The sequence below is a fragment of the Cellulosimicrobium sp. CpK407 genome (assembly GCF_051844275.1).
Taxonomy (GTDB): domain Bacteria; phylum Actinomycetota; class Actinomycetes; order Actinomycetales; family Cellulomonadaceae; genus Cellulosimicrobium; species Cellulosimicrobium cellulans_G.
In genome coordinates, this window is sequence record NZ_JBGNYC010000013.1 from 56293 (window position 1) to 100187 (window position 43895).

Annotated in this window: 38 protein-coding genes and 1 riboswitch (1 of these 39 running past the window's edge); of the genes, 22 read left to right on the plus strand and 16 right to left on the minus strand. The window is 73.4% G+C overall.

Annotation, left to right across the window (positions count from 1 at the left end; all coding sequences use genetic code 11):
• A protein-coding gene (locus tag ABWU78_RS08185) for a YciI family protein (RefSeq protein ID WP_253051520.1) crosses the window boundary here: on the minus strand, window positions 1–205 show its 5' portion. It extends 137 nt beyond the left edge of the window; only the first 205 of its 342 coding nucleotides appear in the window; its start codon is at window positions 203–205; the stop codon falls past the left edge of the window.
• Between the two features lie 380 nt (window positions 206–585).
• On the opposite strand from ABWU78_RS08185, the gene ABWU78_RS08190 reads away from it, so the two are divergent.
• On the plus strand, window positions 586–3987 hold the full coding sequence (locus tag ABWU78_RS08190; protein WP_439158075.1) for a CARDB domain-containing protein: 3402 nt from the start codon (window positions 586–588) through the stop codon (window positions 3985–3987).
• A 217-nt stretch (window positions 3988–4204) separates the two neighbouring features.
• A complete protein-coding gene (locus ABWU78_RS08195) occupies window positions 4205–4726 on the plus strand; it encodes a pyridoxamine 5'-phosphate oxidase family protein (RefSeq protein ID WP_439158076.1) in 522 nt (173 codons plus the stop codon).
• Between the two features lie 52 nt (window positions 4727–4778).
• On the opposite strand, the gene ABWU78_RS08200 is transcribed toward ABWU78_RS08195, so the two are convergent.
• Window positions 4779–6029, minus strand: a complete 1251-nt coding sequence (locus ABWU78_RS08200) for an MFS transporter (RefSeq protein WP_439158077.1) — start codon at window positions 6027–6029, stop codon at window positions 4779–4781.
• A 42-nt stretch (window positions 6030–6071) separates the two neighbouring features.
• Here ABWU78_RS08200 and ABWU78_RS08205 point away from each other — a divergent pair, with 42 nt between their 5' ends.
• Entirely contained in the window at window positions 6072–6752 is a 681-nt protein-coding gene (locus tag ABWU78_RS08205) for a FadR/GntR family transcriptional regulator (protein ID WP_439158078.1), read from the plus strand.
• A 27-nt stretch (window positions 6753–6779) separates the two neighbouring features.
• Here ABWU78_RS08205 and ABWU78_RS08210 read toward each other — a convergent pair whose 3' ends face one another.
• Genes ABWU78_RS08210 through ABWU78_RS08220 form a run of 3 tightly spaced genes read right to left on the minus strand, consistent with a single transcriptional unit; the run spans window position 6780 to window position 8923 of the window.
• Window positions 6780–7214, minus strand: coding sequence for a VOC family protein (locus ABWU78_RS08210; protein ID WP_439158079.1), 435 nt, complete (start codon window positions 7212–7214; stop codon window positions 6780–6782).
• 9 nt (window positions 7215–7223) lie between these two features.
• Entirely contained in the window at window positions 7224–8567 is a 1344-nt protein-coding gene (locus ABWU78_RS08215) for an MFS transporter (protein ID WP_439158080.1), read from the minus strand.
• Window positions 8564–8923, minus strand: coding sequence for a hypothetical protein (locus ABWU78_RS08220; RefSeq protein ID WP_253051513.1), 360 nt, complete (start codon window positions 8921–8923; stop codon window positions 8564–8566). The genes ABWU78_RS08215 and ABWU78_RS08220 overlap by 4 nt, the downstream gene beginning before the upstream one ends.
• A 71-nt stretch (window positions 8924–8994) precedes the next feature.
• On the opposite strand from ABWU78_RS08220, the gene ABWU78_RS08225 reads away from it, so the two are divergent.
• A complete protein-coding gene (locus ABWU78_RS08225; protein ID WP_439158081.1) occupies window positions 8995–9642 on the plus strand; it encodes a uridine kinase in 648 nt (215 codons plus the stop codon).
• Window positions 9643–9668: 26 nt separating this feature from the next.
• Here ABWU78_RS08225 and ABWU78_RS08230 read toward each other — a convergent pair whose 3' ends face one another.
• Complete coding sequence (locus ABWU78_RS08230) at window positions 9669–10151, minus strand: glutathione peroxidase (RefSeq protein ID WP_253051511.1); 483 nt, start codon at window positions 10149–10151, stop codon at window positions 9669–9671.
• A 135-nt stretch (window positions 10152–10286) separates the two neighbouring features.
• On the opposite strand from ABWU78_RS08230, the gene ABWU78_RS08235 reads away from it, so the two are divergent.
• From ABWU78_RS08235 to ABWU78_RS08245, 3 genes are all read left to right on the plus strand, one after another.
• Window positions 10287–10853, plus strand: coding sequence for a DUF6993 domain-containing protein (locus ABWU78_RS08235; protein WP_439158082.1), 567 nt, complete (start codon window positions 10287–10289; stop codon window positions 10851–10853).
• A 142-nt stretch (window positions 10854–10995) separates the two neighbouring features.
• A complete protein-coding gene (locus ABWU78_RS08240; RefSeq protein ID WP_439158083.1) occupies window positions 10996–11781 on the plus strand; it encodes a 3-hydroxyacyl-CoA dehydrogenase in 786 nt (261 codons plus the stop codon).
• A gap of 70 nt (window positions 11782–11851) precedes the next feature.
• On the plus strand, window positions 11852–12547 hold the full coding sequence (locus ABWU78_RS08245) for a DNA alkylation repair protein (protein ID WP_253051508.1): 696 nt from the start codon (window positions 11852–11854) through the stop codon (window positions 12545–12547).
• 24 nt (window positions 12548–12571) lie between these two features.
• Here the strand turns inward: ABWU78_RS08245 and ABWU78_RS08250 are convergent, their stop codons facing one another.
• Window positions 12572–14272, minus strand: coding sequence for an outer membrane protein assembly factor BamB family protein (locus tag ABWU78_RS08250; protein ID WP_439158084.1), 1701 nt, complete (start codon window positions 14270–14272; stop codon window positions 12572–12574).
• A gap of 367 nt (window positions 14273–14639) precedes the next feature.
• On the opposite strand from ABWU78_RS08250, the gene ABWU78_RS08255 reads away from it, so the two are divergent.
• Window positions 14640–15626, plus strand: coding sequence for a sugar phosphate isomerase/epimerase family protein (locus tag ABWU78_RS08255; protein ID WP_253051505.1), 987 nt, complete (start codon window positions 14640–14642; stop codon window positions 15624–15626).
• A gap of 79 nt (window positions 15627–15705) precedes the next feature.
• Here ABWU78_RS08255 and ABWU78_RS08260 read toward each other — a convergent pair whose 3' ends face one another.
• The 3 genes from ABWU78_RS08260 to ABWU78_RS08270 all read right to left on the minus strand — a co-directional run bounded on the left by ABWU78_RS08260 (window position 15706) and on the right by ABWU78_RS08270 (window position 19012).
• Entirely contained in the window at window positions 15706–16515 is an 810-nt protein-coding gene (locus ABWU78_RS08260) for an alpha/beta hydrolase (RefSeq protein ID WP_439158085.1), read from the minus strand.
• Between the two features lie 76 nt (window positions 16516–16591).
• Window positions 16592–17929: an MFS transporter gene (locus ABWU78_RS08265; protein WP_439158086.1), complete on the minus strand. Its 1338-nt coding sequence runs from the start codon at window positions 17927–17929 to the stop codon at window positions 16592–16594.
• A gap of 120 nt (window positions 17930–18049) precedes the next feature.
• On the minus strand, window positions 18050–19012 hold the full coding sequence (locus tag ABWU78_RS08270) for a PhzF family phenazine biosynthesis protein (RefSeq protein ID WP_439158087.1): 963 nt from the start codon (window positions 19010–19012) through the stop codon (window positions 18050–18052).
• A gap of 170 nt (window positions 19013–19182) precedes the next feature.
• Between ABWU78_RS08270 and ABWU78_RS08275 the strand changes: the two genes are divergently transcribed.
• Both ABWU78_RS08275 and ABWU78_RS08280 read left to right on the plus strand, forming a co-directional pair.
• Entirely contained in the window at window positions 19183–22509 is a 3327-nt protein-coding gene (locus ABWU78_RS08275; protein WP_439158088.1) for a family 16 glycoside hydrolase, read from the plus strand.
• A 274-nt stretch (window positions 22510–22783) separates the two neighbouring features.
• Window positions 22784–25099 (plus strand): MMPL family transporter, encoded by a 2316-nt coding sequence (locus tag ABWU78_RS08280; protein ID WP_439158089.1) that lies wholly within the window; start codon window positions 22784–22786, stop codon window positions 25097–25099.
• Between the two features lie 33 nt (window positions 25100–25132).
• On the opposite strand, the gene ABWU78_RS08285 is transcribed toward ABWU78_RS08280, so the two are convergent.
• Entirely contained in the window at window positions 25133–25639 is a 507-nt protein-coding gene (locus ABWU78_RS08285) for an FBP domain-containing protein (RefSeq protein WP_439158090.1), read from the minus strand.
• A gap of 678 nt (window positions 25640–26317) precedes the next feature.
• On the opposite strand from ABWU78_RS08285, the gene atpC reads away from it, so the two are divergent.
• Window positions 26318–26632, plus strand: coding sequence for an ATP synthase F1 subunit epsilon (gene atpC / locus ABWU78_RS08290; RefSeq protein WP_439158091.1), 315 nt, complete (start codon window positions 26318–26320; stop codon window positions 26630–26632).
• Window positions 26633–26635: 3 nt separating this feature from the next.
• Here the strand turns inward: atpC and ABWU78_RS08295 are convergent, their stop codons facing one another.
• A complete protein-coding gene (locus ABWU78_RS08295; protein ID WP_353706871.1) occupies window positions 26636–27034 on the minus strand; it encodes a VOC family protein in 399 nt (132 codons plus the stop codon).
• Window positions 27035–27126: 92 nt separating this feature from the next.
• On the opposite strand from ABWU78_RS08295, the gene ABWU78_RS08300 reads away from it, so the two are divergent.
• A complete protein-coding gene (locus ABWU78_RS08300) occupies window positions 27127–27375 on the plus strand; it encodes a DUF2630 family protein (protein WP_253051496.1) in 249 nt (82 codons plus the stop codon).
• 54 nt (window positions 27376–27429) lie between these two features.
• Entirely contained in the window at window positions 27430–27681 is a 252-nt protein-coding gene (locus ABWU78_RS08305; RefSeq protein WP_231581656.1) for a hypothetical protein, read from the plus strand.
• 57 nt (window positions 27682–27738) lie between these two features.
• Here the strand turns inward: ABWU78_RS08305 and metE are convergent, their stop codons facing one another.
• Together metE and ABWU78_RS08315 are read right to left on the minus strand one after the other, a co-directional pair.
• Window positions 27739–30243 (minus strand): 5-methyltetrahydropteroyltriglutamate--homocysteine S-methyltransferase, encoded by a 2505-nt coding sequence (gene metE / locus ABWU78_RS08310; protein WP_439158092.1) that lies wholly within the window; start codon window positions 30241–30243, stop codon window positions 27739–27741.
• 32 nt (window positions 30244–30275) lie between these two features.
• Window positions 30276–31271: a methylenetetrahydrofolate reductase gene (locus tag ABWU78_RS08315; protein WP_253052460.1), complete on the minus strand. Its 996-nt coding sequence runs from the start codon at window positions 31269–31271 to the stop codon at window positions 30276–30278.
• Window positions 31272–31455: 184 nt separating this feature from the next.
• Window positions 31456–31558, minus strand: a riboswitch (SAM riboswitch).
• Window positions 31559–31954: 396 nt separating this feature from the next.
• Between ABWU78_RS08315 and ABWU78_RS08320 the strand changes: the two genes are divergently transcribed.
• Together ABWU78_RS08320 and ABWU78_RS08325 are read left to right on the plus strand one after the other, a co-directional pair.
• Window positions 31955–32698, plus strand: a complete 744-nt coding sequence (locus ABWU78_RS08320) for a hypothetical protein (RefSeq protein ID WP_253051494.1) — start codon at window positions 31955–31957, stop codon at window positions 32696–32698.
• Between the two features lie 330 nt (window positions 32699–33028).
• A complete protein-coding gene (locus ABWU78_RS08325; RefSeq protein ID WP_439158093.1) occupies window positions 33029–35662 on the plus strand; it encodes a LuxR C-terminal-related transcriptional regulator in 2634 nt (877 codons plus the stop codon).
• Window positions 35663–35681: 19 nt separating this feature from the next.
• Here the strand turns inward: ABWU78_RS08325 and ABWU78_RS08330 are convergent, their stop codons facing one another.
• A complete protein-coding gene (locus ABWU78_RS08330; protein ID WP_253051492.1) occupies window positions 35682–36266 on the minus strand; it encodes an RNA polymerase sigma factor in 585 nt (194 codons plus the stop codon).
• A 118-nt stretch (window positions 36267–36384) separates the two neighbouring features.
• Between ABWU78_RS08330 and ABWU78_RS08335 the strand changes: the two genes are divergently transcribed.
• Window positions 36385–37140 (plus strand): hypothetical protein, encoded by a 756-nt coding sequence (locus tag ABWU78_RS08335; RefSeq protein WP_439158094.1) that lies wholly within the window; start codon window positions 36385–36387, stop codon window positions 37138–37140.
• A gap of 56 nt (window positions 37141–37196) precedes the next feature.
• Here the strand turns inward: ABWU78_RS08335 and ABWU78_RS08340 are convergent, their stop codons facing one another.
• A complete protein-coding gene (locus tag ABWU78_RS08340) occupies window positions 37197–37385 on the minus strand; it encodes a hypothetical protein (protein WP_253051490.1) in 189 nt (62 codons plus the stop codon).
• A 343-nt stretch (window positions 37386–37728) separates the two neighbouring features.
• On the opposite strand from ABWU78_RS08340, the gene ABWU78_RS08345 reads away from it, so the two are divergent.
• The 6 genes from ABWU78_RS08345 to ABWU78_RS08370 all read left to right on the plus strand — a co-directional run.
• Window positions 37729–37848, plus strand: a complete 120-nt coding sequence (locus ABWU78_RS08345) for an LPXTG cell wall anchor domain-containing protein (protein ID WP_439158095.1) — start codon at window positions 37729–37731, stop codon at window positions 37846–37848.
• Window positions 37849–37851: 3 nt separating this feature from the next.
• Window positions 37852–38454: an exosortase/archaeosortase family protein gene (locus ABWU78_RS08350; RefSeq protein WP_439158096.1), complete on the plus strand. Its 603-nt coding sequence runs from the start codon at window positions 37852–37854 to the stop codon at window positions 38452–38454.
• Window positions 38454–39803 carry a glycosyltransferase family 2 protein gene (locus ABWU78_RS08355; protein WP_353706863.1) on the plus strand — a complete coding sequence of 450 codons (1350 nt, stop codon included), beginning with the start codon at window positions 38454–38456 and terminating at the stop codon, window positions 39801–39803. The genes ABWU78_RS08350 and ABWU78_RS08355 overlap by 1 nt, the downstream gene beginning before the upstream one ends.
• A gap of 63 nt (window positions 39804–39866) precedes the next feature.
• Window positions 39867–41498 carry a glycan biosynthesis hexose transferase WsfD gene (wsfD, locus tag ABWU78_RS08360; RefSeq protein WP_439158097.1) on the plus strand — a complete coding sequence of 544 codons (1632 nt, stop codon included), beginning with the start codon at window positions 39867–39869 and terminating at the stop codon, window positions 41496–41498.
• Window positions 41495–43444, plus strand: coding sequence for an acyltransferase family protein (locus tag ABWU78_RS08365; RefSeq protein WP_439158098.1), 1950 nt, complete (start codon window positions 41495–41497; stop codon window positions 43442–43444). The genes wsfD and ABWU78_RS08365 overlap by 4 nt, the downstream gene beginning before the upstream one ends.
• 134 nt (window positions 43445–43578) lie before the next feature.
• On the plus strand, window positions 43579–43895 hold a 317-nt coding region (locus ABWU78_RS08370), incomplete at its 3' end, for a hypothetical protein (protein WP_439158099.1).

Sequence of the window (43895 nt, forward strand, 5' to 3'; positions counted from 1 at the left end):
TCTGCGGGTACGTGCCCTCGGTGACGGTGCCGTCCCCGGAGACCAGGACCGGCGGGACGCTCTCGTCGATCCCGCCGCCGAACACCCAGACTCCGGCCTCCTTGGCCTCGCGCACCACCGTGTGCGCCGCGTCCGCGGCGGCCTCGAGGCCGCCTGGACCGAGCTCCATCTCGCCGCTGGGGAACGAGATCAGGTACTTCGCCATCGCACGACTCCTTCGTCTCCGGGGATCCCGGCCCATCGTCGCTCGGGGTACCCACGCCACGCCGACCCTTGACGCCCTGGATGTCCGTCTCGTAACGTCCGTACTGCACAACGCAAGAAGTTGACAGAAGTCCAGCACAAAGCAGTGCACACGCTGCAACTCTCGAATTCCGCCACGGGTCCGACCGGTGACCATCCCTGACGGGTCGTTTCGTGGCACCCGGCCGACCGGATCCGACCTCGGGCCCGGTCCCGACCCCGAACCAGCCCTGACCCGACCCACCCGTGACGGTGGCGCCGCACCAGCACGATCGCGTCCGCCGTCGGGCACCGTCGCCCGCGGGTGGACGAGCCCGCCCCGGCGGGAGAACGAGGACGTTCATGAGAACCCCCTGGAAGCACACGGTCGTGGCGGGTGCCGCGCTGGCGCTCGTCGCGCCGCTCGGCGTCGTCGCCGTGGCGCACGCCGCGGACGCCACCAACCTGGCGCTCGGCAAGCCGATCGCCGCGTCGTCGGTGACGCAGACCTACGTCGCGGGCAACGCGAACGACGGGAACACCGGCTCCTACTGGGAGGGCGCGGGCGGCCAGTACCCGTCGCACCTCACCGTCGACCTCGGGGCGGAGGCCGACGTCGACCGCGTCGTCGTCACGCTGCCCCCGCCCTCCGTGTGGTCGTCGCGCACGCAGACGTTCAGCGTGCTCGGCCGCTCCGACGGCGAGACGGCGTTCCGGACGCTCAAGGCGTCGGCGGCGTACCGGTTCGACCCCGCGAGCGGCAACACGGTCGAGATCCCGCTCGACGCCGAGGTCGACGAGGTGCGCCTCGCCTTCACCGCCAACACCGGTGCGGGCAACGGTCAGGTGTCCGAGCTCCAGGTCTGGGGCACGCCCACGGGCGGCACCGACCCGACGGACCCCACCGACCCGACCGGTCCCACGGACCCGACCGGCACCAACTACGCGAAGAGCCGCCCCGCGACGGCCTCGTCGACCGAGTGGCAGTTCGTCGCCGCGAACGCGGTCGACGGCAGCGCGACCACCTACTGGGAGGGCGCGGGCGGGCAGTACCCGTCGACGCTCGACGTCGCGCTCGCCGCGCCCACGCAGCTCAGCAGCGTCCGCGTCCGGCTCAACCCCGACGCCGCGTGGGGCCCGCGCACGCAGACGTTCTCCGTGTGGGGCCGCACCGGCACGGGTGCCTGGCAGGAGCTCAAGGCCTCGGCCGGGTACGCGTTCGCGCCGGGCAGCGGCAACCTCGTCGACGTGCCCGTGACGGGCACCGCGACCGACGTGCGCCTGCGCTTCACCGGCAACACGGGCGCGGGCAACGGCCAGGTCGCCGAGCTCGAGGTCTACGGCGCCCCGGCGCCGAACCCCAACCTCACCGTCACCGCGGTGACCGCGTCCCCGGCGTCGCCCACGGTGACGACCCCCGTGACGCTCACGGCGACGGTGACGAACACGGGCGACCGTGCGTCGTCGGCCACCACGCTCGACGGGAAGCTCGGCGGGTCGACCGCCGGCTCGGCCGACGTCGCCGCGCTCCAGCCCGGCGCGAGCGCGCAGGTCCAGGTCGCGGCGGGCACCCGCCCCGCGGGCGAGTACACGGTCGGTGCCGTCGTCGACCCGGCGAACACCGTCGTCGAGCAGGACGAGACGGACAACGCGTTCACGGCGACGGCCAAGCTCGTCGTGGGCGAGGCGCCCGGGCCGGACCTCGAGGTCGTCTCCGTGTCGTCGAACCCGGCCAACCCGGCCGTCGGCTCGGCCGTGACGTTCTCGGTCCAGGTACGCAACCGCGGCAACCAGCCCGTCGCGGCCGGGTCGGTGACGCGCGTCGTCGCCGGCTCCACGACGCTCGACGGCACGACGCCGGCCGTCCCCGCGGGCGCGACCGTCACCGTCACGCCGAGCGGCTCGTGGACCGCCACGAACGGCGGGGTCACCGTGACCGCGACGGCCGACGCGACGGGCGTGGTCGCCGAGACGAACGAGGACAACAACACCGGCACGCTCGCCGTGACCGTCGGGCGCGGCGCCGCCGTCCCGTACACGACGTACGAGGCCGAGGACGGCCAGTACACGGGCACGCTGCTCCAGACCGACGCGCTGCGCACGTTCGGGCACACGAACTTCGCGACCGAGTCGTCGGGCCGCGAGTCCGTGCGCCTGACCAGCACGGGCCAGTACGTCCAGTTCACGTCGACGAACGCGACGAACTCGATCGTCGTGCGGAACTCGATCCCCGACGCTCCCGGCGGCGGAGGCCAGGAGAAGACGATCAGCCTCTACGCGGACGGCCAGTTCGTGCAGAAGCTCACGCTCTCCTCCCAGCACGCCTGGCTCTACGGCACGACCGACCAGCCCGAGGGCCTGGTCAACACCCCGGGCGGGGACGCGCGCCGGCTCTTCGACGAGTCGCACGCGCTGCTCGGGCGGTCGTTCCCGGCCGGGACGGTGTTCCGGCTCCAGCGCGACGCGGGCGACGACGCCGCGTTCTACGTCATCGACCTCGTCGAGCTCGAGCAGGTCGCCCCTCCGCTGGCCAAGCCCGCGCAGTGCACGTCGATCACCGAGTACGGCGCGGTGCCGAACGACGGGCTCGAGGACACCGCCGCCATCCAGGCCGCCGTCACCGCGAACCAGAACGGGGAGATCGACTGCGTCTGGATCCCGGCGGGGCAGTGGCGCCAGGAGAAGAAGATCCTCACCGACGACCCGCTCGACCGCGGCATGCACAACCAGGTCGGCATCCGCGACGTGACGATCCGTGGTGCGGGCATGTGGCACTCGCAGCTCTACAGCCTCATCCCGCCGCACCTCGCCCCGGGCGTCATCAACCACCCGCACGAGGGCAACTTCGGGTTCGACATCGACGACAACACCCAGATCTCCGATCTCGCGATCTTCGGCTCCGGCACGATCCGCGGCAACAACGCCCAGGAGGAGGGCGGCGTCGGCCTCAACGGCCGGTTCGGCAAGAACACGAAGATCACCAACGTGTGGATCGAGCACGCGAACGTCGGGGTGTGGGTCGGGCGCGACTACTCCAACATCCCGGAGCTGTGGAACCCGGGCGACGGGATCGTCTTCTCCGGCATGCGGATCCGCAACACCTACGCGGACGGCATCAACTTCAGCAACGGGACGCGCAACTCGACGGTGGTGAACTCGACGTTCCGCAACACCGGCGACGACGCGCTCGCCGTCTGGGCCAACCCGTACGTCAAGGACCGGGCCGTGGACATCGGCCACTCCAACACGTTCCGTAACAACACCGTCCAGCTCCCGTGGCGCGCCAACGGCATCGCCATCTACGGCGGCTACGACAACTCGATCGAGAACAACCTCGTCTACGACACCATGAACTACCCCGGCATCATGCTGGCGACCGACCACGACCCCCTGCCGTTCTCGGGGACGACGCTCATCGCCAACAACGGGCTCTACCGCACCGGTGGGGCGTTCTGGAACGAGGACCAGGAGTTCGGCGCGATCACGATCTTCCCGCAGACGCACGACATCGTCGGCGTCACCATCCGCGACACGGACATCGTCGACTCCACGTACGACGGCATCCAGTTCAAGAACGGCGGCGGGAACATGCCGGACGTGAAGATCACGAACGTGCGGATCGAGAAGTCCAACAACGGCTCCGGCATCCTCGCGATGGGCGGCGCCCGTGGCAACGCGATCCTCTCGAACGTGACCGTCACGAACTCGCGTGACGGCGACGTCGTCAAGGAGCCCGGCTCGCAGTTCGCGTTCACGGGCCAGTAACGGGGGGGGCGACCCGGGTCTACCCCGCGGTGCCGAACACGACATGGGGGTCGTTATCCGCCGGATAGCGACCCCCATGTCGTTCTCGAGGGCGGGGAAGGTCGTGGTCGACGGCGGGCCGTCGGGTCTGGTCCTCGGCACCTGGTCACACCGGGGTGACCAGGTGCCGGTGATGTGCCGTCTTCCGCACGTCGTCCCGCCCGCGCAGACTCGGGGCATGACGCACCAGACGCACGAGTTCGACGACATCCGGGCCGAGTTCGACGCCACCGTCGGGCGGACCGTCTACGCGACCATGGTCACGGTGGACTCGCAGAGCCGGCCGCGCACGCGCGCCCTCATCCCGGTGTGGGAGGTCGTCGACGGCGCCCCGCTGGGCTGGCTCGCGACGTACCGCACGCCGGTGAAGGCCGCCCACCTCGCGAACAACCCGCACGCGAGCTTCTCCTACTGGGCGCCCCGCGGGAGCGACTTCGCGGCCGCGGACGTCGTCGCCGGGTGGGTCGACGACGAGCAGGACCGCCGCCGCGTGTGGGACCTCTACGCGCGGACCAGCCCGCAGGGCGCCGGCTACGACCTCGGCGCCTTCTGGGCGTCACCGACGGACCCGCGGCTCCACGTCCTGCGCCTCGACCCCTACCGCGTCCAGGTGATCCGCGGCCTCGACCTGCGCAACCGGATCTGGACCCCGAGCGACGTCCCGGCCGTCGTCCCACGAGCGGCCGTCGCCAGGGCCTGACGGGCGCTCTCCGGCAGACGGCGGTAGCCCGCGGGTGCCCGCACAGCGGGGCTCAGCGCGGCGACGGCCGGTCGGCGACGGGCAGCGACGGCACGGTGTCCTCCACGAAGCGGGGACGGCAGGCGAACCAGCCCCCGACCACGCCGGGGACGGCGGTGGCGGCGAGCACGAGGAGCGGGACCGACCACGACCCGGTCGCCTCGCGCAGCAGGCCCAGGCCGATCGGGCCGAAGCACGCCAGCGCGTACCCGAGGCCCTGGACGAACCCCGACACGGCCGACGCGGTCTGCGGGGTCCGGGTCCGCCGGTTGATGAGGGTCATGCACAGCGGGAACGTGCTCACCCCGATGCCGAGCGCGCACATCCAGAGCGCCGTCCCGTCGAGCGGGGACAGGAGCAGGCCGACGTACCCGGTCACGAGCACGACGGCGCACACGACGACCACGACGAACGGGTTCGCCAGGCGCGTGGCGAGGTGCGGGACGACCAGCGCGGCGGCCATGCCCCAGGCGGAGTAGAGGGCGACCATGGTGCCGCCGAGCGCGGCGCTGCCGCCGGCGTCGGTGAGCACGGCCGGGACCCACGTGATGATCCCGTAGTTCGAGAGCGAGATCGCCGCGAACAGGACGACGAGGCCCCACACGGTCGAGGACCGGCCGATCCGCGGTCTCGCGCCGACGGCGGTCGAGGTGCCGGGCGCGTGGTGGTTCGCGGGCATCCGGGTCGCCAGGACGAGCCACACGACGGCGGCGAGCGCCGCAGGCCCTGCCCAGATCCCGACCGAGAACCGCCAGCTGGTCGCCTCGGCGACGGGGACGGCGAGGAGCGGGGCGACGAACTGACCGGTCTGCATGAGGATCAGGTAGAGCGACGTCCACAGGGCGATCCGGTCCGGGAACCACGCCTTCACCAGGGGGACGATCACGACGTTCGCCGCACCGATCCCGGCGAGGGCCAGCACGGTCGACGCCACGAGCCAGCCCGTCGACGGGGACGCGGCGCGCAGCACGAGCGACAGGGCCGTCAGCGCCAGAGCGACCGTGGCTGTGCGCTCGAGCCCGAACCTGCGCGTCACCACGGGAGCGAGGAACCCGAAGAGCCCGAACGACACCGCGGGGACGGTGCCGAGCAGGCCGGCCACGGCCACGCCGTAGCCGAGGTCGGCGCCGATGGTCTCCAGCAGCGGGGTGAACCCCGTGACGGCCGTCCGGAGGTTGATCGCCGTCAGCGCGACGGCGAGCCCGGCCCACAGGGTGAGGCGGACCCGCCCGGCGGGGACGCGGGTGGGGGAGAGTGTGGCCATGTCAAACTCCGCTGCGAGATCGGCCGACGATAGGATCATGGGATGAATCCCGAGCAGTCTGACACGCGTGCGCCGCTGCGTCGAGTAGGACTCATCGACCAGGCGGCGGCACGGTTCCGCGACGAGGTGATCTCCGGGCGCTGGCCCGTCGGCGAGCGCATCCCGACCGAGGTCGCCCTGGTGGCCGAGTTCGGCATCGGGCGGAACACGGTCCGCGAGGCGCTCCAGTCGCTGGTGCACGCGGGCCTGCTGCGTCGCGAGCAGGGGCGTGGCACCTTCGTCATCTCCCGCTCCGAGCTGACCGGCACCCTCGAGCGTCAGCTCGCCGGAGGCACGCGCCGCCACTACCTCGAGCTGCGCCTCGCCCTGGACAGCACCGCGGCCTCGCTCGCCGCCGCGAGCCGCACGGACGCCGACATCGTGCTGCTGCGCGAGCTGCGCGACCGGCGGGAGGCGGCGTGGTCGACCGACGATCCCGACGCGCGCGCGAGCGCGGACCTCGACCTGCACCGCGCGATCGTGGAGGCGACGCACAACCCCCTGTACGTGACGCTGTACTCGAGCATGCTCGACGTGTTCGCCGTCCACATGCGCGACGAGGAGAACGAGGACGAGGACGCGGCGCACCGGCACCACCACGAGCTGGTCGAGGCGATCACCGACGCCGACGCGGACGCTGCCGCGGAGGCGGTGGCCGCGATCATGGACCCGTTCCTGCGCTGAGCCGCGCCGCGGCAGCCGAGCCCGCCGTCAGTCCAGGCAGAACTCGTTGCCCTCGACGTCCTGCATGACGATGCACGACTCGTTCTCCTCGTCCGCGACCATGACGCGCACGCACGTCGCGCCGAGGGCGACGAGCCGGTCCCGCTCGGCCTCCAGCGTCGCGAGGCGCTCGGCGCCGACGAGCCCGGTCCCGACGCGCACGTCGAGGTGCACCCGGTTCTTGACGACCTTGCCCTCGGGGACGCGCTGGAAGTACAGGCGGGGGCCGACGCCGTCCGGGTCGCTGCACGCGAACCACGCGTCCCGCTGCTCGGGCGGGAGCGCGGCGTTCGCGTCGTCCCACGTGGCGAAGCCGTCCGGGGGCGACGGCGGGACGTAGCCGAGCACCTCGCACCAGAACCGGGCGACGCGCTCCGGCCGCGCGCAGTCGAACGTGACCTGGACCTGCCTGACCGTCGTCATCCCGCCACCCTAGGCACGCGGGCCCTCCTGGTCGGAGGGCATTTCCGGCCCCGGCGCGTCCGCTACCGGCGCGTCGGCCACCGGCGCGTCGGCTACCGGCGCGTCGGCCACCGGCGCGTCGGCCACCGGCGCGTCGGCCGTCGACACGTCCGCCACCGCCGCCACCGCCGTCGCCGCAGTTGGCCGCGCGGGGAACGTGCGCCGCGCGACGAGGACCACGACGAGCGCGCCGGCGACGATCCCCGCCCCGAGGAACGGGACGACGTCGAGCCCGGACCGCGCGAGGACGAGCGCGCCGAGCGCGGCGCCGCCGCCGATGCCGACGTTCGACGACGCGTTGACGAGCGCTCCCGTGAGGTCCGGCGACGCCCCGTGCGCGCGGATCGCCGCCGCCTGGAACACCGGTGCGACGGCGCCGAACCCCGCGCTCCACACGCCGATCGCGACGAGCACCCCGACGGTCCCGGGGAACGCGAGCCCGACCGCGAGCATGCCCGCCACGACCGCGACGAGCGTGACGACCGTCGTCCGGCGCGGCCGGTGGTCGAGGCGCGCGGCGGCGAACGCCGTCCCGACGAGCCCGAGCGCCCCGAGCACGAGGAGCGCCGGGCCGAGCGCCGACTCCTGCAGGCCCGCGCCCAGGAGCAGGAGCGACACGAACGTGTAGACCGTGTACTGGCCCAGGTACGTGAGAGCGTTCGTGGTCGTGGCCACCGCGAGCGCGGAGCGTCGGCTCGCGCTCGACGCGTCCGACGGCGGAGCGCCGCCTCCCGGCACGGGCGGCAGCAGGAACGCGATGAGCACGGTGGCCAGTGCGCACGCGCCCGCCAGGACGCCGAACGCGGGACGCCAGCCGATCGCGGTGCCGAGCGTCGTCGTCAGCGGGACGCCGAGCACGAACCCGACCGCCGCCCCGGTGGTGACGAGCGAGAGCGCGCGCCCCGTGAGGTGCGGCAGCACGAGCCGCGACGCGTACCCGATGCTCACCGAGAAGAACACCGCGTGCGACGCGCCGCCCAGGGCGCGTGCCGCCGCGACGACGGCGAACGTCGGCGCGACGGCGACGAGCACGTTGCTCACCGTGTAGAGCACGAGCGTCGTCAGCAGCAGTCCCTTGCGCGGGAGCCGGGCCGTGCCGAGCGTCAGCGGCACGGCGAGCGCCGCGACCATGACCGCGTACGCCGTGACGAGCAGGCCTGCGACGGACTCGGTGACGTCCAGGTCCGCGCTGAGGAGCGGCAGCAGCCCGACGGGCACGAGCTCGGTCGTGATCGCCACGAACGTCGCGAGGCCCAGGGCGACGATGCCGCCCGCGGCCTCGCGCACCGTGCCGGGCCGGAAGGCCGCGGTCATGCGTCCGTCTCGACCTGCAGGGTCGTGTGGGGGTTCTCCAGGCCCTCGACCATGACGATGGTGCACGCGGTGACCCGGCCCTTCCACCGGGCCGCCACCTCGAGGTCCGCGCGCGGCTCGAGGGGGTAGCGGTTCGCCGTGAAGCTGTTGCCCCCGTTGCCGTGCGGGGACGCGTGGACGTGGTTCATGTACCGGATGCCGGTGTCGAGGTCGACGACGACCGGGTGCGCGAACGCCTCGGACTGGCTGAAGCCCCGGCGCTTGCGCTCGGGGCGGGTGTCGGCGAACTCGGTCACCTCCACCGTGTGCCCGACGGGCAGGGGAGCGGGGTAGTTGAGGGCGACGGTGCGCAGCATGCGTCCACCCTAGGAGCCGGACCTGCCCGCCGTCCCGGAGGCGATGCCGCACGATCTGGCATCCTGACGCGGTGCGCGTCGAACCGGTGACCGAGGACGTGCTCGTGGACCGGGTCGTGGACCGCGTCCTCGGGTTCCGGCGCCGCGACCGGGCGACGGTGCCCGACGACGCGGTGCGGCTCCTCGTCGACGGCCACCCGTCGACGCACCCCGAGGCGCTCGCGGACCGGCTCGTCGCCCCGCTGCGCGCGGCGGGCCGACCCGTCGCGCGGGTCCGTGTGGAGGACTTCTGGCGCCCCGCGTCGCTGCGGCTCGAGCGCGGTCGCGAGGACCCGGACGCGCTGCTCGACGAGTGGATCGACGTGGCGGGCCTCAACCGCGAGGTGCTCGACGCCGTCGGCCCGGGCGGGACGGGTCGCTACCTGCCGAGCCTGCGCGACCCGGCGACGAGCCGGTCCACGCGGGCGGCGCCCGTCGCCGCGGAGCCGGGGCTCGTCGTCGTGCTCGACGGCGCGCTGTCCCTCGGCCGTGGGCTCGCGGTGGACCTCTCCGTGCACCTCGCGCTGCGCGACGCGACCCTCGCGCGCCGCACCGCGCCCGCGGACGCGTGGACTCTCGACGCGTACGCGCGCTACGAGCGGGAGGTCCGGCCTGCGGAGGCGGCCGACGTCGTCGTGCGGGTCGACGACGCACGGCACCCCGCGCTCGTCGTCCGCTGACGCCCGCTACGCGAGGTGGCGTGCGCTCAGCGCGGCAGGTGCGCCTCGACGAGGTCGACGATGGCCGGGTCGTCGGGGAGGGTGCGGGGGCGGAAGCGGTGCACCTCGCCGCCGGGGAGGACCACGAACTTCTCGAAGTTCCACGTGACCCGGCCGGCCTTCCCCTCGGCGTCCGGCGCCTTCTTGAGCTCCTGGTAGAGCGGGTGCGCGTGCCGCCCGTTGACGCGCACGCGGTCGACCACGGGGAACGTCACGCCGTACGTCAGCGAGCAGAACTCCTGGATCGCCTCGTTGGTGCCGAGCTCCTGGAGGAACTGGTTGCTCGGGAACCCGATGACGGTGAACCCGCGGTCGCGGTACTTCTCGTGCATCGCCTCGAGCGTCGCGTACTGCGGCGCGAGGCCGCACCGCGACGCGACGTTCACGACGAGCACGACGTCGTCCGCGTGCTCGCGCAGGGTGCGCGTCGTCCCGTCCATGGCGTCGAACGGGATGTCGTACAGGCTCATGCGGGGCGCTCCTGACGGTCGGGCGGAGACGGGTCGTCTCCCATCCTGCACCCGGCGGCGCCCGAGATGTGAAGATCTCGGGCCGAGGTCGCGCCCGCGGTCGCCGTCCACCACCGGGCCCGTCAGACTCGCGACATGACCACGCCCGACCTGGACGACTCCCGCACGGACGGCACGTCGCGCCTCGGGAGCGCCGTCGTCGGCGTGGTCGTGGGGCTCGTGATCTTCGCGTGCGTGGGCGTCGTGGGGTACTCCGTGTTCGTGGGGGTCACCATGAAGCAGTGGGCCGGGTCGTACGACTCGTCCGAGCCCGAGGCCACCGTGACGGCCGAGGACGCGACCGCCGTCGGGCAGGAGACCGGGCTCGACGCGTCCAACGAGGCGTACCGGCAGCGCACGGGCGCGCCCGAGGACCACGCCGAGGCGGCGATCGCGGTGCCCGCCGTCCAGGCCGCGCTCGACCCGGTCGCCGACGGGTCGGCCGTCGACGGCGACGAGGTCTCGGCCGCGCTCGTCGCGGCGGGCTTCGAGAACGTGCAGGTCGTGGACAGGAACGCGTTCGGCGACGTCGTCCCGGTCGTCGGCGTCGGGGTCGCGGTCCCCGGCGGCTGCGTGTACGGGGCGGTCGCGCCCGACGCCGTGACGCTCGACTCCGGAGGGCCGATCGCCGACGGCGGGTGCCTGGAGATGCCGTCGCACTGACAGCCTCCGCCGGTGCCGACGCGAGATCGGCCCGAGCGTCCGAGATCGACCCTCGGTGGGTCGATCTCGCGACCCGCGGGTCGACCTGGGTACGGTCAGCGGGGCGGGCGACGACGCCCGCGCAGGTGACGGAGGGTGAGACATGCGGATCGAGGGCACGGTCGCCCTGGTGACCGGAGGGGCCTCGGGCCTCGGGCGCGCGACGGCGGAGGGCCTGGTCGCGGCAGGGGCGCGGGTGGTCCTCGCGGACCTCGCGTCGTCCGACGGCGTCGCGGTCGCCGAGGCGCTGGGCGACGCGGCGCGGTTCGTCCCCACGGACGTGACGAGCGAGGACGACGTGGCGCGGGCGCTGGACGCCGCGGACGACCTGGGCGGGGCGCGCGTCGTCGTGAGCTGCGCCGGGATCGTGCTCGCGCAGCGCGTGCTCGGGAAGTCCGGCGTGCACGCCCTGGACGCCTTCCGGCGCGTCGTGGACGTCAACCTCGTCGGGACGTTCAACGTCGTCCGCCTCGCGGCCGAGCGCATGCTCGCCCTCGACCCCCTGGGGCCTGACGGCCCCGGTCCGGACGGGGAGGAGCGCGGCGTCGTCGTGCAGACCGCGTCGGTCGCGGCGTTCGACGGGCAGGTCGGGCAGGCCGCCTACGCGGCCTCCAAGGCGGGCGTCGCGGGCCTCACGCTGCCGCTCGCGCGCGACCTCGCGCAGCACCGGATCCGGGTGATGACCATCGCACCGGGCATCTTCCGCACCCCCATGATGGCGTCGCTCCCCGAGGCGGCGCAGGAGTCGCTCGGCGCGCAGGTGCCGCACCCGAGCCGGCTCGGGCGGCCGGAGGAGTACGCGCACCTGGTGCGCGCGATCGTCGAGAACCCGATGCTCAACGGCGAGGTGGTGCGCCTCGACGGCGCGATCCGCATGGCGCCGCGCTGAGCGCACGGACCGCGCCGCGGCGCGGACCGCACGGACCGCGGGCGACCGCCCGCACGAGAGGAGAAGGACGATGCCGCCGTACACCACGGCGACCGACTTCCGCGCCGACCTGCTCGCGCGCGCGACCGCGGCCCAGCGCCGCGCCTACGCGCGGCACTTCCCGGGCGACGACACGCTCGCCGGGGTGCGCATGGGCGACGTGTTCACGCTCGCGAAGGGCGCGCTCGACCTGCCGGTGGACCAGATCGAGCTGCTCCTCGAGGACCGCGTGCACGAGGTGCGGGCCGGCGGCTGCTCGATCATGGGCAAGGCGGCGACGGCCCGGCGCGTCACCGTCGAGCGGCACGCGGAGCTCGTCGAGCTCTTCCTGCGCCGCCACGACCGGATCGACACGTGGGACCTCGTCGACCTCACCGCCTACCAGGTGCTCGGGTCGTGGCTCCTCGACCGGCCACGGGACGTCCTCGACGACCTCGCCCGCGCGCCGGACTGGCCGCGCCGGCGCTCCGCGATCGTCGCGACGGCCGCCTTCCTGCGGCGCGGCCAGGTCGACGACACGTTCCGGCTCTCCGAGGTCCTCGTCGACGACCCCGAGCCCTACGTGCAGAAGGGCGTCGGGTGGATGCTGCGCCACGCGGGCGACGTCGAGCCCGAGCGGCTGCGGACGTTCCTCGAGGACCACGCCGCGACCATGCCGCGCGACGTGCTGCGGGCCGCGGTGGAGAAGCTGCCGCCCGCGGAGCGCAAGGAGTGGCTCGCGCGCTGACCGGACCCGCGCGGGCCCGCCGGCTCAGCCCAGCCGGGTGACGGTCGCGTCCCCGCGGTCCGCGCGCAGCAGCCGGCCCTGGACCGCGACGTACCACGACCCGGTCGTCGCGTCGCCGCGCCACTCGACGTCACCGTCGCGGAGGTCGAGCGCGACGAGCCGCGCGGTGTCCTCGCCGTCGTCCGACCAGGTCGTCACGACGAGCAGCGCCCGCGCCCCGTCCGTGAACGCCTGCGTGACCATCGACATCGGGGCGGGGGTCGGGGCGCCGTCGGGGTCGGGCGGGGCCAGCACCTCGGCGGTTCGCGTCCAGAGCACGCGTCCGGTCTCCACGTCGACGCCCACGACGACGTTGCCCATCCCCTGGCGGACCACGGCCGTGCCGGCCGCGACGACGTAGGCGGACTCGGCGCCGTTCACCCCGGCGCTCTCCCAGCGTCGTGCGCCCGTCGCGTCGCGGGCGACGAGAGAGGTGACCTCGCGCGTGAGGACGAGGCCGCCCGTGGCGCCGTCCGTGGCGTGGGGGACGAGGACCGTGCCCGGGGGCTCCCAGCGGACCTCGCCCTCGGGCTCCAGCACGACCGGGGGTCCCGTCGACGCGGCGCCGTCGGCGGCGGAGCCCGGTGGCGTCGCGCGGTAGAGCGCGCCGTCGGGAATCCGCGAGAGCACGTCGGCGGTCGCCCGCGGGTCGTCGACCCGCGTCCCGTCGGCCGTGAACCAGGCGTCGACCCCGCATCCCTGCACGACGACGAGCCCCGCCCCCAGGACGAACGTCGCACCGTCGAGGTCGGCGTAGGTGACGCTCTCCGTGTCGGAGTACGGCGCGCACGACCCCTCCTCGGGCACGAACGGGAGCTCGTGCTCCCAGCGGACCTGGCCCGTCCTCGCGTCCTCGAGCGTGACGACGGCGGGGCGGCCGGCCGAGAGGTCGGAGGGCACGCCCGTCGTCGGGTCGACCGTGACGCGCGGCCCGTCCGGCGCCTCGCCCGCGCGGCGGAACCGGGCGACGCTCCCGTCCGGACCGGGCGCGGACCAGCCGCGCGCCGCGTCCAGCGTGCGGGTCTCGGCCTTCCCCCCGGCGTCGATCACGGTGACCTCGGCGCCCTCGGCGGCGGGGACCGGCTCGTCTCCGAGCGGCGTGAGGGCGGTCGTCGCCTCGAGGGGCGACGGCACGTCGTCCGTCACGCACACGAGCTCGTCGTCGGGCACCGGAGCCGTCGCGGAGACCACGAGCTCGCCGCCGCACCGCGAGGTGGGCGGGAGCGGCACCGTCCACCGGACCTCGCCGGTGTCGACGTCGTGGGCCACCGCCTCGTCGTCCCGCACGAGGACGACGAGACCGGGCAGCGTGGCGGGGGACCCCGCCGTCTGCGCCGGCACGGTCCAGAGCTCGGCCGGCGCGGAGGGGAGGGGCTCGACGCCGCCGACCGCACGCCGCACCGTCTCGAGCGACCCGCGCGACGACACGGCGTCCACGACGATCATGCCGCCTACGACGACCACGGCCGCGGCGGCCGCGACGAGGGCTCCCCGTCGACCCCGCCGTCGTGCGGCGCCGGTCGGGCGAGGAGCGTCGGGGCTCGCGCTCCCGGTGTCGCCGTCCGGGGAGCCGGGGTCTGCCGACGCGCCCGGCGGGTCGTCGTCGGGAGCCGCGTCCGCGGGGTGCGGACCCTCCTCGAGCTCGAACGCGACCCGGCCGTGGTCAGGACGTCGACGTCGTGGCATGCGCCGATCCTAGGTGCGCGCTGCGGGCCCCCGGCCCGGGTCGCCATCGATGAACTTTCGACTTTTGATTGACACCCGACAGAAGCCTCGTAGGATGACGACCGGGTGGTAGGTGAGAGGCCGCCCGACACGGTGGGACGCGCTCCTCCGGCACGACGACGTGCGGAGGACTCGCTCGACGACGAGACGAGGAGGACCAGACGCAGGGCGCTGTACGGCCCTGACGAGGACGGACGACGAAGAGGGCCGCCCGAGGACCTGTCGTCGGCGTGGCGACGAGCGCGTGTGCCGCCGTCCGCCGCCGACCTGCACCACCCGCGGTGCGGCTCGCCCGAGCCGCACCGTCCCATCCCTCGAAGGAGAGACGATGAGCAAGTCTCAGATGACGCGCCGCAGCCTGATCAAGGCGCTCGCGACGTCGACCGTGGCCGTGGGCCTCGGTGCCGCCGTCGCGCCGGCGGCCGGCGCCGCCCCCGCCCCGACGGCCGCCGGGCCGCTCGCGGCCGCGGGCAACGGTCGCCTGGTCCCCCCGGGCAAGATCGGCATCCAGCTCTACTCGATCCGTGACAAGGTCTCGAGCCTCGGGTTCCGGACGGTGTTCGAGCAGCTCGCGGACATCGGCTACTCGGAGATCGAGTTCGCCGGCTACACCCAGAACCAGGTCGGGCCGATCACTCCCGAGGAGATCCGCCAGCTCCTCGACGACAACGGGCTGCGCGCCGTCGGCTCCCACGTCGGCATCAACGCGCTGCGCACCGACCTCCCGCGCCAGCTCGAGATCGCCAACATCCTCGGCATGCCGCACGTCGGCACGGCGAACGCCCCGTCCAACGTCAACACGGTCGACGGGTACCGCGCCGCCGCGGACGAGTTCAACGCGTGGGGCGCCCAGGCGGCCGCCGCGGGGCTCAAGCTCTACCAGCACAACCACGCGGGAGAGTTCGCGTTCGCGACGGACCGCCCCGACGTCCGGCTGTACGACGTCTTCTTCGACAACACCGACCCCCGCACGGTGTTCCTCGAGATGGACGTCTACTGGGCGTTCGTCGGGCAGCACCTCTACCCGGGCTTCGAGCCGATCGACTATGTCCGGAACCACGCGCACCGCTACCCGCTCCTGCACCTCAAGGACGGGGCGCGCAACGAGGCGAACCCGAACGGGTTCGACATCATCGAGTTCGACGCGGGCGACCTGCCGTACCGCGAGTTCCTCCGCGCGACGAAGGCGCGCGGCACGCGCTGGGGCATCTGGGAGCAGGACAACGCCCCCACGACCGCCGTCCCGCCGAACCCGGTCGACTCGTTCGGCAACGCCCGGCGCAGCTACACGTCGATCCTCGGCCTGCGCGGCTGAGGCACCCGGCCTCGAGGGCCCCGTCCGCGGTTGCGCGGGCGGGGCCCTCGTGCGTGCGCGGGCCCTCGTGCGTGCGCGGTCAGACGGCGCGGACGAACGTCCGGAGGTCCGCGAGCACCCCGGGCGCGGCGTCGCCGCCGAGGAAACCGTGGCTCGCGCCGGGCACCTCGACGAGCTCGCAGCGGACGCCGTCGCGCGCGCACGACGCGGCGAGCGTCCGCGCCTCGGGGAGCAGCGCGTCCTGGTCGCCGACCGCGAGGAACGTCGGTGGGAGCCGCGACGCGTCGAGGTCGAGCCGCGGCGCGTCCGCGAGGTCGGCGACCCGGGTCCAGGCGCGGAAGGACTCCGCGGACAGCGCGGCGTCGGGCCCGCCCGGCCGGTCCGGGTCGAACGACCCGAGCGTCAGGTCGAGATTCGGGTTGGTGAGCGCGATCCATGCCGGGGCGAGCGGCGTGCTGTGGGCCCGGCGCGCGGCGGCGACCGCGACGGCCCCGCCCGCGGAGTCGCCGAACAGGGCCGGCCTCCCGACCCCCTCCGCGGCGAGGAGCGCGAGCGCGACGAGCGCGTCGTCGGTCGCCTCGGCGAGCGTGCCCTCGGGCGCGAGCCGGTAGTCGACGGAGACGACGGTGGTCGAGAGCGCGGTCGCGAGGCGTCGGCACGAGGCGTCCTGCAGCTCCAGGTCTCCGAACAGCCCGTACCCACCGTGCAGGAACACGACCCCGGCCGCGGGCTCGCGGCGGGGGTCGTGCGCGTCCGGGACGTAGCGTCGCAGCCCGACGCCGTCCCGCGTCTCGTCCTGCACCGTCCCCGCGAACGGCCACCGCGGCCGGGCCAGGGCGCGCTCGCGCGCCTCGCGTCGCAGCGTCGTGACCCTCTGGGTGAGCTCCACGGGTCGATTCTCGGTCATCGTGCGCGAGGTGGTGGCCGGTGCGGGGGCCACGGTTGCTCGCTCGTGCGACCGGGTCCTACCTCGTGGGCTCCTCGGCGGGCACCGCGGCCACGGGGTGGGGTGCCGGGCGGGGGAGCGGGCGTACCTGGCCGGCCACGGCGAGCGACAGGACGGTCGCGGCGCAGATGACCAGGAGCATGTGGCGGGCCCCGACCTGGTCGACGAGCAGGCCGAGCAGCGGCGGCGCGGTGAGCATCGCGACGGTCGAGAACGACGTCGCGACCGCGACGCGCGGCGCGGCGTGGGCCGGGTCGTCGGAGGCCGCCGCGATGGCGACGGGGTTGGCGAGCGCGGCGCCGCAGCCCCACAGGACGATGCCGACCCACGCGAGCGGCAGGCTGGGCGCGAGGCCGAACACGAGCAGCCCGACGAGCGCGGAGACGCCCGACGCGCGCAGCACGGCCACGCGCCCGAACCGGTCGATGAGCCCGGTCCCGGCGAACCGGAACACCGTCATCGCGCCGACGAACGTGCCGTACGCGACGGCGCCGAGCGCCTCGCGCACCGCGAACCCGTCGACGACGGCGATGGAGAGCCAGTTGCCCGCCGACCCTTCGGACAGCGACGACGCGAGCAGCACGAGCCCGATGAGGAGCGTGCGCGGCTCGCGCCACGCGGCGAGCGCGGCGCGCACCCCCGCCCCGCGGCGCGGCGAGGTCGGGTGTGCGGGTGCCGCGCCGTCGTCGGCCGGCTCGGTGGTGCCCGACGGCGCGGCCGCGCGCGCGGGCGCCGTGCGGTCGGGGGCGAGCGCGGTCGCGGGGGCGACGAGCACGGCGCGCGCCACCGTGACGGCGAGCGTCACGACGAGGATCTGCGCGGTGATGCCCACGTGCGCCCACGAGAACGCGGCCGCGACGAGCGCCCCGCACGCGGCGCCGATGGAGAACGCGGCGTGGAAGTGGGGGAGGATCGCCCGTCCGACGTGCTGCTCGACGGAGGCCGCGCAGATGTTGATCGGCACGTTGGTGAGCGCGCCGCACACCCCGTTGAGGAACGCGCCGGTCGCGAAGAGGACGACCCCGCCCGTCCCGGTGCCCAGGGCGACGAGGCCGAACCCGACGACGTTCCCCACCGTCGCGACGACGAGGGTCGTGCGGCTGCCGAACCGCGCGACGACCGCGCCCGCGGACACCACGGACACGAGCGAGCCCAGGCCGCCGACGACGAGCAGCAGGCCGAGCTGGCTCGCGCTGATCCCCAGCGCCTCACGGACCGAGGGCAGGCGGCTCATCCACGACGCGCCGATGACCCCGAACAGCCCGAACTGCACCATGAGCGCCCAGCGGGCGCGCGCGACGACCGCGCGGTCCGTCAGGGCGCGGTCGGACCCGGAAACAGGTGGGGTTCTTGACACTTGCCCCAGTCTACGGAGCCCGGGGACCGTCGAGCCCGGGGATATCGCCGAGATCGAGCGCCGATGCCGGCGATCTCCCCGGGTTCGGCACCCGCACCTCGGCCCGTCGCCGACGGGTGCTCAGAGGCGGACGGTGCCCGCGACGCACGTGACGCTCGCGCCGCCGACCCAGACCGTCCCCGACCCGTCGCGCTCGACGCGCACGCGCCCGGCCCGGCCGAGCGCCGCGCCCTGGGCGGCGAGGTAGCGGTCGGGGAGGCGGCCGGCCCGCGTGAGCCACTGCCCGACGACGGCGTTGAGGCTCCCGGTGACGGGATCCTCCGGGATGCCCATGGCGAGCGCGAACCCGCGGACCTCGACCGCGGCGCCGTCGGGGCCGCCGTCGTCCCCGTACAGGCCGGCGACCCCGACGGAGAGGTCGGGGTGCTCGACGCGCAGCCGCGTCCAGTCGGGCACGAGCCCGGCGACGCGGTCCGCCGAGTCCAGCAGCACGACGCGCCACCCGGGCCCGTTGTCGAGGACGCGGTGGTCGACCACGGCGTCGTCGGGGACGCCGAGCGCGGCGACGATCGCCGCGAGGTCGTCGTCCGGGACCGGCTCGTCGGCGAGCAGGTCGGGGGCGGCGAACGCGAGCCCGCGCGGGAGGTCCCCGTCCGGCTCGTCGTCCGGCCCGGCAGCGACCGACCCGGCGGCCGGCGCCTCGCGCCGGATCGTCACCAGGCCGACGCCGCACTCCTGCACGACGGCGTCGCCCGCCCGGGGCTCGCCGCCCGCCTCGAGCCACGCGTGGCAGGAGCCGAGCGTCGGGTGCCCGGCGAAGGGGAGCTCGCCGCCGGGGGTGAAAATCCGCAGGCGGTAGTCGGCGCCTCCGGCGACCCCCTCGGGGCTGGGCGGGAGGAGGAATGTCGTCTCCGAGAGGTTCGTCCAGCGGGCGAAGGCGGCCATCTGGTCGTCCGTGAGCCCGTCGGCGTCGAGCACGACCGCCACGGGATTGCCGAGGGTCGGGACCTCGGTGAAGACGTCCACCTGCGCGAACGGCCGGGACGCGGTGCTGTCGGCGATGTCGCCGTGGCGTGCGCTCATGCCTCCGAGCGTACGTCCGAGCAGGCCAGGGCACTTTTGTCGACTGCAAGTCGGAAGTTGTAGACACATCGATAGAACGAGGGCTAGCCTGTCCAGCGTTGTCATCGACGGAGCCGGGCAGGGGTTACGCTCCGTGGACTCGAAGTCCGACCGAGTATGAGGGAGCAACGATGCTCGAACGCACCAGCCTGCCGGTGTCCCGCCGGATCAGGTACCGACGCGGCGCGGCCGCCCTGACCCTCGGCGCCGTGGTCGTCGCGGGCTGGGCCGTCCCCGCCGCGGCCGACCTTCCCGAGCAGGAGCCCGGCGTCACGCTGCGGACCTTCCAGCTCGCGCAGAACCCCGGGGCCGTCTGCACCCTGAAGTCGGGCCAGACCCCCAACGTCGACAAGCTCATGCCGACCATCGACTGGTCGACCGCCGAGCAGTTCGGCGCCGAGGACAACTTCATCTCGCAGGTGACCGCGAACCTGACCGTCCCCGCAGACGGCCAGTACCAGTTCAAGGTCACCAACGACGACGGCGCCCTCGTCTACATCGACGGCCAGCTCGTCCTCGAGAACGACGGCCCGAACGACTCGACCTCCGTCGAGGGCAGCGCGACCCTCACGGCGGGCGTGCACGACCTTCGGGTCGACTACTACGAGGGCAGCGACAAGCAGCGCCTCACGCTCGCGTGGAAGACGCCGGGCAGCTCGACGTTCGAGGTCATCCCGACGTCGGCGCTCAGCACCGAGGCGGGCGTCGTGCGCGTGACCGCGCCCGGCTACAAGTACTGCGAGGGTGCGACCGACACGGCCGGCGACGGCCTGCGCCTGGACGCCGTCAACCCGAACTACGACCTCGTCGACCTGCGCCCCGAGGGCTTCGAGCCCAAGGTCTCGGGCCTGGCGTTCACGCCGGACGAGAAGCTCGCCGTCGTGACGACGGGCGAGGTCAGCTCCGGCGGCTGGCGCCCCGACCCGGTGTCCGGCGAGGTCTACCTCCTCGACGGCGTCACCACGGCGGACGGCCCCGAGGACGTCACGGCGACCCTGGTCGCGGACGAGCTGCTCAACCCGATGGGCATCGAGGTCGTCGAGGACTCGATCTTCGTCTCCGAGCGCTACCAGCTCACGCAGCTCACCGACCCCGACGGGGACGGCTTCTACGACCAGCACACGAAGATCGCGGAGTGGCCCGACGGCGGCAACTTCCACGAGTTCGCGTTCGGCCTGATCCACGACGAGGACTACTTCTACGTCAACCTCTCCGTCGCGATCGACAACGGCGGCGCGACGACCAACCCGCAGCCCGGCCAGAACCGCGGCACGTCGATCAAGATCGACCGCGAGACCGGCGAGGTCACGTACGTCGCGGGCGGTCTGCGCACGCCCAACGGCATCGGCTTCGGCCCCGAGGGTGCGATCTTCGGGACGGACAACCAGGGCGCGTGGCTCCCGGCCAACAAGCTCGTCCACATCGAGCAGGACAAGTTCTTCAACCACTACACGAACCCGGCCGGGATGTTCGACTCGAACCCCGTCTCCCCGCCGGCCGTGTGGCTCCCGCAGAACGAGATCGCGAACTCCCCGGGCAACCCGCTCCTCGTCCAGGACGGCGAGTTCGCCGGGCAGATGCTCATCGGCGACGTCACGTACGGCGGCATCCAGCGCGCGTTCCTCGAGAAGGTCGACGGCGAGTTCCAGGGTGCGGTCTTCCGCCACACCGCGGGCCTCGAGGTCGGCGTGAACCGCGTCATCTACGGCCCCGACGGCGCGCTCTACGCGGGCGGCACCGGTGAGGGCGGCAACTGGGGCGAGTCCGGCAAGCTCCGGTTCGGCCTCCAGAAGCTCGTCCCCGTCAACGAGGACTCCTTCGACATGAAGGAGATGCGCGTGGTCGAGGGCGGCTTCGAGATCGAGTACACCGACCCGGTCTCCGACGAGGTCGTCGAGAAGCTCGCCGACGCCTACCAGGTCAAGCAGTGGCGCTACGTGCCGACGCAGCAGTACGGCGGCCCGAAGGTCGACGAGGAGCCGCTCTTCGTCACCGACGCCACGGTGTCCGAGGACCGCACGACCGTCACGCTGAAGATCGACGGCCTCAAGCCCGGCCACGTCGTCTACATCCGGTCGCCGCGTCCGTTCGCGTCCGCCGACGGCGCCGAGCTCCTCAGCACCGAGGCCTGGTACACGCTCAACTCGCTCCCCGGCTACGTCGCCCCGGCCGACCGCGGCTGGTACGAGGCGGAGCTCGCGCAGCCGCTCGGCGGGTCGAGCATCGCGTCCGACCACAGCAACTACTCGGGCTCCGGCTTCGCGGCGGGCATGACGAACGTCGGCTCCGGCCGCACGTTCTCCGTGACCGTCCCCGAGGCGGGCACCTACCCGGTGAACGTGCGCTACGCCAACGGCATCCACCCGTACACCGAGCTGCGTGCCAAGAACGTCTCGCTCCACGTGAACGGCCAGGACCTGGGCCAGTGGAACTTCCCCACGACGGGCAGCTGGAAGGACTGGGGCGTGCAGACGCGTGACCTCGAGCTCCAGGCCGGCGCGAACACCATCACGCTCGCGTACGAGACCGGCGACGAGGGCAACATCAACCTCGACGTGCTGTCGATCGGCGAGAACCCGGACATCTGCACCCCGGGTGAGGTCGAGGACGGCTACACGGCCCTCTTCGACGGCACCCTCGCGAGCCTGCAGGAGGGCTGGCGCATGGCCGGTCCGGGTGGCTTCGGCCGCCAGGACGACTGCTCGATCCGCGGTGCGGGTGGCATGGGCCTGCTCTGGTACACCGCCGCGGAGCTCGGCGAGTCGTACTCGCTCAAGCTCGACTGGAAGCTCACGAAGGACGACAACGGCGGCGTGTTCGTCGGGTTCCCGAACCCGGGCGACGACCCGTGGGTGGCCGTCAACAAGGGCTACGAGATCCAGATCGACGCTACGGACGCCCCCGACCGCACCACCGGCGCGGTCTACACGTTCCAGGGTGCCGACGAGGCGGCCCGGGACGCTGCCCTCAAGCCGGTCGGGCAGTGGAACGCGTACGACATCCGGGTCGAGGGAGACCGCATCCGCATCTACCTCAACGACGTGCTCGTCAACGACTTCACGAGCACCGACCCGGCCCGGCTGGTGAACAGCTTCGTCGGCATCCAGAACCACGGCAACGGCGAGATGGTCAGCTACCGGAACATCCGGTTCAACGACCTGACCGACGAGCCCGTCGAGGAGCTCGCGATCTCGACGACGGTCCAGACCCGCTGCATGGCGGGCAAGGTCTACGTCGCGGTCCGTGCCACGAACGACGACACGGTGCCGGCGGACATCACGCTCACGACGCCGTTCGGGACGAAGACGGTGACCGGCGTCCAGCCGGGTGCCTCCGCGTACCAGTCGTTCGCGACGCGCTCGACCTCGGTCGAGGCGGGCACCGCCCAGGTGTCCGCGACGGGCGGCGACCTGACGTTCCAGGCGGACGTCGCCTACGAGGCCGCGACCTGCGGCTGAGCTGAGACCCCGGGGCGGGCGGCGTGAGCCGTCCGCCCCGGGACGGACCGGGCGGGGGCGGCAGCACGAGCCGTCCCCGCCCGTCCCGTCTCACCCCCTTCTCCACCCCGGTGGTCCCGAGGCGCACCCCTCGCACGGGCGGAGCGTGGTCCGACGGCGCTCCCACCCTCGCGTAGGGTGCTGACCTCACCTCACGGTCCGCGCAGGACCCGCACGAGCTCCTGCACCCGACCGGCTCTCTCCGCACGACGTCCCTCGACGAGGAGGACTGCCCATGGCGCTCGGACGCCTCCTGCACCGGACCGGACGGGTCGCCGCGCGTCGCCGCGGCGTCGTCCTCGGGGTCTGGGCGGTCCTCCTCGTCCTCGGCGCGGTGCTCGGCGGCGCCGTCTTCGACAAGACGACCGACGTCGAGCCCGCCCCGCCCGGCAGCCCCTCCGCCCTCGCGGCCGAGCGTCTCGACGAGCTCCAGCCCGAGGACGAGACCGTCGTCGCCGTCCTGTCCGGGCGCGACTACTTCTCCACGGAGCTGATCGCCCAGGCGAGCGACGTGATGCACGGCATCCGCGCGATGCCGGGCGTCGTCGAGCTGTTCGACGCGTACACCGGTGGCGGCCTCATCGCCGACGACGGGCAGGGCTCCCTCGTCATCGTCGAGCTCGACCCCGCGCTGTCCGACGACGACGCGCTGGCCCTCGCGCACCAGGTCGCCGACGCGCTCCACACGATCGACACCCCCGAGGTGCTCGTCGGGGGCGCCCTCCTGGCCGAGGAGGCGTTCGTCGACCAGGCGATCACCGACGCCACTGTGGGCGAGGGCGTGGCGATCGCCGTCCTTCTGGTCGTGCTCGTCGTCGTCCTCGGCGGCCTGCGCGCGGGCCTGGTGCCGCTGCTGTCCGCGCTCGCCGCCATCGCGGTCGCGCTGCTCGTGCTCAGCGGCCTGCTGGGGATCGTGCCCGTCAACGAGTTCGCGGTGAACGTCGTGACGCTGCTCGGCCTCGGGCTCACGGTCGACTACTCCTTGCTCGTCCTGGCGCGCTTCCGCGAGGAGCGCGCCGAGAACCCGGGCCTCCCGCTCGACGAGCTCGTCGGGCGCACGCTCGCGACCGCCGGGCGCGCCGTCCTCGCGTCCGGGCTCGCCGTCGCGATCGCCCTCACCGGCCTGCTCCTGCTCGGCGACTCGCTGCTCTCCGGCATGGCCGTCGGCGGCGCCGTCGTCGTGCTCGTCGCGACCGCCGCCGGGCTCACGCTCGTGCCCGCGCTCGTCGCGACGTGGCACCGCGCCATCCCTGCCCCGGGCGCCCGCACCTGGTCCCACCCGTGGACCGGGCGCGGCGGGGCCGGCACGCTCGGCCGCCTCGCGCGCACCGCCCAGCGGCACGCCGTGCTCGTCACGCTCGGCGCGACGGCCCTCCTCCTCGCGCTCGCCGCGCCGCTCGGCTCGATGACGCTCGGCAGCTCCGAGGTCCACTCCCTGCCCGCCGACGCCGAGGCGCGCCTCGCCGCCGACGCGTCCACCGCGCGCTTCGCCGACCTCGGCGTCACCCCGATCACCGTGCTCGTCGAGGCACCCCGCGGCGACGAGGCCGCCTCCGCCTACCTCGACCGCGTCGCGGCCCTGCCGGGCGTCGAGGACGCGATGCAGGACACCGACTACCCGCCCGAGGTCCTCGTCGTCGACGTCACGCCCGACGTCGGCGAGGGCGGCGACGCGACCGCCGCCGCGGCCCAGGACCTGCTGCGCGCGATCCGCGCGATCGACACGGGCGACCTCGACGTGCACGTCGCCGGGCCGGCCGCCGAGGTCGTCGACACCCAGGAGCACCTCGCGCAGCGCCTCCCGCTCGCCGCGGGTGTCGTCGTGCTCGCGACGTTCGTGCTCCTCTTCCTGCTCACCGGCTCGCTCGTCGTGCCGCTCAAGGCGCTCGTGATGAACCTGCTCACGCTCGCCGCGACCCTCGGCGTGCTCGTCTCGGTGTTCCAGCACGGCGTCGGCGCCTCGCTGCTCGGGTTCGAGCCGTGGGGCGCGCTCGACGTCACGACGCCGTTGCTCATCGGCATGCTCGTGTTCGGCCTGTCCACCGACTACGAGGTGTTCCTCCTTGCGCGCACGTCCGAGGAGTGGCGCGCCCGCACGCCCGGGGAGGACCTGCGCGCCGCGAACGACCGGGCCGTGCTCCGCGGCATCACCGCGACCGGCCCGGTCGTCACGACGGCCGCCGTCGCCATCGGCATCGTGTTCCTCGGCTTCGCGGCCGGCGAGCTCGTCGCGATGAAGGAGGTCGGCGTGGGCATGGCCGTCGCCGTGCTGCTCGACGTGACCGTCGTGCGCGGCCTCCTCCTCCCCGCGACGATGACGCTCCTCGGGCGATGGAACTGGTGGCCGGGCAGTGGCGGGCGCTCCGACGCCGCGGGGCTGGCTTCCGCCGAGACCTCCGCGGGGGCGGGGCGGGTCTACCATCCGCCCGCTCGTTCCTCGCGGGCTCCCGCCAGACCCGCCACGACCCGCCCCACCCCCGCTCCGGCCTCGGCTCCCGACTCGGCGTCACCGACTCCCGGTGAGGGAAACAACTCGGGGCTTCCGAGGTAGAGCCCGTGTCCGCCGAGGGAGAGCCGTGGTGCGTCAGGCGTCGCGCATGACCTCGGTGACGAAGCGGGCGGAGCGCTCGCGGAGGCCGTCGACGCGGAGCTCGACGAACAGCTCGCGCATCGACTCGTCGTCGCCGATCTCGGTGCGGGTCGGGGTGCGGCGCACGTTCTGCGAGCACAGGAAGTGGGTGCAGATGAGGGTGCCGACGGTGTTGCCGCGGCGCCCGGCGGCGCCGGCGCGCCGCGCGACGTAGAGGCTCACGTCGTCCGTGACGACGACGTCCTCGCACCACGCGCAGACGGCGCGCTTGCGCATGCCGCCCGTCTTGGCGTCGGTGGAGCGCAGCAGGACGCCGCGCGGCTCGCCGTCGACCTCGACGACGGCGTACGCGAGCAGCGGCGCCTTGCGGTCGCGCCACCCGAGGTAGTCGAGGCGGTCCCAGTCGAGCGTGTCGAGCTCGGGGAGGGTCGCCTGCGCGGCCTCGCGCTTGGAGGCGTTGACGAACGACGCGCGGATCTGCTTCTCGGTCAGGGGGTTCATGGCTTCAGGCTTCCGTGTCGGTACGGTCCCACCCTGCCCGACGGCGTGGCGCGGCGCAGACGGTCGGCTCACGACGACGCAGGGTCGCCGGGGCGCACGACGGCGCCGCTCGCTCGGGGCGGGGCGGGGATGACGGCATGCCCGCGACCGTCGTCGCCGAGACCTGCTCAGTGCTGGGTACTTGTCGTCGAGAACACGTGATGGCGACAGCTTCCCCGCACTGAACGGGGCGGGGCGCCGGGTCGGCGTCCGGCCGAGAGGCTCAGCGGGTGACGGTGCGGGAGGGGAGTGTGCCCGAGCAGGCCGCCATGGCCACCTCGCAGCCTGCGGTGCTGTGCATCCGCGTCTCCTCGTCCCGTGCGGTGCGCCCGTCCGGCGCGACCTGTTCCGTGGCCGTGCCCGACCGGCACGACGAACGGCTGCCCTCGGCAACCGTCACCCTCGATGGTGCGCCTCGCACACCACCGCCGTCAACGTGATTCCCCTCGCACGTCGAGGCGGGTCGCTGAACCCGGGGTTCCTCCTCAGGATGCGCTCCGCGTCGGGAGCGACCCCGGGTTCGGCGATGTCGCGGCCGGTGACCTCCGGCGCCCGGAGAGGGACGAAAGACGACGCGGCGGGACGCCCGCGGGCGCGAGACTCGGAGGCTCCGCCACCCGTCGTCGAGGAGGATCCTCCGTGCCCGTCGCGCCGTCACCGTCCGAGACCGCCGCACCCGTGGGGGAGCGCCTGGTGTCCGTCGAGGTGGTGGTGCCGTCCGGGGTGTTCTGGTCGGGCCCGGCGCGCAGCGTCACGGTGCCGTCGGCGTCGGGCACGCTGGGGATCCTCGCGCGGCACCAGCCCGTCGCGGCGACCCTCACGGCGGGGCGCGTGCGGCTGCGGACCCCGGACCGTCCGACGGCGGAGCTGCGCATCGGCGGCGGCTTCCTCGTGGTCGACGACGACGAGGTGACGATCCTCGCCGACGACGCGACGTGGGTGCAGGCCCGGTAGCCCCTAGGCGGGGTCGGCCGCCGGACCGAGCTGCACGACGACGATCCGGTGCCCGTCCGGGTCGTGGACGTGCGCGAACCGGTCCCCGGACTCGGCGTCGGAGTCCGGCCCGACGAACGGCTCGACGCCCGCGGCGGCGAGCCGCGCGAGGGTCGCGTCGAGGTCGTCGACGTAGAGGACGAGGTTCGGCAGCCCGTGGCGCACGAGGGGTGCGCCGCCGTCGGGGAGCGGGACGAGCCACAGCCCGGGCTCGTCGACGCGGCCGGGTCCGACGTGCAGCAGCGGGAACCCGTCGGTCTCGCCGCGGAACAGCGTGCCGAACCCGAACCCGTCCGCCCAGAACGCGGCGCTCGCGTCGAGGTCGTGGCAGAGCAGGACCGTGCGGCCGATCGTCGTCGTCATGGCGGCGAGCCTAGGCCGTGCCGCCGACACCGCGCCCGCCCGGCGCCCGCCCTCACGGGCGCGCGTGCGCCGTCGGGCATACCGTGGACCGCATGGCGACCGACGGCGGCATCCGCAGGACGATCAGCGACCTCGTCGCGCAGGAGCGCGAGCTCCGCGAGCAGCTCGCGCACGGCGAGATCACCGGCGGGCAGGAGCACGAGCGACTGCGTGCGATCGAGGTCGAGCTCGACCAGTGCTGGGACCTGCTGCGCCAGCGCGACGCGGCCCGCGAGTTCGGGAGCGACCCGGATGCGGCGACCGTGCGCGACCCCGGTACGGTGGAGAACTACCTGGACTGATCGTCGCCGACGACGACGCCCGGGCCCACGCACCGACCTCAGAAGGAGAACGCCATGACCACGACCAGCGAGCAGGCGGCCGACAGCCCCCTCCCCACCGGGACGGAAGGCCGCGACATCCCCGGGCACGCGGGCGCGCTGGCGCGGTTCGTCGTCTCGTTCGCGCTGTTCGTCGGGGGCCTGGTCCTCATGGGGTCGGGCATGTCCGGCGTCGACGGCGGCGTGTGGCTCTTCGTCGGCGGGCTCCTCGCCGCGACGCTCGCGTTCGCCCTCCCGATGGCGGGGACGGGCACGACCGAGCGCTGACCGACACGACGCGGAGGCCGGGTCCCGACGGGACCCGGCCTCCGGCGTGTGCGGGGATCAGCCGAGCGTGGCGCGGACCGCCTTCGCCGCGGCGACCAGGTGCTCGAGGGACGGCACGGTCTCCTCGTAGCGGCGGGTCTTGAGGCCGCAGTCCGGGTTGACCCACACGACCGTCGGGTCGATCGACTTCACGGCGAGCTCCAGCAGCTCCGTGACCTCCTCCGTGGAGGGCACGCGCGGGCTGTGGATGTCGTAGACGCCCGGCCCGATGCCGCGGGAGTACCCGGCGTCGCGCAGCTCCGGCACGATCTCCATGCGGGAGCGCGCCGCCTCGACCGACGTCACGTCCGCGTCGAGGCCGTCGATCGCGCCGATGACCTCGCCGAACTCCGAGTAGCACAGGTGCGTGTGGATCTGCGTCGCGGCCTCGACGCCCGACGTCGCGAGCCGGAACGACCCGACGGACCAGTCGAGGTACGCCGGCTGGTCCGCGCGGCGCAGCGGCAGGAGCTCGCGCAGCGCGGGCTCGTCGACCTGCACGATCCCGATGCCCGCGGCCTCGAGGTCGGCGATCTCGTCGCGCAGCGCGAGGCCCACCTGGTTCGCGGTGTCGCCGAGCGGCTGGTCGTCGCGCACGAACGACCACGCGAGGATCGTCACCGGTCCGGTGAGCATGCCCTTGACGGGCTTCTCGGTGAGCGACGCCGTGTACGCGGACCACTCGACCGTGATCGGCGCGGGCCGCGTGACGTCGCCCCACAGGATCGGCGGGCGGACGCACCGCGACCCGTACGACTGGACCCAGCCGTTCGCCGTGACGGCGAACCCGTCGAGGTGCTCCGCGAAGTACTGCACCATGTCGTTGCGCTCGGGCTCGCCGTGCACGAGGACGTCGAGGCCCAGCTCCTCCTGGAGCGCGACCACGCGCGCGATCTCCTCGCGCATCGCGGCCGTGTAGTCCGCGTCCGAGAGCTCGCCCTTCGTCCACAGCGCGCGGGCGCGGCGGATCTCCGGCGTCTGCGGGAACGAGCCGATCGTGGTCGTCGGCAGCGGCGGCAGGTTCAGACGCTCCTGCTGCGCGGCCGCGCGCTCGGCGTAGTCACCGCGCGCGAAGTCCGAGTCCGTCAGCGCGGCGGCGCGCTCGCGCACCGCGGGCACGACGACGCCGCTCGCCGCGGCTCGCGAGGCCACCGCCGCGCGGGACGCCTCGATCTCGGCGGCGACGGCGTCGCGACCCTCCGTGAGCGCGCGGGCGAGCGTCGCGACCTCGCCGACCTTCTGGTCCGCGAACGCGAGCCAGTCGCGCAGGCGCGGGTCGAGCGTGGTGCCCGACGCGGTCCCCGCCTCGGCGAACACCTCGTCCTCCACGTCGTGCGGCACGTGCAGCAGCGACGTCGACGTCCCGACGGCGACCGCACCGGCGCCCAGCGTCTGGAGCGCGTCGACGACGTCGAGCTTCGCCGCGAGGTCCGCGCGCCACACGTTGTGCCCGTCGATCACGCCCGCGACGAGCGTCTTCCCGGCGAGGCCGGGGACGCCGCCGTCGGCCGCCGTCGGGACGGCGCCCTTGACGAGGTCGATCGCGATCGCCTCCACGTCGGTGCCCGCGAGGAGCGCGAGCCCGTCCCGCGCGTCGCCGCCGTCGTCCTCGGCACCGGCCTGCAGCCCCCCGAACGGCGCGGCGACGAGGATCGCGGGCCGCGCCCCCTGCGCCGAGCCCGGGATCTCTCCCGAGCCGGAGGACTCCGTGGGGAGCGACCCCGGGTTCGGCACGGGGCGGAGGTCCGTCGCGAGGGTGCGGTAGGCCGACTCCACCGCTGCCGCGAGCTCCGTGAACGGCACGTCGACCGAGTCGGTGACGAGGATCGGCTCGTCGAGCTGGACCCACGGTGCGCCCGCGGCGGCGAGCGCGCGCAGCAGGTCGGCGTAGGCGGCGACGACGTCGTCGAGGCGGTCGAGCGGGCGGAAGCCTGCGGCCGACGACGCAGCGTCGTCGGCGGCCTTGGACAGCGCGAGGAACGTCACCGGCCCGACGACGACGGGTCGCGTCACGACGCCCGCCTCCTTGGCCTCGACGAACTCGCGCACGATGCGGTCGTCCACGAACCGGATCGCGGTGTCCGGGCCGATCTCGGGCACGAGGTAGTGGTAGTTCGTGTCGAACCACTTGGTCATCTCGAGCGGGGCGTCGTCGCCCTGGCCGCGCGCCACGGTGAAGTAGCCCGCGAGGTCAAGGCGGCCCGCGTCGTCGGTGAGCGACGCGAACCGCGACGGGATCGCCCCGAGCGAGGCGGCGACGTCGAGCACCTGGTCGTAGTAGGAGAACGACCCGGGGACGGACGCGTCGTCGGCGCCGAGGCCGAGCTCGACGAGCCGGCGCACGGTCGCGAGGCGCAGCTCGCGGGCCGTGGCCTCGAGCTCGTCGGCCGACGTCTTGCCGGCCCAGAAGGCCTCGACGGCCTTCTTGAGCTCGCGGCGGCGCCCGATGCGGGGGTAGCCGAGCACGGTGCCGGCGGGGAATCCGGCCTGAATCTGGGTAGGGGAGGGTACGGAAGTGGCCATGATCGAAACCTCTTGCTGGTCCGGAGGACCGGTCAGACGGGCGTGCCGTGCGTGGCGGCGCTCGTCGGGGGCAGGGAGGTGCCGGTGACCCACGGCCCGCTGGCCAGGTCCGGGACGAGCGGGGCGGCGGCAGCGCTGGCGCTGCCCCCGGTCCCGCGCGACCCGCCGCCGAGGTGGACACCCTCGAGCAGGTCAAGAGCGGCGCGGTGCTTGTTGAACGTGTACACGTGCAGACCGGGCGCGCCCGCGTCGAGGACGCGCTGCGCGAGGTCGACCGAGTACGCGATCCCGTAGGCGTGCTGCGCCTCCGGGTCGGGCAGGGCGTCGAGCGCGTCCAGCAGGTGCTGGGGCGCGCGCACGCCCGTGAGCTCCTCGACGCGGCGGAGCCGTGCAGGCTCCGTCGTGGGCAACAGCCCGGCGAGGATGGGGATCGTCACGCCGGCCGCGCGGGCCTCGGCGACGAAGTCGGTGTACGACGACGCGTCGTAGAAGAGCTGCGTGATCGCGAAGCTCGCGCCGGCCTGCTGCTTCTGGAACAGGCGGCGCACCTCCTGCGTGCGCGTCGTGCCGGCGGCGGGGTTGCCGTCGCAGAACGTCGCGACGGCGATCGTCAGCGGCCGGGCCGCGCCGCGCAGCGCCGCGGCCGGGTCGGCCGCGCACCGCGACGCCTCGACCTCGCGCAGGAGCGCGACGAGCTCGGTCGACGACCGGACGCCGTCGGGCGCGGGCTGCCAGTCAGGCTGGTCGCGCGGCGGGTCGCCCCGCAGCGCGAGGAAGCTCCGCACGCCCTCGTCGAGGAAGTCGGAGATGACCTCCTCGACGTCCTCGCGCGACGCCCCGACGCACGTGAGGTGCGCGATCGGCAGCACGGGCGTGCCCTGGAGCAGGCGGCCGACGACCTGGCGAGCCGTCGCGCGGTCGGTGCCCGCCGCGCCGTACGTCACGGACACGAAGTCGGGGTGCGTCGCGACGAGACGGCGTGCCGTCTCCCAGAACTTGGGCGCCGCGTCCGGGCGCCGCGGGGGCATGAGCTCGAACGAGACCGTGGGACGTGCCGCCCCGCCGTGCGCCTGCCCGACGGCGTCCGCGACGCTCACGACGTCGCCTCGCCGGGGCGCGCCACGGCACGCGGCGCCGGGACACGGAAGGGCGCGACCGCCGTCGGGCACGTGCCCGGACGGTGCGCGAAGGATGCCTCTGAGGTCATGCGTCACTCCATCGACCCTGGCGTTAGCACCTTTGTCCTCGGGAGGCTTCCGTCGGCGGGTTGCTGCGGTGTCGTCGAGCCAGGACTCTCGACCGCTCTGGATGGTTGCCACGATCCTACGGGCCATCCGGCATACGGTCGAGGGTGCCCGTCACGTGAGACGGGATGGCGTTGCCCGGGGGTGCCGTGACGTTCGGGGACGTGGGCCGGTGTCCGCGTCCCTGGACGGCGAGAACACGGTGTGAGTGCGATCGCAACAGGGTGACCCCGGGGGTGACCGCGGGTGAAGGATGCTGTGAGTGGTATCACGGGTGGGGCCGCCAAGCATGCTCTCGCCTGCGACGATGCGCGCCGTGGCTCTCAGGAGCGCTCAACTGAACGGTCGTTCAGGTCTACCGTCGAAAGGCGTGGTCGACCCGCTCTGACATGCGATCTGCCCGGCCCCTCTTGGCGGAGTACGAACCGGGCAGATCTCTCCCTCTCAAGGAAGGACCTCACTGTCCCATGCGTATCGCATCGGGGGCAATGCTCGGCGCTGCCCTCATCCTCAGCCTGTCCGCGGCACCCGCGCTCGCTGGCGGGTCCGACTCGCCCACGCCCTACCGCGTGGCCCCGGAAGGGCTCTATCTCCCCGCGGGTGACGCGTTCCCGGACGGTGGCCACGTGAACGTCCGCTACACGGTCGAGGGCGCCGAGCGGTCGGTCGGCATCCACTTCGAGACGCTCAACGACCAGCCGTCGGGCCGGTTCGTCGGCTCGAGCTTCCTCCCGTGGTCGGCGCTCGTCCACTCGGACGACTACTGCATCACGTGGGTCCAGGTCGCCCACTACGACGAGCACTTCGGTGAAGGCGGCCAGGATCCCGTCTGCTCGAGCGTGCCGTCGGACCCGGTTGAGCCGTCAGACCCGGTTGAGCCGTCGGATCCGGTCGAGCCGTCAGACCCGGCCGAGCCGACAGACCCGGCCGAGCCGACAGACCCGGCCGAACCGACAGGTCCGGCCGAGCCCACGCACCCGGCGGACCCGAGCGATCCGGCGGAGCCTGTCGTGCCGTCGCAGCCCGTCGACATGGTCGTGGCCGAGCCGACCACGGACGCCATACCTGGTGCGGCGCAGCCCGCGGAGAAGGGAGAGCTGGCGGCGACGGGGCTTGAGACGGTGCCGGTCGCGGCGGCGTCCGGTGCGCTGCTCCTGGCCGGTGTCCTGCTCGTTGCCGGGCGCCGCCTCGTGCGCCTCCGCGAGGGCTGAGCGGGAGCCGGTTCCCGTGAGGTCGGGCCGTCGCTCCGTCCTGTGGTCACCCTCAGGATCACCCTCCGTACCTCCTGACTTCGCCGGTCCGTGAGGTTGTATCGGGGCAGACGTAGGGCGCGCGGTAACCGTGTCGCCCTGCGTCCTTGTGCCGGGCGCATGACGGATCACCCGTCGTGACTCCGGCCGACCGACGTCTGTCAGAGGTATGGAGCGGTGGCGGAGGCGAGAGACGGCGGACGACAGCGAGAGCAGGGTTCACCCTCGATCAGCGGGTGGCAGCAGGTGCTGACCGGTCGGGAAGAGGCGGGCGGCGCGGGACGGGCCGAGGTGGAAGCGGCGCTTCGCGGTCTGCTCCCGCGTCTGGCGACGACCTCTGCGGCGATCGAGCGTCCGCTCCTTGACGACACGCTCACGAGCACCACCCGTCACGTCCTGGTCCGCGCCGCGCGCGGCTTCGGGAAGACCGTGTCGGTCGCACGGTGGTCGCGGGCCGCGCTCGCCGAGGGCCAGGTGATCGTCTGGCTCTCGGCGTCCGCGAGCGACCCGGCGCGGCGGTGCATCGGTGCCGGAGAGCTCGCGGACCGCGTTCTCGACCAGGTGCGGTACGTGCTCCGGCCCACGGGGTCCACCGATCTCGACGGCGCGGGACCCGGGCGCCTCGGGGCGCTGCTCCGCGCTCTGGGCCCGGTGACCGTCGTCGTCGACGACGTCCGTGCAGGCCATGCAGGCCTCATCGACGCGGCCTGCGCGGCGGCGGTCGCTCTCGGGGCACGGGCGGTCGTGCTGAGCACCGTCGGTCCCACGCCCGTCCGGCGGGGCACAGGCATGGTCGAGGTCGGCATGGCTGCGCTCGCATGGAGCGCGCAGGACACGGTGCGCTTCGCCCGGGTGCGAGGGATCGAGATCACCGAGGAGGTGGCGGGGCTCGTCACCGACGGACTTGGCGGCTACCCGGCGTCGATCGTCACCGCGGTGGCCGACCTGGGTTCGGGCGGTTCGGGAGGAGTCGATCTCCACGACGCGGTCCCCGCCGTCGTCCGTCGAGAGACGACGCGAGCTCTGGGGTCGTTCGTGCCTCCGGAGATCATGCCCTTCCTCCTCGACACCTGCGTCGAGCGTCGTCTCCAGGTGGACGAGCTCGACGACCTGACGGCGGTGCCGGACGCGCGCTCGACGGCTCGGCGACTCGTCGAGGGGGGGATCCTCTACCGTCATGTGGGCGCTGACGCGGGCGTGCTCGAGTACGAGCCCAGGATGCGGCAGAGCCTGCTCTCGCACCTGCGCTATCTGGATCCGGCCGGCTACGTGCGCCGCTTCCAGCAGCGTGTGGACGCTCACGTCGCCCGGGGGGCCACGTGGGCGGCCCTCTCGCGGGCGCTCGACTCCAGAGAGCCCGGAGTCGTGGACCGCGCGCTGGTCGCGACCTGGCCCGACCTGCTCGCCGTCAGCTCCGGGCCGGGCTTCGACGAGCTGTGGCGCAGCGCCGTCGAACGATGTCCGGAGAGCATCCCGGGCCGACTCCGCATCCTGCGCGCGGCGATACGACCCACGATCGGCCGCATCGAGTCGCTCGACGAGCACGACGAGCCTCTTGCCGAGGCCGTCGCGCCGACGACCGCATCGCCTGAAGCGCGGGCGTTGGACGCCTTCTGTCGGGTCGCACTCCTGCGCCGCGCCGGCCTGTACGACAAGTCCTTGCAGGCGGCACAGGGTGCGCTCGACGGTCTCGGTGCCGACCGCGGCGCGCCGCGGTCGATCGGCGCGGCAGTGCTGCTCGAGCTGCAGGCGTCGATGAGCGCGCTCTGCGCAGGTCTGGTCCGGGTCGCGGCAGCGTTCGCCGACTCGGCCTCGCAGCGGGCCACACGCTCGGGTGCGCTCTCCGTCGCTGCCGTGGCGTGCGAGCTGGCGGCGGTCGCGGAGGCGTGTGGTGGTGATCTCGTGGCCGCGGACGAGTGGGTGCGCGAGTCGCGGTCCTTGCCGGCCCCGCCCGCCTGGTGGCGCGGGTGCGGGGGGGACGTCCCGTCGGTCGTCGCAGCGCTGGTCCACCTGGAGGGTCGCCGTATCGACGAGGCCAAGGCGTCGCTCGGGAGGAGCATCGAGAGGCCGGGCGGTGACCTCTGGTTCGTGCGGAGGCATGTGATGGCGGTGATGGCCGAGCTCAGCGGTACTCCGGATCTCGCGCTCGACGTCCTGGTGGCGGATGCCGCGAGGAGAGGCATGGCGGTCGAGCCCGACGCGAGCGAGCGGCGCGCACCTTTCCTGGTCGTGCAGGACGTCGCTCGCTTGCACCTGGTGGCGGGTCGCGGTGCAGCCGCCATCCGCGTCGCCGACACCCTCCCGCGGTCCGCGCCGGTCCGAGACGTCGTCAACGCCCATGCGCTCGTGGCGAGCGGGAGCCTGGTCGAGGCGTTCCGTCGCGTCGCGAGGCTCGGCGAGAGGGCCCGGCTGACGACGGGGGCTCGCATCGAGGGCCTCGCCGTCACGGCCAGCGCACTCGTGGCGCTGGGAGAGAAGGACCAGGCCCGCGCGGAGATGCGGCGGGCGTGGGGCCTTGCGCGCCGGGCGAACGCGCTGCTCGAGCTCCGGTGGGCCTCTCCTGAGGCGATGGACCTCCTGCTCGCGGACGTCGACGGTGCGGAGCGTGCCGAGCTGGAGCCGGTGGCGGAGCTTGGGCGGCGGGCCTCGCCCGAGGGCGGGACGGTCCTGCTGCCCGAGCGTCAGCTCCTCGTGCTCCAGCTCGTCGTCGACGGGCTGAGCGGCCCCGAGATCGCCCGCAGGCTCTACGTCTCGCACAACACGGTGAAGACTCAGATCCGCGAGATCTACCGTCGCCTGGGCACCCACACGCGTGCGGAGACGGTGATGCGCGCGAAGCAGCTCGGTCTCGTCGCGGCGAGCCGGGGAGCGGTCCGGCGCGGCGTGAACGCGGCCTCGGCGGCAGGTACGAAGCAACATCGATGACGGCGCCGGTCGGCCCCGGCTAGGGCTCCGTCGTCACCTGCCCGTGGTGGCGCAGATAGGCGTGTCGGAGGCGTTGCCGCGCCCGCCGCGCGAGGGACGACACGGCGTTGGGGCTGATCCCGAGCACGTCGGCCAACTCTGCGGGCGAAGCGCCCAGGACCTCGATGTGCCAGAGCACCTTCTGCCATCGTGCCGGGAGAGCGGCGAACGCGTCGAGGACGCGATGTCGCTCGATCTCGTCCAAGAGAACGTCTGGATCGTGGTGGGTCCCGTCGAGCCGGTGCAGGTCCGTCGCCCGGACGCGGTCCTGGGACCGCAGCGTGGACCACGCGACGCGTCTCACGATCGTCAGGAGGTAGGCCCGCACGTGCCGTGACGGACCGCGTCCGGCGCGGATCACACCCAGGAGGGCCGTGAAGGACTCGGCGACCACGTCGTCGGCCCAGGACGGGCCGACGAGCGCCCTGGCCACGACCAGTGCGTACGGTCGGTGAGAGCGGTAGAGCGCAGCGAACGCGTCGTCGTCGCCCTCGCGCAGCCTGGCCACGAGCTGCTCGTCCGAGAGGGGCGCCGTGAGCGAGGGCGACCCGGTGTCGAGGGTCACCTGTTCAGGGAAACGCGCGAGCGTGGCCTGCGCGCGGCAGGAGAGGGTGATTCGGCGGGCGAGCGACGTGTCGGTCCCGGTCCGTCATGAGACGGGTCCGCGGACGTCCTTCTCCACGATGACCACGACCGGGGCAGGCGCGCCGCTCGACGAGCTGTGCGAGAGGTGGCGCGCGGCGACGTTCGCAGCGGGCTGGGACGCGCTCGCGGACTGGGCGGTCCCCGCGGTGGTCCACGTGGCTGCCGCGCACCTGGGAGGCCGGGACGTCACCGGGCCTGCGCGAGCCCTCGGCATCGCTCGCGCGAACGCGGGGGTCGGTATCGCCGACGGGATCCGGGATCTGGCGGTCTTGTACTCCCTGGGCGGCGCAGGTCTGCCCGGCCCCGTCGTCGCGGCTCTCGCCGACGGGTGGGAGCGGACGTCGGGCATGCTGGGCGGGGCGGCAGCGCACGGGAGCCTGAGCGGTCTCGGGACGGTGGACGACTTCCTGAGCGGCTGTGGCGCGGTCGTCGCCTCCTATCGCCACGGCCGGGAGGGCGACGTGCCGATCGTCGTGGTGGTCGACGGCCGGGCCGGTTCGTCGGTCCCCCTCGACAGGTGGGAGCGCGACCTCGCACTCGGGGAGTCTCTGCGCCGCGTGTTCCCTCCGCCCGCACCCGCCTGCTACGTGGACGGCGTCGCCCTGGTGGTTGCCTGGCGCGTCCCCTGCGAGGATCCGGACACCACGCGGAACGTCGTTGCGACCCGTGTGCGAGACGAGCTTGCACGATGGACGGCAGGTTCGCTGAGGGTGCCTGTCCGGGTCGGTGTCGAGGCCCTCCCGGACGACTCGCGTGGGCTCGGACGGCTCGTGCAGAGACTGCTCAAGACGTAGTCCGGGGCAGCCGCCCGGACCAGGCGGGCGGGAGCAGTGTCACTCGTCGAGCTCTTCTACCACGCCGAGACGACGAGCATGACCAGCACGAGCAGGCCACCGAGGACGCAGCACACGCTGAGCACGGCGAGGAGGCGTGCTGTCCGGCGCTGTCGCCGGGGCGTCGGCGGCTTCCACGTCACGACCGGCGCTTCCCAGCCGCGCAGCTCCTCGTAGTCGTCGGTGCGGATGGCGCGGAGCACCACGTGGGTGGGTGGTGCGAAGGTTCGCGGACCGCTGCCCCACGACCAGGGAGCGACGATCTCCCGCGAGGGACGGGTCGGTTCCGCGGCTGAGCTCTTCCGGGCCATGTCTGGACAGACGCCGCCGACGCTCGAGCAACTCTATGTGACGTACATCACATCAATGCCCCATCACCGGGCTCCGAGATCCCCCGTCTGTACCCCCGAGCGACGGGCTCCACGTCCGTCGCGACTCGAATCCGCGCAGGGCGTCCCGCCCGGCTCTACGGAAGGGCAGTCCATGTACAACACCCCTGGAATCAGCACCGGCATCAGTGGGGCAACCGCGGGTGCCGGTGCGCTCGCAGTGACGGGTGCCACGACGTTCGCCTACGTCGCGCTCGCCATGGCGCTCGTCGTGGGAGGTCTGCTGCTGCTGCGGACCTCGCGCCGCCGACGTGAGGCAGTCGCTGGGGCCGAGGCCTGACCCGTGAGCGCCGCGGAGGCGACCGTACCGCTCGTGCCGGGGAGCGTCTCGCGTGTCTTCGACCGGGTGATGCGGTGGACGCTCGCCGCGGCGCTCGTCGTCGGTTCGGTGGTGGTGATCCTGCATGCGCAGGCGTTCCGCCAGCTCGAGGCGCGACTCGCGGGCGAGGTCACTGGCTTCGTCTTTGCGCGAGAGGTGCGGGTCATGACGTACGAGCCCGTCCTTGCGTTCGAACGGGTCGCGGGTGACGACGGCACATGGTTCGCGCTGCGCATCACCCCCGACTGCAGCGCGCTGTACTTCCTGGTCCCGCTCGCGCTCATCGCGGCGTTCGTGCTCGCTACAGGGCGTTCGAGCGTCGTCAGGATTGTGCTCGCGACCCTGGGGGCGGGGGTTTTCCTCGAGCTGTTGAACGTCGTGCGTGTCGAGGTGATGGTGCTCTCGATCGTCCGCTGGGGGGCTGAGGTGTTCCAGTGGGTGCACGACACGCTCGGTTCGGCGCTCATGCTCGGTGGACTCACCGTCGCACTCGTGCTCTTCTTCCGGCTTGGGTTCTTCGGTCGGCGCGGTCGCAGGACGCGCGGGGCGCAGGGTGAGCAGCCGTGATGGTCGTGCTCGACATCCTCGCGCGGGTCGTCATCAGCATCTCGATGGTCTACTTCATCCTCCTGATGGGCTCAGGACTCGTGCAGCTGCGCCGCGCGCGGGCGAGCCTCGGGGTGCAGGGCCAGGCGACCTACGGGTCGCGCGACTCGCGGGCGCACGAGCACCTCGATGTCTACTTCCTCGTCCCCTGCCTCAACGAGGACGCCGTGATCGGGCAGACCGTCTCGGCGCTGACGCTCCTGGCCGGCACGACCACCCTGGTCATCGACGACGGCTCCGACGACGACACGGCCCGCTGCGCCGAGGAGGCGGGGGGAGATCGGGTCCGGGTCCTGCGCCGCGTGCTCCCGGAGGCGCGCAAGGGCAAAGGTGAGGCGCTGAACAACGGGATCGCGTGGGTCCGTGACGACGTGGCGGCGCGGGGACTGGACCCCGGGAAGGTCGTCGTCTGCGTCATGGACGCCGACGGGCGGCTCTCGGACCACGCTCTCGAGCACGTCCTGCCGCTGTTCGAGGACGAGAACGTCGGGGGAGTGCAGCTCCAGGTGCGCATCCGCAACCGGGGTTCCTTCCTCACCCGGTACCAGGACTACCAGTTCTGGGGCATCGCCGCGGTGACGCAGTTCGGGCGCCAAGCAACGGGCACCGTCAGCCTCGGCGGCAACGGGCAGTTCGCACGGTTGTCGGCGTTGGACGACGCGGGCGAGAAGCCGTGGTCCGCCTCGCTGACCGAGGACCTCGATCTCGCGATCACGCTCGCGCTGAAGGGGTGGGAGCTGCAGACCACGCCGCACGCCTCTGTCGACCAGCAGGCGGTGGAGAAGCTCCCCCTGCTCGTCAAGCAGCGGACCCGCTGGTACCAGGGGCACATGATGGCGATCAAACGTGTCCCGGAGATCTGGCGCGCCCGTGACCTGAGCAACGCGAAGGCGCTCGAGCTCACGTCGTACTGCCTGGTCCCGTGGGTGCTCGACCTCCCGTGGTCGATCCTCTTCCACTACTGCCTCCTCATGCTCGGGCTGAACTGGGACCAGATCGCCGTCGTCGCGGGCGGTGACAGTGTCGCGGTACTCGTGCTGGCGACGGTGTTCTACCTCTTCGCCTTCCTGCCGGCTCTCGCGACGGGATGGGTGTACTACCGGCGGGACAAGCGGTGGGGAGTGCTCAAGAGCCTGCTCATGGGCAACTCGTTCATCCTCATGAACTACCTGTCGTTCGCGTGCGTCTGGAAGGCACTGGCCCGCATCCTGCGTGGCGAGACGTCCTGGGACAAGACCGCCCGCGTGCGCGAAGGTGCAGCCGCCGTCGACGGGCCGAGCCCTCAGCCCGTCGTCGCGACCGCTGGCTGAACGCCTGGCATGCCCGAGCAGGACCGCCCGTCACGTCCGGCCGGGCGCTCCGTCAGTCGGGGCATGACGACGACCTGGAGCCTCATCGAGCCTGACGAGGCGCGCAGCACCGACCCGACCACAGAGAGCTCACGGCGGCACGTCCGCACCGATCCCGGCGTCGAGTCCGACCGCCCCCGGGGGCTCGCGGTCCTCCTCGGAGGGATCGTGGCGCTGCTCGTCGCGGTCCGCGCGCTCGTGCCGGGCCCGATCGGGCTTGCCGACGACGGTGGCGCCGTCCGGTACGCCTGCCAGACCGGGCTCACGGCAGATACGGCGGGCGGCCCCCGCTTCTTCGACTTCGCGATCCTGCGCTGGTCCGTCGGCGATGCGGCCACCGGGAGCGAGGGGTGCCCCGCGCACGCGAGCAGCGTGACGTGGCTCGCGGGAGCGCTGCGGTGGATGATCGGGCTCCTCGGCCAGGACGTCGTCGACCTGCGGGTCGTCTCGCTGCTCTACGCGGCGCTCTGCGGCCTTCTCGTCGCCCTCGTCCTGCTCGTGATCGGCGGCTCGGTGCGCCGCCAGGTGGTCGTCGCAACGGGTCTGCTGCTCGTAGTGGCTGACGCGGCGTTCGTCGGGTTCGCGGGGTCGCTCTACGCCGAGTCGACGGCGGTGCTGGGCGTGCTCCTGCTCGCCGCCGGGCTCGTCCTGGTGGACTCCCGGGGTCCGCGGGCGTGGGTCGGGCTGGTGGTCGCCGTGCTCGGGTCAGCCCTGGTCGCCGGAGCGCGGTCGACGACCGCGGTGCTGGCGGTGCCGGTGGCCATCTACGTGGCGATCGTCTGGTGGCGACGCGGGAGCCGCATTGACCGTCGACGGTGGGCGGCGCGCCTCGCGCACCACGGGGTGGCCGTGGCCGCCGTCCTCGCACTGGTCGCACCGGCCGTCTGGACCGTCGCCGGAGAGTCGGAGCGGGCACGGGTCGCGGAGACCTGGGCGATGCTGACGCAGCGCGGTCTGCTCGATCCGGAGGCGGCGTCCGCGGAGCTGCGTTCCACCGGGCTGACGCCCGGCGCGGTGGACCTCGCGACGACGTCGCCCACGACGTTCGAGAGCAGCGACGAGCGAGAGGCCAACGCCGGCGTGCTCAGGCCGTCGACCGTGTGGTCCTTCCTCCTCGCCCATCCCGGACGGGCCGTCAGCGCGCTAGACGACGCCGCGCGCGACTACCTCACTCCTCGACCGGCAGGTCTCGGTTCCTACCCCGTCGATTCGCAGATGCCGCCGAAGGCCCAGGATAACCGCGTCGTGGTGGTCTCGTCGGTCACGGGATGGTTCGCGGGCGGAGGGCTCATCGTCCTCGGTGCCGGCTGGGCGCTCGTCGCGCTGGCGGCGTTCCGGCGCGCACGGTCCACGAACACCGTCGCGTCGACGCGGAGCGCCGCACGGGCATCCCTCGTCCTGCTCGCCGGGTCCATGCTCGGAACGGCCACGGTCGCGTTCGGCGTCGGCGTCGCACCCGACCGGGCGGTGGTGCCCGCTGCCCTGAGCGGGCTGCTAGCGGTGGTGCTGCTGGTGGCGTCCCGCCCGAGCGGTCCGTCCCCTGTCGTCGCGGGCTTGCGCTGGGCGGCGTCGCGCGGCGCGACCGCACTCTCGGGGGCGAGCACGGCACTGCGGGAGAGCCCGGCACGGCGCAGCTCGGACGGCGCGCGCCGGTGACGGTCACCCGAGGCATGGTCGGCGCTCCTGCGGGTGAGGTCGACGTCGTCCCGAGCAGGAGTGCCGGGCATCACGACGACGTCCCGCTGGCGTCGACGTACTACCGCGCCATCGACGGGCTGCGTGGCGTCGCGGTGCTCTCCGTCGTCGTCTACCACACCGGGCTGTACGAGGCCGGGCTGTTCGGCGTCGACGTGTTCATGGTGCTCTCCGGGTTCCTCATCACGCTGACGCTCCTGCGCGAGCGGTCGCGGCGCGGCCGGATCGGTCTTGGTGCCTTCTACCGCAGGCGCGCGAAGCGGCTCATCGTGCCGCTGCTCGTCGTCCTCGGGGCGTCGGCCCTCGCCGTCGCCCAGCTCGGGCGCGCGACGGACGCAGACGTGTTCGCGCGGCAAGGGCTCGCCTCGCTGCTCTACGTCGCCAACTGGGAGCAGATCGCGCGCGGTGACGCCTACTGGGACGCGACCGGAGGCGTGCCCGGGCCCCTCGCGCACATGTGGTCCCTGTCGATCACCGAGCAGTTCTACCTCGTATGGCCCCCGCTCCTCGTGCTGATCCTGCTACTGGTCCCCGCGCGGCGTCGGGTTCCCGTCGTCGTCGGGACGCTCGCCGGAGCCCTCGCGGTGGTCACGGGCGTCGCCGCCGCGCTCCTGTACGACGGGACGAACGCCGACGCCCTCTATCTCGGCACGCACACGCACGGGTCAGCGCTCGCCGTCGGTGCCGTGGTGGCGGCGCTCGTCGCCGATGGTGCGCGGCGCGGGGCCGGTGCCCGGACCCGTCGCCGGCGGATCCCATCTTGGTGTGGGGGTCTGCTCTCCGCGGTGCTGCTCACGGCCCTCGTCGTCGTCTCGGTCCTTACACCGAGCTATCGGGAGCCGTGGCTCTACGCGTCGGGTGGGCTGACGGTCGTCGCGCTCCTGGTGGGTCTGCTCGTCCTGTCCCTCACGCGCGAGGACACCGTGGTCGCGCGTGCGCTCGGGGCGGCGCCGCTCGTCGGCATCGGGAAGTTCTCCTATTCGTTGTACCTCGTCCACGTCCCCGTGCTCTGGGCGCTCTCGAAGAGTCTGCCCGACCCACGGCCGACCGTGCTGCTGATCGTCGGGCTCCCGTTGTCGATCGTGCTCGCGGCGTTCCTCCACCACATCATCGGCGAGCCTGCCCGTCTGCGCCGGTGGAGCCGGGCGGGGGTCACGGTGTTCACGGCTCTGGCCGTGGTGGTGGTCGGTGGAGTGGCGGTGGTGCCGAGACTGGTGGACTCGACGCAGGGCGAGGGCGCGCGCCGGGTTCTTGTCGTGGGCGACTCGCTCGGGCACGACGTCGCGGACGCGCTCGTGCTGTACGCGCCCGGGCAGTTCACGGTGACGGACGCCGCGTTCGACGGGTGCGGCATCTTCGGTCAGGACACGAGCCGGTCGGCGGAGAGCGACGTGGACCAGGATCCCGGAGCGGGCTGCAACCCGTGGGAGCCGCGGTGGGCCGCGGCCGTCGACGAGCACGACCCCGACGTCGTCGTCGTCACCCTGGGTTGGGACGCGACCCGCATGCAGTTGGACGGACGGTGGATGGACGCGTGCTCGGCGGAGTACGCCGCGCACTACGACCGCCAGCTGGAGGTGGCGCACGAGGTCCTCACCTCCGGGCGCGACGGTCGCCAGGTGCTCTTCACCTCGTCCCGCCGGCACACCAACGTCGTGACGCCGGCGTGGGCGGAGTGCCACACGGCCCAGCTCCGTGCTTTCGCCGAGGACCATGCCGACGTCCACGTGCTCGAGCTCGACGAGCAGGTGTGTCGTGATGATGCCTGCATCCAGGAGACGCCCGAGGGCGACGCCGTGTACTTGGACACGGTGCACTTCACGCGCGCCGGCCTGGCGTGGATCGCGCCGTGGGTGGCGGCGGAGATCGACGCGGTGACGGCAGAGCAGGGAGACGGAGACGCGTAGCGCGCTGCCTCACCTGCTGCCTCACCCCGTCACCGGCGGGTCGGTCTCCCGTCTGTTGGTGTGACCTCCGTCTCCGACGGTGGTTGCACGGCGTCGGGGGCGAGGTGCTCCCGGCCTGACAGGAAGAGAACTCGATGAGAACCACACTGCGAAGGACGGCACGCGCTGCCGTGATCGCCGGTCTGTGTGGAGGGCTCGCGCTCTCCGGGTCCGCCATGGCCATCGCCGCGCCTGCGACCGGTGACCAGACCCAGTCCAACCTGCTCTACTCCGTCGACGGCGGGACCACCTGGTCCGACACCGTCACCGCCCAGCGTGGCCAGCAGGTCCTGGCCCGCCTGTTCTACGACACCACCAAGGACACCCCGGTGACGGGCACGTCCCTGACCACCCAGATCCCCGACGGATTCACCTACGTCCCCGGCACCACCCGCAACGTCCTGGCCCCCGG

What these genes read in the sequence shown, in the direction of transcription:
- ABWU78_RS08190 (WP_439158075.1), top strand. Translation starts at nt 586, where the DNA reads ATGAGAACCCCCTGGAAGCACACGGTCGTGGCGGGTGCCGCGCTGGCG.
- ABWU78_RS08195 (WP_439158076.1), top strand. Translation starts at nt 4,205, where the DNA reads ATGACGCACCAGACGCACGAGTTCGACGACATCCGGGCCGAGTTCGAC.
- ABWU78_RS08200 (WP_439158077.1), bottom strand. Translation starts at nt 6,029, where the DNA reads ATGGCCACACTCTCCCCCACCCGCGTCCCCGCCGGGCGGGTCCGCCTC.
- ABWU78_RS08205 (WP_439158078.1), top strand. Translation starts at nt 6,072, where the DNA reads ATGAATCCCGAGCAGTCTGACACGCGTGCGCCGCTGCGTCGAGTAGGA.
- ABWU78_RS08210 (WP_439158079.1), bottom strand. Translation starts at nt 7,214, where the DNA reads ATGACGACGGTCAGGCAGGTCCAGGTCACGTTCGACTGCGCGCGGCCG.
- ABWU78_RS08215 (WP_439158080.1), bottom strand. Translation starts at nt 8,567, where the DNA reads ATGACCGCGGCCTTCCGGCCCGGCACGGTGCGCGAGGCCGCGGGCGGC.
- ABWU78_RS08220 (WP_253051513.1), bottom strand. Translation starts at nt 8,923, where the DNA reads ATGCTGCGCACCGTCGCCCTCAACTACCCCGCTCCCCTGCCCGTCGGG.
- ABWU78_RS08230 (WP_253051511.1), bottom strand. Translation starts at nt 10,151, where the DNA reads ATGAGCCTGTACGACATCCCGTTCGACGCCATGGACGGGACGACGCGC.
- ABWU78_RS08235 (WP_439158082.1), top strand. Translation starts at nt 10,287, where the DNA reads ATGACCACGCCCGACCTGGACGACTCCCGCACGGACGGCACGTCGCGC.
- ABWU78_RS08240 (WP_439158083.1), top strand. Translation starts at nt 10,996, where the DNA reads ATGCGGATCGAGGGCACGGTCGCCCTGGTGACCGGAGGGGCCTCGGGC.
- ABWU78_RS08245 (WP_253051508.1), top strand. Translation starts at nt 11,852, where the DNA reads ATGCCGCCGTACACCACGGCGACCGACTTCCGCGCCGACCTGCTCGCG.
- ABWU78_RS08250 (WP_439158084.1), bottom strand. Translation starts at nt 14,272, where the DNA reads ATGCCACGACGTCGACGTCCTGACCACGGCCGGGTCGCGTTCGAGCTC.
- ABWU78_RS08255 (WP_253051505.1), top strand. Translation starts at nt 14,640, where the DNA reads ATGAGCAAGTCTCAGATGACGCGCCGCAGCCTGATCAAGGCGCTCGCG.
- ABWU78_RS08270 (WP_439158087.1), bottom strand. Translation starts at nt 19,012, where the DNA reads ATGAGCGCACGCCACGGCGACATCGCCGACAGCACCGCGTCCCGGCCG.
- ABWU78_RS08275 (WP_439158088.1), top strand. Translation starts at nt 19,183, where the DNA reads ATGCTCGAACGCACCAGCCTGCCGGTGTCCCGCCGGATCAGGTACCGA.
- ABWU78_RS08280 (WP_439158089.1), top strand. Translation starts at nt 22,784, where the DNA reads ATGGCGCTCGGACGCCTCCTGCACCGGACCGGACGGGTCGCCGCGCGT.
- ABWU78_RS08285 (WP_439158090.1), bottom strand. Translation starts at nt 25,639, where the DNA reads ATGAACCCCCTGACCGAGAAGCAGATCCGCGCGTCGTTCGTCAACGCC.
- ABWU78_RS08295 (WP_353706871.1), bottom strand. Translation starts at nt 27,034, where the DNA reads ATGACGACGACGATCGGCCGCACGGTCCTGCTCTGCCACGACCTCGAC.
- ABWU78_RS08300 (WP_253051496.1), top strand. Translation starts at nt 27,127, where the DNA reads ATGGCGACCGACGGCGGCATCCGCAGGACGATCAGCGACCTCGTCGCG.
- ABWU78_RS08305 (WP_231581656.1), top strand. Translation starts at nt 27,430, where the DNA reads ATGACCACGACCAGCGAGCAGGCGGCCGACAGCCCCCTCCCCACCGGG.
- metE (WP_439158092.1), bottom strand. Translation starts at nt 30,243, where the DNA reads ATGGCCACTTCCGTACCCTCCCCTACCCAGATTCAGGCCGGATTCCCC.
- ABWU78_RS08315 (WP_253052460.1), bottom strand. Translation starts at nt 31,271, where the DNA reads ATGCCCCCGCGGCGCCCGGACGCGGCGCCCAAGTTCTGGGAGACGGCA.
- ABWU78_RS08320 (WP_253051494.1), top strand. Translation starts at nt 31,955, where the DNA reads ATGCGTATCGCATCGGGGGCAATGCTCGGCGCTGCCCTCATCCTCAGC.
- ABWU78_RS08335 (WP_439158094.1), top strand. Translation starts at nt 36,385, where the DNA reads ATGACCACGACCGGGGCAGGCGCGCCGCTCGACGAGCTGTGCGAGAGG.
- ABWU78_RS08355 (WP_353706863.1), top strand. Translation starts at nt 38,454, where the DNA reads ATGGTCGTGCTCGACATCCTCGCGCGGGTCGTCATCAGCATCTCGATG.
- wsfD (WP_439158097.1), top strand. Translation starts at nt 39,867, where the DNA reads ATGACGACGACCTGGAGCCTCATCGAGCCTGACGAGGCGCGCAGCACC.